This is a genomic window from Paenibacillus sp. IHB B 3415 (genome assembly GCF_000802655.2).
GTDB lineage: Bacteria > Bacillota > Bacilli > Paenibacillales > Paenibacillaceae > Paenibacillus_AQ > Paenibacillus_AQ phytohabitans.
The window spans coordinates 1-57,671 of sequence record NZ_JUEI01000059.1 but is presented as its reverse complement, the minus strand read 5'-3'; the positions used below and the strand labels follow the sequence as shown (position 1 = coordinate 57,671).

The following is a 57,671-nucleotide window of genomic DNA, read 5'->3' as shown; positions in this document are numbered from 1 at the left end:
CGTTGATGTAGGCGATGGCACGCTCCACCAGCACACGCGCTTCACTGAACTGGCGGATTTGTACATAGGAGCAGCCCTGGCGGCAGAATTCCCGGATCTGCCCCCGCAGCTCCTCGAATGAGGCGGAGGTATTCATATCGGCCAGCTTTTTCTCCAGCAGCTTGACCTCCGCGTCTGAAGCTTTGTCGGAGAAGACACGGTGGATGGAATGAGCCAGCTCCAGGCACATCGTCTTGACGATCGCCGGATCGGGCAGCACGGGGGCACTAAGCCACTCATTCCAAATATTGTCCAGCTGTTCCTCTGCCTTAGCCAGATTAGCCGAACGCAGGCAATAGAGCAGCTCCTTCTCCTTGTCAAAAGAGTATCTGGGCAGCGCGGCATCCCTCTCCGGCGATTCCACATAGCGGTATACACTGTTCCCGCCGGTCAGGAATGTATTGGTCAGCGCAGACAGCGCCTGGGCGTAGGAAACCGATAACTGACCAGCCTCCTCCACTTCCCCGCCGAGTCCGATAGACACGGTCTGGTACGTATGCCGGCAGACATTCTCCCGGCATTGCTCGGCCAGCTGCTCCGCATCAAGCTCCGCCGGGGGATTCATAACGATAATGAACTGATTAACATGCTCGCGGAACACGAGACCCTGCGTGTACCCGCCAATCGTCTCCTCCAGAATGTTCTGCACCGCGAATCGGATCAGCTCAACCTCAGAGACCGCCAGGGCAGCCGTACGCTCGGCAAAAAAGTCGATCTCCGCCACCATTACACAAAAGTCGCGGCTGTTCATTGTAATCGCATAGAAATCCCACTGCTGGCTGCGGTGCTGCTGCCTGCTGCCGTAACGGATCAGGAGACGCATATACTCCTGACGCAGATAGGGCATGCTCTCCCGCAGCTTCTGCTCCATTCCCCGCATCTGTTCAGCCTGCGAGCGTTCACGCTCCAGCACCTCTTTGGCCTTCAGGACAGATTCAAGCACCTGCGGCTTGGTAAAGGGCTTGACGATCAGGTCAAAGGCCCCGAGCTTCACCGCCTCCTGGGCATAAGAGAAATCCGAATAACCCGTCAGGAAGATCAGCTTGATCCCCGGCTGCTCCGCCAGAATCATCCTCATCATCTCCAGCCCGTCGGTGAATGGCATCCGGATATCGGTCAGAACAATATCCGGACGGTGTTTGCGGATCTGCAGCAGCCCTTCTTCTCCGTTGGCCGCCGTTGCAGCGACGGCGATCCCGTGCTCCTCCCAGGGAATCCGCTGGGACAAGCCCCGGACCACAGCCGGAATATCATCTACAATGCATATTTTTACAGGTTCAGCGTGGCTCAGGATAAACTCCACCTTCCATTGGAATTGAGAGAACCGCTTCAGTCTCTATGTGTGGACGGCTGCGGAAGGTTAAAGAGGCTTCCTTGCCGTAATATAACTGCAGGCGGCTGCAGATATTGGTCAGGGCATATCCCCCGCTGCCGGCCGGCTCTTTCAGCCGGGCATTCAGCTGCTCCGCATCCATGCCCGACCCGTTATCAGCCGCCCGGATCACGAGATGCTGCGCCTCTATTGCCACAGAGATCGTAATCATGCCTTCGCCCCGAAGCTCCTTCAGCCCGTGCAGAATGGAATTCTCCACAAGGGGCTGAATAATAATTTTAAGGACAGGCAGCTCCAGCAGCTCCGCTCCAGCAGTTATCGTATATTCGAATAGGCCCTCATAACATTGCTGCTGGAGATTCAGGTACTGGCGGACATGCTCCAGCTCCTTACCCAGTGTCGTAATCTCCTGCCCGTTGTTCAGGCCCAGCTGGAACAGCGCGGACAGGGAAATCACCATCCGCTTCACATCTTCATATTCGTCCATTTCGCATTTCCATAGGATTGTATTGAGCGTGTTATATAAAAAATGGGGTTCAATCTGCGCCTGCAGCGCTTTGATCTCCGCTTTGCGCTTTTCCTTCTCCGTATCCCTGACCTCAAGAATCAGCCCGCCGATCCGGTCGAGCATCTGGTTGAATTTGCGGCCCGCCTCCCCGATCTCATCCTGGAACGGACTCTCGAAGCGGGCATCCAGATCCTCATGCTCCACCCGCGACATCGTCTTCTGCAGCTTCAGCAGCGGCCCGAGCAGCAGTGCCGAGAGGTACCTCGCCAGCAGCAGCGCGATTACAATGCACACGGCCATAATCATCAGCACCAGCCACTGAATGCTGCGCACAGGCTGAAGAAGCTCCTCCTTCGACTGGTAGCTGACCAGCAGCCAGTCCCCCGCATACCGCGAATCTGCGTAGCTGACCAGCATCGTCCCGCCGCCCGCAGAATATTCGAAATTGCCGCTGTCCGCCTGAAGCAGCTTGTTCATAAATACCTCTGAGCGGGACCAGTCCGGCCGTTCCTTATCTCCGAAGACACTGGCTCCGCCCTTGTTGATCAGCAGAAACTTGGCACTGCCGAGACTCGCGCCTCCGCTGACGGTATCCTCCAGAATGTCCTCTTTCACATTAACGGTCAGGAAGACATCGGGCACATAGCTCTCCGTCAGCGGCTGCAGCAGCAGGGAGATCACATGATGACTGCCGGCGAACAGCTCGTCCTCATGGCTCTCAACCCAGTTCGATTCCGGATTATCCTTGATCCGCTGATACAGCAAAGACTCCATAAATGGAGTCGCTGTTCTGCGCAGATTGCCGGCGGAGTAGAAATCCCCGTCCGGTGTACTGACCAGGATCGATTCAATGGAGTTCTCTGTCAGCTCCGCCTGTGTGAAGGGGCCCTGCAATAAGGAGAAGTTGGCAAAGAAACGGTCGGTATTATCCGCTTGTATATCCCGCATCGTCTGCTTATACGCTTCACTCAGCATCATGGTGGAGGACGCCACAATGATCTGCTTCAGCTTCTGGTCCAGCACATTAACGGACTGGTTCAGCACATTGCGGTTCAGGTCGATGGAGTTGCGTTCCATGGCCCGCGAAGCAATCGAATAGGCCCACAGGCCAGTGACCGAGATACAAAAGACGGTCAGCCCGGTGAATGTCAGCCATATTCTTTTCTTCAGCGAGGTCCGGTACAGCCAGGCCTTCAGCATGATTACACATCCTTCGTTAAGACTGGCTGCCGTTGGACCGCCGCGTTAGCCTTAGCCCGCTTAGCCCTTCACGGAGCCCGCTGTCATCTGCATGAATGATTTGTTGGCAAAAATATAGACAATGATCATCGGCAGCATCGACAGGCATGCGCCGGCAAGCATTAATTGGGGCTGTGCCGCATCACCGACACCATATTTCAACCCGGCCAGGCCTACGGTGAGCGTCTGTAATCCAGGCTGCGTCATCGTAAATACCAGCGGCAGAATGTATTCATTCCAGGCGCCGCGGAAGGTCCAGAGCGCTGTGACCCCAAGGGCCGGTGTCAGGAGCGGCAAGATAACACGAAAGTATACGCTATAGAAGTTGCAGCCGTCAATAAACGCCGCCTCATCCAGTTCCTTCGGGATTGCCCGCACAAAACCGATCAGCATGAAGAATGCAGTGGCATGACCGCTGATCAGGATGATGATGACGCCCCAGAGCGATTTTTGCAGATTCAGTGAGACCATGAGATCAAACTGGGGACGCAGCACGACAGCACCGATGGAGATGAACAGGGTGCAGGACTGAATAACCACATACAGGCGCTTCCCGTAGAAATCCACCCTAGCTACCGCATAGGCAGCCATCGTTCCTATCAATAAAGTCCCTAACGTCGTAAAGGTGCTTATAAATACGCTGTTCCAGGTAAACCTTGCGAAATTAGCGGATGTCCAGGCCTGCGCATAGTTATCGAAGATCCATTCCTTCGGCAGCAGGGTAGTACCCGTCGTCAGCTCCAGATTAGATTTAAGCGATCCGAAGAACGCCAATATGATGGGGAATAACGCAAACGCTGCTACGATCAGCAGGAAAATCCACAACAGTACCCGGGACAGCAGCGCCTTGTTCTTTAAGGAACGGCTGGTCTGCGCCGAAGCCATTTTCGTTTCCGCATGCATTGTGCTCACTGTTCATTCTCCTCTCTTTTAGTAGATATCATTCAGTTTCTTGGATACATAGAAGTAAATCAGGGTAATGATGCCGACGATAACCGCCGTAGCAAATCCGACCGCGCTGCCGTAACCGAACTGCTGGATGCTTGATCCTCCGCTGGATACCGGGAAGAACAATTTATAGAGATAGAGATACATGACTTCCGTCTTGCCGTAAGGACCGCCCTCGGTAAGCACCATGATGCTCTCGTAGCCCTTCAGGGATACGGTAATCGCCAGCATGATGATCATCTGCAGCACAGGTCCCAGCATCGGAACGGTAATACTCCACATTTTGCGCAGCGGCCCCGCACCGTCTAGGGAAGCGGCTTCATACAGATCCTCCGGAATATTCTGCAGCCCCGCAATAAAGAGCAGCATATAGTTGCCGACCGCGCCCCAGATCGCGATAATAATTGCCGTGACCAGGGCATGCTTGGCGCCCAGCCAGTCTATGGGAGCGGATACAATTCCGGCCCCCATCAGCAGCTGATTCACCATTCCGTTGTAGGAGTTGAAAATAACGTAGAACACAATCGCCATTACCGAAGCACTGATTACGGTAGGCAGGAAATAAATGGCCCGCAGCAGCTGGCGTCCCTTCAGGGCGCGGTTGAGCACTACAGCCAGCACAAAGGACAGCGGGATCGTAACGATCAGCTTGCCGCCTGCGTAAACGAAGGTGTTCACCACTGACTGCCAGAAATCCTTATCCCGCAGCAGGCGCTCGAAGTTATCCAGGCCGATGAATAGCGGTGTGCCGAAACCCTGATAATCATAGAACATGTACTTCAATGCCCAAAAGACGGGATACACCCCAAAAATCAGCGTCAGAATCAAACTGGGTGCTACAAAGGTCCAGGCGTTTATTTGCCGTTTCGTTCCATTCATTGATTGTTCCTCCTGTCTATTCGGCTCGCGTTTCTTTCCTTAATCATAAATCCCGCTGTGCAGACACAGTTAGGGAGAAAGCGACTGCGCTAAGGGGGAGAAATTCACTTTTTCATGAAATCGGGCTTCAAAGCCGGGGGCCCTGCCTTGAAGGGTGATTTCAGTTGCTTTGTCCCCTCTCCTCCCTCCGTTTACCCATCCCGGGTCCCGTCCCCGGGCAGCTATACTTATGGTAGAAATTAAGTAAGTTTAATTAATGAACTCGCATTCACAGGGAGGCCGCAAATTTGCCAATACATTCATCTAATCATGGCACCGCCGGTGTTGGCCCCTTCGGCGGCTATGACCAGGAGCAGCAGAAGAGGCTCCGCGCCAGAATAGAGCAGTATCCGGCGATCTCGCAGGAATATGTAAGACAGCAGCAGCTGTCCGCACAATTCTCCGCACGCGAAGAAGCGGTCCCGCTTAGCCGGCTCGGTGTATTCCGGGTGGAGCCGTTCGTCTTCAAGGTTCCCGCCCAGGCCGCTTGCCTGCAGCTGTCCGTACAGGTCCGGGGGCAGGGCGTTGCCCGGATCGGCGGTGTACAGCTGACGCATTCCCAGCTCGGCCTGCCGGTGACGCTGATTAATGGCAGCTTCCGCCAGGCGCTGAAAGGCTGGACGCAGGAGCCGGGAAGCGGCAGCAGAGTGGCGCTTGAACGGCTGGCCGGGGGCGGAAGCGGACTGCAGCCTTCCGGCGTCACTCCGGCTGGAGGTGCGCAGGAGGAGGATGTGCTCTGTGTACGCATCAGCAATGAAGCGGAGGAAGGCATTACTGTGCTGCGGTACGAAGAACGCCTGCCGGTAACCGCAGGCGATTATTACGGCATCCAGACGGAGCTCAGCCTGGAAGCTCCGCTTGGCAGCGGCGGCGTATGCACTGGAGTTACGTTCCTGGACGAAGACGGACAGCCGCTCGGACCGGAGCAGTCCGGACCGCCCTTCAACCGGCCCACGCTGACCAACTGGGCTTATCTGCTGGAGGCTGCCGGTGCTGACGCCAATCTGTATAAGGTAAGCGGTGAAGATCATTATGCCGCCCGGGCGGGGCGCAAGCTGCAGTACATGCTGGCCGATATGCGGCAGGGCATGGATATCTTCCGCCGGGACGGCTGGCATGATGATGACATCTACGGCGCTGTGCATATCGGGCGCGGACTGGCTGCCGTCTCGGTCATCTATGACCAGATAGCCGGAAGCGGAGTTTTAACTGCCGGAGAAATAGAGGTGCTGCACTCCGATCTCCGCTATATTACGGCGATGATGATGGACACTGCCTACTACCGGTTCGATCTGGAGACCTTCCCTGATGAGAAGGGCGGCAAACGCAGCAACTGGAATGCAGACCGGGCGACCGGGCTTGGTGTCTATGCGCTGCTCTTCCCGCAGGAGCCTGAGAGTGCTGGCTATCTGAAGCATGCCTGCTCCGTAGTAGACTGGCAGCTGGCGGAAGTAGTGGATCAGGAGGGGGCCTGGCCGGAGAATGTGCGTTATCACGGCGCCGTGCTGCACCGGTATTTCCTGTTCTTCGTGCTGCTGAAGCAGCGGCAGGGAATGGATTACTTCAGGCACCCTAAGGTAAAAGCGATGTACCGCTTCCTGATCGGCATCGTCACCGCAGAGGACATCATCCAGGGCGGTCACGATGCCGGACCTGTTCTGCTGACTCCTGCCGTCGGCGATGCCAATGTACAGGAGAAGTGGTTCCGCCTGCTCGGCTACGCGGCCCCGTTCTATGCAGAGGAAGATCCGCAGCTGTCGGCAGAAATGGTCTGGACCTGGAAGCACGGCGGCGCACCGGTCCAGGATACCGGAGCTTTCCCGCTGCCGCTGGTCGCCCTGCTGTATCCACGGCCGGATCTGCCGGAGCAGCAGCCCGCCCTCCGCTCTGTGCATTATCCCGGCATCGGCTACGTCATCTTCCGCAGCGGGGAGCAGAACCTGCGGAACTATGCCATCTACGAGGCTTCGCCGCTGACCTATCACGCCCATCATGACGAAGGCCATTTCTCCATCTGGGCAGACGGGGTTCCGCTGACGCTTGATGCCGGAACCGGCGGTTATTACAACGGGGACCGGCACTGGTATGTATCAGGCGCGGCGCATAATATCGTCCAATTTGCTGATGGTTCAGGCGGCTATGCTGACGGTCCGCTGCAAAGCGTCTGCCGGGAGGTCATCTTCACAGAAGAGCTGGATTATGTCAGAAGCCTGATCCCGGATACACGTGCCGGTGAGTATGAGCGAAATTTCCTGTATATCAAGGCAGGCTTTGACGCTTATCTGGTCTGGGACCGGATTGAGGGCGGAACAGACAGCGTATGGAATCTGCATACACTTAGTACCGGGGCTGAGATCACAGGGCAGGATATTGAGGTAGCAGCTTTAGGCGGCATGCGGCTTCTCGCGCATATCGCCGAACCGGCCGCACCGGTAATCACTGCCGGAGAAGGTGCCGTAGGCGGGGCCTATCCGCTGGCGGCGCAGCAGCATTTCCGGGTGCATGGCAAGGCGGGCGAAGACTATGTGGTGCTGCTGCATCCACGCCCAGCAGCAGCTCCCCCGCTGCGGCTGGAGCCGCTGCTGTGCGAAGACGCCGGCGGAGGTGTGCGGGTATATAAGATTTCCCGCGCAGACGGTGCATGGTGCGTTGCCGCCATCAACGGCTCAGGGCAAAGCCGCCGCGTCCGTATTCCCGGCGGCGTCCCGCTCCGGGTACTCGGCACGGAAGGTGCGGAAGCAGAGAGCGGCGGACACGGGGCGGACGATACCCTGATTCTTAAGCCGGGAATGATTCAGATTGCCGTTCCGCAATAAGGAATTTCCCGATTCATCCGCTATTTGCGGCCGGGCTCCAGTACCTTCTATAAAATCCTGCACGGAATACAACATTTTCTTGAAAATATCTGCCCAAATCCAAAAGTGTTGTATAAAAGGCAGCATTTCGTCCCGTTCACGCGGCTTGGCAGAATTATTCTTGCAGTTTCTACAACAATTCTCCCGAACACCCGGCTATCAAGGAAGCATTATTGCACAACGTACAACATTTATGCCTACAGCACTTATAAGGAGGAAATAAAGTATGAGTAATCTAGGAGTATGGGAACCGGCCGAGCCGGGCGTCAAACGCTGCATTCTGAATGCGGCAGCCAGTCTGATGATGATGGAGGTTCATTTCGAGGAAGGCGCCGAGGGCTACGAGCACAGCCATGTGCATGAGCAGATGAGCTACTGTCTGCGCGGCAGCTTCGTCTTCCGCATCGACGGCAAGGAATACGCCTTGTCCGCAGGCCAGAGCATAGCTATTCCGCCTAACGCCAAGCATGGAGTGACTGCGCTTGAAGCCAATTCGGCGCTGCTCGATGTGTTCACACCGATCCGTGAGGATCTGCTTAAGCGTTAAGCTGAATGCAGGTGCCGGGCAGGCACATCCCGCCTTTCACCTGCCATAATAGACAGTGCTGCTGCCAATTCCGGCAGCAGCATCAACATTAGCTTCAGCAGCGCCACCACCGCCTGACATCTTTAAAATGCAGACAGCCTGCCCGGAAGTTCCGGACAGGCTGTCTTTACGTTACGTTATTCCAGATTCGCATGTTTGCCGAACATCTTGCCGGTGGTCTGCCCCGTCTGCTCCATCATCCGCAGGATGACGGCATCGTAGAATACCAGCAGCGTCTGCTCAAACAAGGAAGCCATCGGCTGGATCGTAGCATAGCTCCCGCCTGTCTGATCCTTGGGCGAGCCCGGCAGCTTGACGATATAATCAGCTAGACGCCCCAGTGACGAATCCGGGGTGACGGTCACGAGCACTACAGCTGCGCCGATCGCCTTGGCTTTCTCCGCCATGGATACCAGCCCCTTGGTCTCGCCGGAGCCGGAGCCCAGCACAAGCACATCGCCGGGGCCGATCCCCGGGGTGACCGTCTCCCCGACGACAAACGCAGCCTGCCCGGCTTGCATCAGCCGCATCGCGAACGCCCGGCCCATCAGGCCGGAGCGGCCGGCGCCGGCTACAAAGATCTGCCCGGAGCACAGCAGCAGCTCCGCCATGGCTTCGCCTTCTCCGGCGTTCAGTCCGGAGACCGAGCCCTGCAGCTCCTTCACAATTTCCTGTGCGTAATCCAGCGTATCCATAGCTGCTTAGGCCTGGCTTACAAGGCGCTTCATTTCCGCCGCAGCCGCTCTCTGATCCGCTTCGCCGGTAATTCCGCCGCCCACGATCACCAGATCAGGATTCGCAGCAATCACTTCAGGCAGCGTGCCCAGTTTAATTCCTCCGGCAATCGCTGTTTTTGCTTTTGTAACCACACTCTTAATCGCTCTCAGATCCTCGAAGGAATTCTTGCCTTCTGCCTGATGATCATATCCGGAGTGCACACAGACATAGTCAACGCCAAGTGCATCCACTTCCGCGGCTCTGGCCTTCAGATCCTTCACGTTGATCAGATCAACCAGGATTTCTGCGCCGGTCTTCCTGGCTTCTTCCACCGCTCCACGGATCGTTGAATCATCGGACACGCCAAGCACGGTAACGATTCCCGCTCCCGCTTCTACAGCTTTCATCACTTCATAGCCGCCGGCATCCATGATTTTGAGATCGGCCAGGACCGTGAGTGCCGGAAAAGCGTCCTTGATCGCTTTTACCGCATGCAAACCTTCATTAATAACAACCGGTGTTCCAATTTCCACGATATCTATAAATTCGGCTACTTCCGCAACAATGGCCTTGGCTCCCGCAATATCCACCAGATCGAGTGCTAGCTGTAATTTCATAGGTTTAGAATCTCCTCGTCGTTAATATATTTTAGTAAGTGATGTACTAAGTTTAGGGATATACTGCCGATAAGGGAAGTAGGCACTTTATTGTGATGTAGTTACCTGAAGGATACTATTGGGCGGGGGCCGGGCTGTCTGTTGCGTCTTTTTGAAAATGAAGGTTGATTTTATTTAGGATTTTCTTAAATTTACTGCATTTTCACAAAAGCTGTGCTACCATACATTAGATTTACAAATTCTCCGGCGGCAATCCTATTTTAACAACAAGAAGGTGTACGGTTTATTATGGAAGAAAGCAAACCTAAAGAGTTCAATTTAATTAAGCTGACCTGGCCGATTTTCCTCGAGCTGTTCCTGTTTATGCTCATGGGGAGTGTAGATACATTCATGATCAGCTCCGTATCGGATGATGCAGTCTCCGGTGTCGGGGCGGCCAATCAGATTATTGCCATAGCCATTCTCGTGCTCAGTGTTATCGGGAACGGTGCGGCCATTGTCGTGTCGCAGTATCTCGGTTCCAGGCAGCCCAAAGAAGCAGCCAAGGTAACGGGCAATGCCATAACGCTCAATCTTGCGGTCGGAATTATTCTGAGTACAATTCTGCTGCTGTTCGGAGGAACGCTGCTGACGGCACTGAATGTGAAGGGCGATATTCTCGTCTATGCCAAATCGTATATGCATATTGTCGGGGGCGGAATCTTCCTTCAGGCACTGCTGAACGCCCTGGCCACCACCATCCGGACGCACGGGTTCACGAAACAGACCATGGTAGTCTCTCTGCTGATGAACGTGATCCACGTCGGGGGCAATTATCTGCTGATCTTCGGACATTTCGGACTGCCGGCACTCGGTGTCGAAGGCGCAGCCATCTCAACGGTTGCCAGCCGCCTGATCTGTCTGGTCCTGTTCTTCCTGCTGCTCTACCGGATTATGGAGGTGCGGGTCAAATGGACCTATTACATCCATCTCTCCAAAAAATATGTGCTGCAGATTCTCAAAATCGGCATCCCGTCCGCTTTTGAATCGGTGATCTATCAGTGCTGCCAGCTGGTCTTCACTTTATACATCACTTATCTGGGTGCTGAAGCCATGGCTACCCGCCAATACGCGCTGAATATCTCCAGCTACATCTTCCTCTTCAGCGTAGCCGTATCCATGGGCACCTCGATTATTGTCGGCCATCTCGTGGGCGCAAGGCGGCCTAAGGAAGCTTACTCGCGGGTGTTCTCCAGTGTGAAATGGGCGCTGCTGGTCACCGTAATTATGGACGCGATAGTTATTCTGTTCCGCATACCGCTGATGGGCCTGTTCACGGATAATCAGACGATTATAACTATGGGCGCCCAGGTCATCCTGCTCAGCTTCTTCCTTGAGACCGGACGCACCTGCAACCTGGTCATTATCAACTCGCTGCGCGCTTCCGGCGATGCCAAGTTTCCGGTCTACATGGGCCTGATCTCCATGGTCTGCATGAGCCTGCCGCTGGGCTATTTCCTGGTATTCACGCTTGATCTCGGTCTGGCCGGAGTCTGGCTGGCCACTGCATTCGATGAATGGGTGCGGGCGGTCATTATGTACTTCCGCTGGAAGAGCAGAGCCTGGGAGAAGCACGGCCTGATCCAGCATGAACCTGCAGAACCGCTGAGCGCTGCGCCGGCGCATTAATCTGCGGCAACAAACAGGCGGTTCACCCTGGTCTCTGCGATTGGGGCGGGCCGCCTTTTGAATACATAATCCTATTCACTTGGCAGGAAGGATGAGGAAGACTATGACAACACGTCTGACTGCCTTAATCATCCGACTCCGCAAATAAGGGATGCCCCGGCCGTGTAATCCGGCTAATTGGCATCCCTTTGTGATAAGGTCGTACGCTTATCAGGTTCCTTTGGCTACAGCTTCTTTATGCTTGGCCGCGAACTGCTCAGGTGTAATCGCTTTGCCGAACAGCGCCTGAATCATATCCAGATGGACCTGGGCAGCGTTCGGCTTCATCTGTATATCAGCAAACAGGGTGATGCTGCTCGCATGGTTTAATTCATTCAGCAGTTCGACATACAGCTGCGGCAGCTCTTCATTCGTGGTATCCACTTTGGTCGCCGGAATTACACCTGCACTGGTTACAGAGGCCTCTCCCCATTTGTATACGAAATATTCGACAAATGCTTTCGCTTCTTCCTTAACCTCGGAAGCTTCGGCTACGAACAGTCCGACACCCGGACCGCCAACCCAGCTGTTGATATTGCCCTTTCCGCCTTCCACAGTCGGGAATTTGAAGAACCCTACCTTATCTTTGAAGTCTTGCGGAATCTCCGGATTCGTTGTGAAGTTGGGAAGCTCCCAGGTACCCGTCAGATACATTGCCGCCTTCTCATTCAAGAATTCCGATTTGCCCTCATCATTGGATAGCCCGTTGAAACCGCTGTTGAAGGTGTTCATATCCACCAGCGTCTGCACTTCAGCCGCAGCCCGGACCAGGCCGGGATCATCGAAGTAGCTTGTCCCCTTCGTTGCGCGCTTCAGTGTATCACTGCCGGCGATACGGTCAGCAAGGTACATGTACCATAGCGAGCCGGTCCAGCGGTCCTTGTTGCCAAGGGCAACCGGAGCCACGCCATGATGGGATAACGTTCTTACCACTTGCTTGAACTCTTCGTACGTAGCAGGCACCTGGAGATTATATTTTGCAAAAATATCCTTATTATAGTATATCGGTGAAATGTTCAGCTCAATCGGCAGTGCGTAGGTCTTATTATCGACCACATAGGCTTCAGTAGTGCCTGTTACGAATTTACCCTTTAACCGCGTACCATTCAGGATGTCATCCAGCGGAGCGAATAATCCGCCCTTTACATAAGGCTCCATGAAGCCCGCTGCCCAGGTGATTCCTACATCCGGCAGGTCATTCGAAGCAGAGAGCACCTTCAGCTTATTCTTGTACTGTTCATTCTCCAGCACGCCCTGCTGGATTATAATATTAGGATTCTCTTTCTCGTATTCCCCGATGATCTGGCTAACCAGCTTATTCTGCTGGGCGGAGAGGCCAGCCGGCCATAAGTGCATCATATGAATCGTTATTTTTGGGGCCGAAGCATTGGTGGCTGCCGCCGCACTATTATTATCCTGTGTAAAGCTGCAGCCGGTCAGAACAAGGGCCAATGTAAGTGTCAGGAACAGTCCCTTGGTTATGTTATTCCTCAACATTGCTATAGCCTCCCATTTCACATTACGCGGCCTGATGTAATCGCTACCAATCAAATTCTAGCATCGTACCCGGAGGGATATAAGACTACACTTATTGGCTAAAATTCCACATTTAATGGATTTCCTGCGATCCGCCCTTCATTTTATGCCTATACCGGCTTGGGCTTAACTGTTCCAGCGACTTAAACACCTTAATGAAGTACTTATCCGTCCGATAGCCTACCCGCTCCCCGATCTCCCCTATAGACAGTGAGGTCTGCAGCAGTAATTCCTTAGCCCGCTGAATTCGCAGACGTGCCAAATATTCGCTGAAGGATACTCCGGCCTGCTCCTTGAACAATACGCTGAAGTAGCTGGCATTCAGATGGATGAGTCCGGCTACCTCTGCCATTGTCAGCTGTTCATGCAGGTGCTGCTCCACATAGGCGATCGCTTCTTTGACCGGCTGTCCCATTCGTGCCTGATCCGGGTCAATCTCCATCAGCTTATGATCCACCAGCTTCTCCAGCTTCACGTGGCGCTGCTGCTCTTCCTCCCGCTTCAGCGCATCCTCAACCACCGACAGCAGCTCGGACTTGTCCAGCGGCTTAAGCAGGTAGTTGACCGCCCCCAGCCGCATAGCCTGCTGCACATAATCAAATTCGGCATAGCCGGATATGACAATAATAACGGGCTTCCAGGCTGACTCCTGCAGGGAACGGATCAGATCCAGTCCGCTTACTTCGGGCATGCGCACATCTGTAATCAGCAGATGGACCCGCTCCTGCCGCAGCCGCTCGCGCGCCTCAACCCCGTTGTCGCAGGTCTCCACGGCATACCGGCCTGCCGCCCATACTTCCAGCGTCTGCTTGATGCCCTGCCGTGTTCTCGGTTCATCATCCACGATCAGAATCGTCCTATTGCTCAGGCTCATAGGTATATCCTCCATTGCTTGGAATTTCAAAAGTAATAACGGTCCCTTCGGATAACCTGCTCTCAATTATCAGACCCTCCGACTTGATGCCCTCTTCCCCGTAATACAGCTTGAGCCGCCGCTGCACATTCACCAGGCCGACCCCGTTGCCTTTGGCGGAGATCGGCGGGCCGCCCTCCAGTGTATTGCGCAGCGCCCGCAGAGTATCCTCATCCATGCCGGGCCCATTGTCGGATACCTTCACCGAGGTCCAGCCGTCGCGTGGCGATGGGGTAATCGTAACCTCCACACTGCCGCTGCCGACACGGCTCTCCACTCCATGAAGAATGGCATTCTCCACAATCGGCTGAATCAGCAGCTTGGGTACCGGAACAGCAGCCTCGCTCGGGTCCAGCACAATATCCCAGGACAGGCGCTCGCCCATCCGCATCTCCATGATCTTCAGATAACGCCTGATCTGTTCAACCTCTTCACTAAGTGCAACCCACTCGTCTTTATTATTGGGACGGCCAATAATATAGCGGAACAGCCTGGACATTACTACGACCAATCCGGCCAATTCCTCCTCCCCCTTTTCCTCAAGCGACCAGTTAAAGGCTTCCAGGGTGTTGAACAGAAAATGAGGGTTGATCTGCGCCTGCAACGCTTTGAGCTCGGTCCGGCTCTGTAATACTTCCTTCTCGTAGACAACCCGGATCAAATCATTCATATTGGCCACCATGCCGTTATAGGTATAATTCAGCTCCCGCAGCTCCATCGTAGATACCTTCTGCGAGTTGGGCGTCAGCACGCCTAAGCGCGATTTGCGCATGGCCCGGATCAGATGGATAATCGGCCTCGTGATCATCGTTGACAATAGAAACGACATGATCAGGAAAAGCAGGGCTCCCAGCCCCCCTGACAGCAGCAGAACCGTCCGCAGCACAGATAATCCCTTGGTGACATAGCTGACAGGGGTCAGCACAAGCAGTGTCCAATTGGTCTTGTCCGAGCGCAGCTTAACCTGTACATACTCCTTGCCGTGAAAGCTGACCGTCTGGTCCACACTTTCCAGCAGCGGCAGCAGGTCCGCCTCCGGTGTTTCACTGCTGCCCAGGAGCCGGCCTTCATCATTCACCAGCAGCACAGACTCGCCTCCGTCACTGCCGGAGATCGGATCATCCAGTTGGAAGTAGCTGCGCTGGATGCGTGCCATCAGATACCCTCCCCGCGAGAACCAGCGGTCCATGAGGCTAACCTGGCGGATGGCCAGCAGGCTCTGGCTGTCATGCGGATCGACGCCGATCCAGACCAGCCGCCCTTTCTGGATATTAGCCTCGCTGATGTAAGGCTCGTTGATTCTCGTCCCCAGACTGCCGTCCTTAATCGGGAAGAGCAGCCGGTAATCGGCGGTATACAGCTCAAGAGACCCTACGCTCGGCATATACGCCTGATAGCTGGAGATAATCTGCAGCAGCGACTGCCGCTGATTGAATGACACTTCATTGCCGTTCAGCTCCTCCAGCAGCAGCTGCTGCACCGTAGGATGATTAGCCACCTGCTCCATCAGGCTGTCAATCTGGCCAATCAGCGCATTCAGCCGTCCGTTCGCCTGAACCGCCGTCTGCTGGATATGCCGCTCGGCATTATTTTTGAGCAGAATAGATACCCGGTCATACACAAACGCCCCTGAAACCAGAAGAATGATTAGCATAACCAGCACGAAGCCGATGAATATTTGATTGCGCAGCGTGTTGAGTTCTTTGAATCTCTGAAACATCGGAATTCCTTCTTTCCTTGGCAGCGTTTCCAACTCTATTCTCCAAAAGTCCCGGGGTTTGTCAAGAGAAATCGTTGCCCGGCACAGGGCAGCAAAGAGCCCTTAAGCAGAGCTCCTTGTTCCAGGAGCTGTTTAAGGGCTGCAGCAGAAGGGACTAGATGAACATTATCGGAGTGATCCACTCCCGGTCCAGGGCTATCCACAGTAAAGCCAGCAGGACGGCGCAGATGCTGTACATCAGTACCTTCCGGCGGGTGGGCTCCAGGTAAATGTCCAGAATAAAGATTATAATTGCTATAGCAGGTACGGCAACAAGCAGAACTGGATTGCGATATTTAATATTTATTGTATTCAAGATAATCATAACCAGAAGAAGAAGCCTAAGATATTTGTTCATAGCCACACCACGACCCCCTTGCTGTTGAGACGATTTTCCAATTATGTATTCTTCATCCTCATCTCTAATATCCCTTGATTCCCCGCTATTGTCAACCCCGGACACCCATCCGCTGCCAGGACAAAAAAAATAGCCCGTTCCCCACAGGGAACTGACTGCTATGGTGTTGCTGCTATAATCTGATTCTGTACAGAGCGTTCAGGAATTGGCAGATTACCGGATGGTAATGCCCTTCTTGATCGCCTTCATGTCAAAATTCGTATTCACAAGCATAGGCAGTATCTTCATGCTTCTGGTCATCGGCGAGTTGCATTGCCAGCAGGTAGGGACATATTGGAAGGCGAAGTTGTCGCGCATCCACCCGGAGCAATCTTCCTTAGTGCAGGACCAAATGGCTGTGTCTTCTTGCGGAAGATCCTCCAGCGCTTTTTTACGAAAATACATAAGTACCCCTCCTAATAGCTTTGTTAGCATATACTTCCTGAATCGGTTCTTACAAAGCTCGCTTCGGAAGCATACCCTTCGAATAAAGACATATTTCCAGCCCAACCGGACTGTTATGGCAGGATGGTAGCTTGTTCTGGCCTGTTCAAAAAAAAAGCTGCCCTCAACTTGTGTTAAGGGCAGTCTATTTTTAATACTACAGTTTTACAACGTTTTCGGCTTGTGGTCCACGAGCGCCTTGAGTTACGTTGAACTCAACGCGTTGGCCTTCGTCCAAAGATTTGAAGCCGTCGCCAGTGATTGCGGAGAAGTGTACGAATACGTCGCTTCCGCCTTCAACCTCGATAAAACCGAAACCTTTGTCTGCGTTGAACCATTTTACTGTACCTGTTTGCATGATATTACCTCCAAGTTTTATTTAACACATGTCCTTTTATTCCTACGTATTGTACGAACAAATAAAAATTCACACATTGGAAAAGGATTCATACGCACAAATGATAACCTTTTACAATATGTGAATTAAGGGTTAAATTTATGATTAACTTCATTGTAGCACATTAATTCTCTAAAAGCAAAGGATTACTTAAAATTACTTAAAAATAAGTGAAATTATATCGTAGCCGGCGCACGGTGCTCCATGAACAACCGCACCGCGCACCCGGCAGCTGCAGGGTTTAGTCGATATATCCGGCCAGTCCCTTGTCCATCAGATAGTCCATCTCCGCATCGAGAATATTCTCTACGGTCAGCTCGTCCAGCTTAACATCGCGCTGCGCAGTAACATAATCGACCAGATCATCATTATCAATATCAATCTCGCCCTTGGCATTGGCCTTGGCTTTGTTGATAAAGGCCTGCTCGTGCTTCAGCACCAGCCGGATCACGGCCGGATCAACCTTCGTCTGTGCAGACAATACTTCCACCAGTTCCTGCTCATTCACTTCATTACTCATATTCGTTAGTCAGCTCCTTGGCATTTATGCACAATGATTGTACCACAAGTCCCCTCAGGCCGCGCAGCCTCATCTCCACCAGGGAAGAGCAGGATACTCCGCAGCTCCGGCCACTACAGTCTCCCCTATTCTTGGTGTAGCCAGCCGTACCCCTTTAGCTGCAGCCGCAGCTGCGACGCGCTCCACCGGATCGGTCCAGTCATGCATCGACAGGGTGAAGGCTCCCCAATGAACCGGAATAAGCAGACCTCCCCGCACATCTATATGTGCTTCAACCGTCTGCTCCGGCAGCATATGGATGTCGGCCCAGCGCGGATCGTATTGGCCGCATTCCATCAGCGTGAGATCGAATGGGCCATACTTGCGTCCAATCTCGGCAAAATGCGGCCCGTAGCCGCTGTCCCCGCTGAAGAAGAGCTTCGTATCCGCTCCTTGGATTATCCATGAACACCACAGTGTGGTGTTGCGGTCCAGCAGACTCCGGCCGGAGAAATGCCGGGCCGGCGCGCTGGTAAAGGTCAGGCCTGCATATGCAAGCTCATCTCCCCAGTCATGCTCGCGGATCTTCTCTCCGCTTACCCCCCAGCGGCGCAGATGGGCGCCGACACCGAGCGGCACAATGAACAGGCCTACCTTATCCTTAAGCTTGCGGATGGTGCCGTAGTCCAGATGATCATAATGATCATGGGATAGCACAACCGCATCAATCTGCGGAAGCTGGGAAATCTCCAGCGGCAGCTGCTTGCTGTAACGGCGGCGGCGGCCGCCGATGAACGGAAACGGGGACGGCGCATTCCCCAGCATAGGGTCCAGGAACAGTGTAACCCCGTCCATCTCCAGCAATACCGCTGAGTGGCCGAACCAGGTAACACGGGTGCCCGGGCCTTGCCCGATGGATGCAGGCGGCAGGGGCAGCGGCTGCAGGGGCTCGGCCGGTCTGGACCGGGGATTGCCTTTAATGAAATCCTTCAGAATGGACAGGCCGCCACCACCAGCTCTCTCGCCGATGAGTTCAGCCGTCTGCGGATAGGCAAATTTGCCCTTGCTATAATTAAGCGAGCGGCTGTTCAGCGCCTTTTCCTGCTTCCCTGCCCTCCGTCCAAACGCCGGATAGAGGGTCATAAGCAGATACGCCGCTGCAACAAGTACCACCAGTGAAGCTGCAATATCAATAACAATCAGAGTCATGCGGTAAGCCTTCTTTCTGCCAGTTCATTTCTACAGGCTCCAGCCCGGAATTTTGCGCAGATCCCCATCCCAGATCTGCACCGTGCTCTTCACCGGAACGTTATCCGGAGAGGAAGCTGTATGAATATAACACGAATCAATGCCGATCGTGTCCGCTCCGGCAATATCCGTACGCGGATCGTTGCCGATCATAATTGCCGAACTTAGCTCGGCACCATAGTTATCTGCTAAATACCGGTAAAATAGCGGGTCCGGCTTGCTTATGCCGGCTTCGGAGGAAATGGCTATCCCATGGAATAAATGCAGAATGTTCAGCATGGTTAATTCTGCCTCAATGAAGGTCTTCTGGCCATTCGAGAGCAGATAGACCTTCTTGCCGCGCGACCGCAAGGTCCGGAGAATCTCCGGGACTCCGTCATAGAGCGCGATATGGTTCATGGATAAGGTCCGCAGCCAGCGGACAGTCTCATGCAGCCAGGCCTGCCCGGGATTCCCCCCTAAGTCGCGGGCCACGGCACGGAAGACCTCTTCCATGACGAAATCGGGAAACTGGCATTTCTGTGCAGCGGCTTGAAGCTGACGGTCACGCTCCGCAAGGAAACGGGACTGCAGATCCGCCCCTGCCGTGCGCAGCCCGTGATAGCTGAAATGAAGCGCCAGCCTCTCCCATACCTCCGGATGCTCTTCATCTGTCTCAATATCAATTAAGGTTCCGTATAGGTCAAAAATATAAGTCTGGTACATAGATCCGGCATCCCTTCCTATTTAGTCCGGCCCAGCTTACGGGCCACGATGAGAATAAGCAGCAGGGAGACCGCGATAATAATAAGGTTGAATCCCCATTCACTCTGGAACCATCCGCCTTGTGCCGGAGAATCTGACGGTGCCTCAGGAATCATATTCTCTGCACCAAGCGTAGCTGTAACCCGCTTGTCCCCGGCAATCTGGTCTTTGAAATTAATAATATCATACTGCGGAGCAAGTGCCAGGGCATTGCCGTAGATCAGCGAATATGGTCCCTGCTCCTGCTCTCCTCCCGCAAAGACAAGGCGGTCCACCAGATATTCTATTTTCAGGCCGGTAATTGAAATCGGGGCATCATCCAGATTATAGATTATAATCCGCAGGGCTGCGGAGGAGGATGCGTGAAGCGGCTGGATGTCCGTCCGTGAAATCCGGGTATCCTTGAAATCGAGCCGGTACAGCTCCCCGCTGCCCGCCACCGGCAGCCTTATACCGTCACTGTCATACAGCTCATACCGCCGCGAGAAATTCCCGGTGCTGCCGAGTGTCAGCCTGGCAATCTTCAGCCGGTCCTTGTTGCTGATGACGATCTCAGTGCGGTTCTCCACCTGGCCGATCTCATACTGCGGCGCCTTCTGCCGCATGAATCCGGCCATCTTCACCTCCCGGCTGCTGTCCACCAGGGTCAGGCCGGGGAAATCCAGCCCCTCCGGATTACTCTTTACCACGAGCCGGTAAAAGCTGAACTTGTAGCTGCCTTCCAGCTCAATGCTGTCCGCACTTAACCCGTTCGTAGCGTACAAATCCCCTTTGGCCAGCGGTTCCCAGGCATTCCCGTCATAACCTCCCCACACCTCTACATGCTTCAGGAAAGACTCATCAGGAAGCTCAAACACCAGCTTGTTTCCCTGAATATCCACATGCTCGGCAAGCGGTGTAATCCGGTAATCCAGCAGGGTGTCCGTCCCTTGATCCGCCCGGCGGATCAGAATCGATGAATAGGCGGTGCTGCGCTCCTCCACCGTTCCCTCTCCGCTCTCCAGATAATAAGGAACCGTCTCGCCGGTGCTGCCGGTAATACGCAGATCGCGCAAATCCTCCGCTGCCGAGCCATACACGCCTTCGTCCAGATATACCTCATAATAAGGGGCCGGCCCAGGAATTCCGATGGCCCGCGAGAACTTCCACTGCCCGCTGTCAGCCTTCTCCGCCAAGCCAGCCGCTGCCGCTGCCGTACCCTGCGCCGGATAGGCGGAGGTGAACAGCAGCAATCCTCCCAGCCCCGCGAGCAGCACTGCCGCCCTAGCTCTCCAACTGGTCTTTCTCTGCGAGCGCATAGGCTTCCTCCATTCTGGCCGATATCCGCTGATAGAGATACGAAATCCCCAGCAGGCAGAGTCCGAAGCTGAAATATGCGATGATCTTGCTGCCGGTGTTCAGCAGGGTCAGATCATAGAGCAGCAGCTTGCCGGTTGCCAGCAGTGACAGGCCCAGTCCGAAACGGCGGATGTACAGATACCGCTTGCGGAAGCCGTACATAATGAACAGCACCGAGAGCAGCAGGTAGACCAGACTGAAAGCCAGTCCGCCATCATGCAGCCGGATCTGCACACCAAGGAATGCAGTAATCATCACCAGCAGATAGATACCCATAGCCACCGGAACGAGCTCTATATTCTTGTAATCGCGCAGGAGCGTTGTCCGCAGCAGTCTTCCGCCGCTGAACCACACGAACAGATTGAAGAGAATAAGCAGACCCAGCACCAGAAGATCTGCCCCGGAGCTTCCGGACAATCCGCCTTGCAGGCTGGGCAGACCCAGCGTGATACCGATGCAGATAGCATAAGTGATCCCGTACATCAGCATAACCATGTAGCCGACCACCGCATCATAGAGCACCTTAACCTTCGGCAGCACATAGGCAAGGCCGGCCGTGAGCATGGCTGCCAGCAGCAGCTTGTAGAATGTACTGTGTGCCATATCTTCCGGAACTGCCCGGTCGTACAGACGTAAGGCTTCATACACCAGATATACATAGAAATTCAGGATCGCCGCATATTTGAACCAGACTACACCCTGCACCTCGGCAGGTGAGCTGCGGAGCAGAATCTCCTCCCGGGAATGGCGGACCGCATAGAACAAGGCTACCGTAACCATCCCCGCAGTAATAAAGGTGTATTTCAGCTCAAAATACGGATTGCTGTAGATGACCACAGGGCTCAGCTCGGATATCCGCAGCAGTCCGTCGATGCCGAAGAACGTCCCCAGGCAGAGCAGGAGAATCCCCCAGCCCGAGCGTTCCACTGCCTTGAAGCGGTACAGCTGGCCGTAGACCGTCAGAACCACTCCCTCAATCAGCCAGCCGATGGACCACCAGGCCGTTCCTAACTGGAACGGGATCATCAGTACGGCAAAGGTCAGAGAGGTGGCGTAGAAGAGCAGCCTGCTCTCCCGTTCCTGCGGCATCCGCTTCTCCAGCAGAACACCAAGCCCCAGGTACATCAGACAGAAGAACAAGGCAAGCGCGCCTTTGAACTCGCCCAGACCTGCATCCAGGAAAAGAATATACAAGGTTGCGCAGCTGATGGCCGTATTGCAGCCCAGCAGGCAGAAATCCAGCCAGCCAAGCTTCGACTTGTATTTGAACGGGTACCAGAGTGTGATGCCCAGATACATGACAAAGGTCAATATAGCGCAGAGCATGCCCGCTGCACTGCTGTCCGACAGATTAATCAGCAGCAGCATGGATGGTATATTAAACAGGAAGCTGATGTAATTGACAATAACCCAGCGCTTGCGCAGGGAGACCAGCAGAATGAGCAGGTTCAGCACGAACAGATACCCCATAGCCGCGTACACTGCACTGCCTTCCAGCCCGAACGCCCCTATATAAGAGAACAGCGGCAGATAACCCCCGACAAGCCCCATGGAACAGATCGTCCTCGACTCATAGCGAAGCGATAACAGCACAGCGGATAGAGTGACCAGTACGGATAGACCGATCCCGGCCCATAAACCGATAATCTCCAATAAAAAATAGCTGTAAAAGATCGAGCCGTAGAGTACGGATACCCCGCCTCCGATCAGACCCAGGGCAAAGGCTCCTCTGCCTTTGCGGAACAGCCACTCGCCGCCGCCCAGCATGATAGCGCCGAACAGAAAGAAGGCGCTGCCCTTCATATAATCATTGAACCAGGTGGAATAACTGTATCTGAATCCGGCCCCCACTGCCAGAATCAGCAACAGAATCCCCAGGCGGTTGATCCAGTTCAGCCCGATCTTCATTTCAATCCGGTTCTGCTTGCGGCGGCGCAGCAGAGTCTCCTCACTGACCCCCTCAGCGGCAAAGACATCCATACGGCTGTCAAGCGTCCCTGTCAGTGACTGCTCCACCTCACGCTGCCGCTTTCTGCGCAGGAGAATACTCTCATTCAGCCTCCCTTGCACTTCTCCCAGCATGGCGGCTATCTGCGCCTGGTCTTGCCCCAGCTCAGCTTTGGCACGTCTGAACGTGACATCAATACGCTGCCTGGTCTCCAGCTCGAAGGAAGTCAGCCTGTCGAGGTAGGTATTATTCTGCGAGCCAAAGTAGGTCTGCAGCTTCTGCCGCGATACCCGCAGAATGCCCAGCTTCTCATCCAGAATCTGCTCCGTCAGTGCCGTCCGCAGCTCGGAGTTATCCTGCCGCAATATTGAAGCCTGAATTTTCAGTTCCCTGAGGATCAGCTTGTTCTCTTCATTCTCCTTCTTCAGCGCTTCATTCTCATGAACCAGATCGCTGCTCTCATATTCCTCAATCAAAGCCTGGTATTCTTTCAAAAGCCCGTCCTGCTGCTGCTGTACAGCCCTCAGCCGATCTCTGAAATCCTCCATAGCGCCCCCCAGTGCCTGCTATCAGCAATTGTTAATATTTTCATTTTACTATATCTGCCCAGGTAATCCAGTGCAACATAATGAGTCCAACCGGCGTTAGAGAAATAACACATACTTACCTACTAACATAACCAAAGGAGCTGTCCCATGAAAACTTCTCTCAGAACAAGCGCAGCGCTCCTGACGCTGTCGCTGGCCCTCACTACCGGAGTGGTCTCCGCTGCCCCTGCAGCAACCAGCCCAAACCAGACCAAGGCTGCCCAGAACAAAGCCGGCGCCTCACTAAGCGCGTATGCCATTGCCATTAACGGTACAGCCATCACCGAGACCGGCTTTCAGCCTTCCGGCACCAAGGAGCCGCTGATTCCGCTGCGTACCGTCGCTGAGTCACTGGGCTTCAAGATTACCTGGAACACGGCAACCAAAGCTGTCGACTTGAATAAAGGAAATATATACACAACTGTGAAGAGCGGCGAAGACCGCTATGTGATCAATAAAATGTACACCTCACTCGGAACCGCTCCGCTGACTAAGGGAGACAAAATGTATGTCCCCGCATCCTTCGTAAGTGAGGTACTGCATCAGAACGTTAGTGTGGAGGGGAAGAATATCGTGATCACTTCAGCCGCAGAGCATGTCCTTGAGACCGGCGTCATCACCGCCATCCGGAATTCCGGCGACACTTCCTCCATTCAGATTAAGGGTACCGGAACCGCAGGGCTCGTACTGAATGTCAGCGGAGATACGGTATATGAGAAGACCGACGGCACCAAGCTGGCCTTAGCCGATCTTCAGATCGGTATGACGGTAGAGGCCGAGCACGCAGTGTTCTCCACCCGCAGCCTGCCGCCGCAGACGCCCGCTTACCGGATAACTGTTCAGGATACCAAGGCTCAGGCTGATATGCTGGGTACGGAAGGCACTCTTGAAGAGATCATCAAGGCCGAAGACGGCTCACTCAGCCTCCGCATCAAGGGCAGCGCCCTCAGCGATCTGTCGCAAAGCGAGATCGTGCTTCGCCTGACGGAGGATACTCTGCTGGTGAACGCGAGCGGAGAAGCTGTAGAACAGTCTGCTCTGGTGCAAGGCACTACGGTTATGGGCTTCTACTCCCCTGTAATGACCCGGAGTCTGCCGCCAATCGGAACCGCGCTCAAAGTCGTTGTGCAGGCCGTTCAGCCTTAAAGAATATTAGTGACTACAGTTCAATAAAAAGCCCCCGGCTTCTGCATCGGCAGAAACCGGGGGCTTTGCTGTATGATGTCCGGGTAACCGGCTAACCCTTGGCCGCCTGCCGCACAGCGGGCTGGCGGCCAAGGGTGACTCTGTTCTTGCCCCTAGCCTTGGACTGATACAGGGCTTCGTCCGCCTCGCGGTATAAGGGCTTCTGCATCGGCAGAAACCGGGGGCTTTGCTGTATGATGTCCGGGTAACCGGCTAACCCTTGGCCGCCTGCCGCACAGCGGGCTGGCGGCCAAGGGTGACTCTGTTCTTGCCCCTAGCCTTGGACTGATACAGGGCTTCGTCCGCCTCGCGGTATAAGTCCTCGAAGGTCACATCGCTGCGCTCAGTGAAGGCGATGCCAATGCTGACAGTCAGCTGGATGCTGTGCCCCCCTTCCAGCAGGACAATGTGCTCGCCCAGGTCAGCGCGGAAACTCTCCGCTTCTCTCAAGGCCTCAGCCTCGCTGCCGGCAAAGAAGCAGACCGCGAACTCCTCGCCCCCCACCCGGCCGGAAATCCCGTTATGTTGATACACCTTCATAATCTTCCGGGACAAATCTACCAGCGCCTGATCACCGGCCAGATGTCCATATGTATCATTTATTAACTTGAAATCATCGATATCGAACAGCAGCAGAGCCATTCCCGCCCCGTGCTGCGCAGAATAATTCTGCACCAGCCGCATGAAATGCCTGCGGTTGTACAGACCGGTCAGATCATCAACGGTAGCCTGATGCAGCAGCTCGCGTTCATACCTCTTCTTCTCACTGAGATCACTGAAGACCATCAGCATGCCGGTGTTCTCTGCGCGGGTCCGCTCCGTGGCAATAAGTGCGACGCCGAAACAGGCACCGTCCTTACCGGAAGGCTCGATCTCAAACTGGCCTTCCAACCGCTTGGCATAATGTTCCGAAATCTGCCCGTACTGCTTCAGCAGCAGATGTATGCTTCGGCCCCTCCAGGTGTCCGCCTTCTCTTCCAGCAGCACGGAGAGCATCGCATCCGCAGCTTCATTGACATCAATAATATGATCGTAGCGGTCCGTCAGTACAATGCCGTCTTTCATATTCTCGAAGATTTTATTCTTGGCAAGCGGATATAAGGAGAGCCGCGGATCACGGAACAAGGAGAGGTACGCCACGATGATGGGCGGAAGATAGGTAAATGCAGTGAACCCGGTTATCGTAATTTTGAGCAGCGGAAGCAGAAAGACCGTCAGTACCGGAATTACCAGCCCGAGCAGCAGCATCAGATTACGGCGGAAATAATATGCCGGAGCATTCAGGAGGGAGATCGCCAGTAAATAGACTGCATACAACCCGAACAGCTGGTCATATGCAATAAGGATCATGCTTAACACTGTAGGCTTCACTGCAATTCCGGTAACACCTGCCACTGTTGCGAGCCCAACCTCACTGCGCATCAGATGATGATAGGAATCGGTAAAGATCAGCACAACATCCAGCACGACCGGAATACAAAAGAAAATAAGCCTCTTGGCCAAACCCTCAGAGGAACGGGAAACATACTCTTTAATAACGGTATAGGTAAAGATAGCACTCAAAAAAAGCGGGCCCTGCTGCAAGTTCTTCCACCATAGCTTGGCTTGAAAGGAATCCGACAGAATCTCTCCGGCCGTAGCCGCGAATATCAGGCTGACCAGCAGCATCAATATCCATAAATAGCATCTTCCCGGTGTGTGGCGGTGCTTGAAAGAACCGATGCCCATGTAGAGACTTAGAACGCTGCCCATTACTAAATAATAAGGATAACCCTGCATCCACGGCATGTCATATTTCTCCTATTTTTGAGATAACTTTGCCTTATTATATCCTACTCTTTCGTACAAATGAATCATTCTTCCAAAAATACTATCTGTACCCAAAGTATAGCCGTCCGTCCGCCGTTCCATGGAGATGCCTGAACATACACGAAGACCCTACGGGCAGCCCGTAGAGTCTTCAAAAGGTGAGAAGCGAATTTATAGTTATGCAGGATTCCAGTTGCTAGGGTGCTAAACCGGAGTAGAATCGGCGTAATCTTGATCTTCTCCGTCTTTTCAAGTAGTACATGGGTTAATCAACTACCTTTCGGAAAACACGCAGGCATGCCCTTCCAAACGTCTAATTGATACCTTCCACTTCCCACCTAAACATTAATACCCGCTACGCAGGCCGCTCAAACAAGCGTACATAAACAAAACAAAGAGGATACTCCTTCACCATCTGCATGGATGCGGGAATATCCTCTATAGTAGGAATACCATTATTTCTTCTGTGCCAACCGTTGTTTGAACTTGTCAACACGGCCGCCAGTTTCGGTATCTCTTTGTTTACCTGTGTAGAACGGGTGGGATGCGGAGCTGGAGTCTACACGGATCACTGGATAAGTGTTGCCGTCTTCCCATTCCATCGTTTCACCGGAAGACTTGGTGGACGAGCTCAGGAATTTGTAGCCTACGCTTGCATCGAAGAAGATAACCTGGTTGAACTTAGGGTGTATGCCTTCTTTCATTGTAATAACCTCCTTTCCGTACTAATACAACTTCTATGGTATTATGAAGCCATCTCTTGGTCTATTTAATAATTCCGGTTAGACGAAGGGAGATGCGTAAATCTTCCGATTTTTACACGCCATACTATCATACGTGAAAGCGGGCCTGGAGTCAACCTTTTGAGCCGGAAAAAAGGGGGTTTGTCACCCTGCAATCAGGCACCGCGAACCGGGCCGCCCTGCAACCGGCTCAGGGATGAACGTTAGAGCGATTTCACCATTCCGCCGTCGATAAGCAGGGATTGGCCGGTAATATAAGTATTGGCAAAAGAACCGAGAAATACTGCCGCTTTACCGAACTCCTCCGGCGTTCCCGTTCTGCCGAGCGGAATCCCCTTCAGCGCCTCCGCCTGGACCTGCTCAAGCGAAGTCCCCACCGCTTCCGCCCGTTTGCCGTCAAGCTGGAGAATCCGGTCTGTACCGATGCGTCCGGGCGCCAGACTGTTGATCAGAATGCCTTCCGGGGCCAGCTCTGCAGCCAGGCTCTTGTTCAGCGCGTTCACCCCTGCGCGGAACACATTCGAGAGAATCAGCCCCTGGATCGGCTGCTTGATCGAGACCGAGCTGATGCTGACAATCCGCCCTCCGCCAGCGCTGCGCATATGCGGCAACGCTTCGCGGATCAGGCGGACCGTGCTCATCAGCGTAAGCTCGAAGCCGCCGCTCCAGTCCGCGTCGGCCATATCCCCGAAGCTGCCGCCCGGAGGCCCGCCGGCGTTCGTGACAAGCACATCGAGGCCGCCTCCATATTCGGCGGCCGTCCGGACCGCCCGTTCAATATCCTCCGGGCGGGTCACGTCCATATCCGCCACGGCAACCTCTTGCCCCGTGGCCTCCAGAATCGCCTGCCGCGCCGCTTCCAGCTGCGGCAGGCTCCGGCTCGCGATCGTCACGCGCGCGCCTTCACGCGCATATTCCAGTGCGGTTGCCAGCCCCAGCCCTTTGCTGGCGGCGGCTACGAGCACTGACTTTCCTCCAAGACCCAAATCCATAATGATGTCCTCCTGTCAGATTGGATTGAAGCAAGAACCCTAATCTGCATTATACATCGTATTCGAGCTGATTTTTGGCTTGAACAATGAAATCCAGCGGATTCTCAATCTTGTCCGCCTCATACTCCACTGCCCCAATCTTCAGCCCCAGGTTCACTTTATACTTGCCGGAGAACTCGGTATCATTCAATTCCTGCAGCCGGAGCTTGATCCGCTCAATGACAATCTTGGCCCCTTCACGGTCTGTGAAGAGCAGGAGCCCCCAGGTGGCGTCCTCCTTGTCCAGCAGATACAGCGCGTCATTGGTGCGGATACTGGACTGGCTGAGCTGGGAGACATCATAGATCGCTTCAGACAGCTGCTCTTCCGGAATCAGACGGCGGATCTCATTCCAGTATTTCACCTTGACGACAAGCAGCGTCAGCGGAATGTGATACCGTGTCGATATCCCGGTGAACAGGCTGGCATCCTTCTGAAAAGAAATACTGTTGCGCAGATCCGTATTCTCATCCACCGTGGCGAGATTGGCCGTCCGCTTCTGCAGGCGCTCATTCTCGGCCTGCAGCTCACGGCTGCTGGACGTGAACACCCAGATGACGACTGTAATCAGCGGGGTCATAATCAGCCAGAAGTACGTATTTACGCCAATCGATGCCCCTTCGGACACCGTTTGATAGACCACGAAGAAGCCGTAGCCGAAGATAAACGCCAGATTCAGCATCAGTCCCGCAGTTACCGTGGTGAAATACGTGACCAGCGCCAGCAGGAAGGCCACATTCAGAATAATGATATTCTGTATATAGTGGTCCGGAGAGCCGGCAATGAATACGGTGCAGGCAAACATCAGGACCAGGAATGCCAGAAACCCGAGATCGGAGATTAGGCTGCTGCGGTTACGTCTCACGCTTATCACCACGTTTCTTCATATGTTTGCGGAGCAGGAGCAGCAGCGATACAATGACCAGCGTGATCATAAGGACAGCCGCAACCACAAAGCCCAGCACATCTGAACGCTCAATAATCTGCGCCACTGTTGATTCTTTGGCCGCGCCTGAGAGGGTTTTGAAGCGGTACGCATGAACCTGGCCGTCTTTGTCTGCAACCACACCGTCCCCGTAGACCTTCCAGCGGTCTTTCTCGCTGGCAATCAGCTTCGAGACCAGGTAGTAGCTCTCGGAGCTGACCGCTGTAACCGCAAGCAGGCCCCGTCCGCTCTCATAGGGTGAGTCCAGCAGCTGCAGCGTTCCGATGCCGGCTCCGTACTGCTCTTCGATCGCTATTTTCTCATTGGACAGCAGGGTCGAGCCGTCTTTGTTGTATTTGAAGAAGAGCTTGTCGTTGTTGTCCCGGATTACCTTGTTGTTCTTATAAGTGCCGATGGCAATGATATTGTTGTCCTTCAGATTATCCGCAGCTACATCATCGCTGTAATAATGGACATCCCCGGTGTTGCCTCCGGCATATTGGCCAAGCATGTTGAAGATATTGCCGAGACTCTGATAGGCATAGTCATCCATCTCCTGCGGCAGAACGACCGCTACACGGTTGAAGATGCCGTCGCGCAGGAACGGGTACGGATAGTTGCTCAGCAGCAGCTCTGTGCGGTCCTTCGTGTTCAGGCGCATCATCGATTCCTTGCTGATATAAGCCCAGGGCATCTGCTCCGTATTAGGTGTACAGATGGCATTCGCCATCTCCAGATCAAACGCCACCGTGACCGAGAAATTGCCGGAGATGTTCAGGCTCTGCGGCACATCCAGAGTTAGTACATCACCGTTAGCCAGTTCCTTCGTCAGCTTCTTGCTGCCGACCGGCGTATTATTGATGCTCACCGTCACCAGTGAGCGCTCAAAATCCAGATTCCCCGCATAGCGGAAATCGAGGCTGATTTTACCGTCATCCGCAATCGAGCGGTTGGACGGCAGCGAAACGAAATAAGTCTGCTCTTGATGATTCGGTCCGGTCAGCTTATCCCCAGTCTCCGTGAATGTAACATTCGAGCTGATGGGCGGCGCCGGGTCTGCTACACCGGTAGCATCATCCACAAGCTTCAGGTCTTCGCTGATCTGGCTCAGCAGCTCCCCGCTGGCCATGAAGCGTCCGGCTTTGATCAGCAGGCTCTCATCCCTGGAGGTAACGACCAGCACCGGTGAGGAATCCTTGTTCACCAGCTGGATCACGGCATGGGTGCTGAGATCAGCTGTAGTGCTCACCAGATTCTTCAAGGTGGCCGGAAGATGGTCATACATCGCTACCAGCACCACTGCACGCTTGTCCTTCAGGGTATCCTCACGGTAGGGCAGCAGTGGAATCGTCTTATCGTTCAGCGTATTGCCTTTGGCGAAGCCCGACAGGGCGTAAGTCGCGCTCTCCAGTTCAGAGCCGGTGGCATTCTCTGGCACGGCCAGCAGGCTTTGTCCTCTTTTCACCGTATCCATTCCCGAGAATCTGGCACTGAAATCTGCAATCCCGCCCGTAATCGCCTTAGGCGCGTACTTCACGGATATGTTGGAGGTATTGAACAGATGCAGCCAGCTGTCCTGCGTATTGACTATACTGCAGAGCTGATAATCCTCTGTATCGGTCTTCAGATTCCCCTGGATACTCAGCGTGTTGCTGCCTTCCTTAAGGAAGCCCTTGGGCGCCGGAACGCTCAGGCTCTGCTCCCCGTTATTCTCAGCGGACGGTCTGAAGGAGTAGAACGGAATGCCGTTAAGCAACAGTGTCACACTTGACTGCTGGTCCGCATTAATCTGTGATACCTGAAAATGCAGCCTGATGTTCACCGCCTCGACGTTCCAGTAATCCATGACTGTGAAATACTGCTGCTGGGAGCTTGTACCCGCCAGAGAGATCTCGCTGCCCGTAAATGTAGTCTCGTAAGTCATCGTGGCGTCACCGGGAAGCACTGCTGCTGCCAGTGCCGCAGGAATTTGAACCAGGAAAAGGGAGAGGCAAATCAGCCCTATCATTATCTGTTTTTTCATCATGTTCCGTATCTCCTGTATCGCTTATTTCTTCTCCTCCGGCGCTTCAGTAGCGCTCGGTTTTGTACCATTTGGCTTCCCGTTTGAAAATGACGTCTTTGAGATAGTTATACAGTCCGTAAGCGGCGACCACCATCCACAGCTGGCAGTACGAAACATACATCAGCAGAATGATCCACAGGTTCGACAGGCTCATCTCGCCTTTCTCCGTAGTCAGCGTAACGAAGATTCCGACCACGAACAGAACAATGGCGAGCAGCCACAGGAAGCTGCTGAGTCCGGCAATGGTCGTATGGACATACCCCATCGCATGGAGGACAAGCAGAACATCAGAGGTGACCAGCGAGATCAGGAGCAGGAAATAGATCGAGACATAATACAGGATATCGAAGCGGATCTTCGCCGCCTTCCGGTCGAAGAGGAGCGGAAGGTTCTTCACAATGACATAGATATTCCCCTTCGCCCAGCGTGTCCGCTGCTTGAACCAGACCTTCACCGTCTGCGGCTCCTGCTCCCAGGTGACCGATTTCGGCTGGAACTTGATCCGGTACCCCATCATATAAATGCGGAAGCTAATCTCCGTATCCTCGGCAATTGCCTTGACATCCCAGCCGCCGATACTCTCTACAATAGACCTGCGCATAATGAAATTCGTTCCCGGAATCGTACAGAGCTTAAACAGCTTCCAGCGGCCGGCCTGCGCCATCCATTGAAACGACAGGGTCTCAATATTAATAAACCGGGTCAGCAGGCTTGCATCGCGGTTGCGGGTTCTGAACTTGCCGATCACTGCACCCAGGGTGGAGTCATTCATGATCTCAGCCACAAGATAGCGCAAAGCGGTACGTTCCGGTGTATTGTCGGCATCATAGATGGCAATGAGCTCCCCCTTGCTGCGGGTGAAGCCGATGTTCAGCGCATTGGATTTTCCTTTGCCGCCTGTAATAGCATCTGTATTAATGATGATCAGATTGCGCTGCGGATTCCTCCGCTGGATATCGCCCAGCAGCTCCGCGCTGTTATCCGAGGAATTATCGTTGATGACGATGATCTCATACCGGTCATGCGGGTAATCCAGCGCCAGCAGGGATTCCACGGTTTTGCTGATGACCACGCCCTCGTTATGCGCAGGGACCATAATCGTCACCATCGGATACTCACCCCTGATTTCCGGCACTGCCTTATTTTCAGTTTCAATATAGTACAGGTAGCCCGCTATAATCAGCGCTACATTCACCAGCAGCAGTGACCAGATGCAGATCACCGCAATGACCATCAGCACGTCTGAGACCGTCATATTATTCTCCTAATGTTGTTTGATTTTTCCGGATTCCCTTATTTCAAATATTTCCTCCGGTACAGCCGGTAACCGGTCGTAAGCAGCCCCCCGAACAGAAGCAGGGCAATCAGGATGACGATAATAAAAAACTGATTCTGCACGCTGAACAGCCTGTTAAAGCTTGTGGCCTGCTTCTCCTGGTACTGGTAATCGGCTGTGACTGTCTGCGGGGTATAGTCGACATTCAGATTGTTGCCGTTAATGTAAATTACCCCATCCGCTGATTCGATGGTGTTGATATCTGTAACAACGTTATGGGCCTCCCGTTTATAGTCGGCGAACGTATACCACTCTTCCCCCAGATTCTGCATCAGACTGTCCAGTGCAGCCTCATCCTCAGGCAAGTCGATAGTAACTGCCGCATTCAGCGGAAGCTCCGGCATCGCCTTGCCGGTCCTGCTGATCCCTTGCAGGGATTCCAGCGGCAGACTGTACAGGGTGGACGGGAAGATCACCGAGGTGTCCGTCTGTTCCATATATCTGGCTTCTTCATCCGCGTAGAGTACCGCCGAGTCGAAGAAGCCCATACCCGCCGTAGAATATTCCTTGTCATACGTCCAGTAGCCTTCTGCAGCCATACCCAGCGGAGCTACACCGCCCTCTGCCAGCACATTGATGAAGCTGTTCATCTTGTCATGCAGCGACCGGTCACTAAGGCTGATCGGCGGTCTGACCGCCGGAGCATTGACAACAATGCTCCCATTGCGGGACTGCACCGTTCTCAGGGCTTCCAGATACCGCTTCATCGCCGGAAAATCGGTATTGCCGAACACCGGCCGGACACTGGCGATGAATGGAATTCCGCTCTGATACAGCCTGTCTGCCGTTTGCTCAAGCAGCTCGAGATCGGAGAAAGGATAGATCTCCTTGAGCACCAGATACGTACGGGGCCGGGCGGAGGATTTCAGCCAATCCTTCAATACATAAGCCGCGGCCATGCTGCTTAAATCGCCCTGCTTCAGATAGGGCATATAAGTAAATTCGCCGCGGCTTACCGCGTAGGGCATTTGCACCCCGCCATCTTCAAAAGACCACCCGCCGTACGTACGGCCGCCCTGTGAAGCAGTGATATAAGGCATTTCTTCCACTTCCAGCGGAATGCCGGTGAACCCGCCGACGGAGAGGCTTGCGCTGGCTCCATGCCAGATGTCTGTCTTCAGCTGCAAGGCCTGCTGCACGCGGTCCGGCGGCTGGTATCCGACATACATCACCGACCCTTTATAGCCCGCTGCGTCCTGCAAGTAAGCCCTATTCGTAATCTTCAGCTCCGCACTGTTAATGACGGTGATCATACCGGAGTAGGCAGACAGGCTGCCTTGCTCATAATCGGATACATTCTTAAGCGTAACCTGTGTACTGTAGGCGGCAAGCAGCCGCTGCAACTCTGCCACATTCCCTTCCTTACCCGTGCCTTTCGCCAGGCTGTCATAGAGCAGCAGAATATGCTGCGCAGCGGCAGGTGACGCGGCGGCGGAAGCGGCCGGGGCGGGCAGCAGGAGATTCCCTGCCAGGAGCAGCAGCAGAATGATGATCCCTCCGCGTTTCAAATGCTCACCCCATTATTCAGGGCAGCATATTCCTGGGCCGGCACGGAAGGCGGTGCAGCCGGCATGGATTTCCGGGATGAGATTCCGCGGCCAATGACACTCGCTATGACCTGGAAAGTGATCAGGTCAAAGGCTAAGGTAAACAGGAATTCATGCTTCGCAATATCGGCATCGCCTGCTCCGATAATTGAGACTACAATGCCGGACAATCCGACAAGCATTGTGGCCAGAATCACGAACAGCCGCTGCATTCCCCGGTAGTCCCGCGCCCGGACCGCGCTCACGAAGGAAGGCATATAGACACCTGTAATCACCGCCATCCAGAGGAGGATGAAGGCAAAGGTGCGGGGAGCCATTTTCTCCTTCAGCGTACTGTATACGTTGAAGAAATGACTCTGCGCCCGGAACTCCTTACCCGCTGATTTTTCATAATTCCCCATCGCCGCCGGCTTGATCGTATAGGCGCTTTCGGCAGCCGTGTCGAGAATCGAGCCCAACTGGTCCGGATGCGTAACATAATATTTCAGAATCGAGACAAAACCGTATTGGCTGTAGAAATCCTTTTCCAGCAGATCCGATTTCACATCCACGGTCCCGTATTGGTCATAATAGGTATTCTCTTTGAGGATTGCGTACTGTTCATTAATCCCGAAGGATTGAAGCGCGGTCTCCGGATTCTCTGATTCCATCAGCACTCCGCGTGTCATGGCATGATACTGGTTAATATTCACGAACTCTTTGGAGATATTAAGATAGGTGGCAATACCGGCGAACATCATCAGGGCGGCGGACAGGAGCGTGACCCAGCGGAACAATTTATCCCGGCGGATCCAGACAAGTGAGATAGAGAGCAGGGAAATCACCATGCCCACAGGAGCATTTTGCTGCTTGGAGGTCGTTAGGATCAGCGTGCTGACCAGAAGCACCGCCAGCATGGCGTAATCGTTGTATCGTTTGCGGTACAGCAGCAGCCATGAGGCGAACACGAGAATCATCGTGACCATTACCAGGCTTTCGCCGAAGAACGAATTGAAGTAGGCGGTATACCCCGTGTCCCCGAAGATAAAAACTGCCAGAACCGCAACAATCATCCCCCGCTTCCGGGACATCTTGAACGTAACGGCTTCAATGAGCAGGTAGACAGCAGCCACATACAGGAGCGTGTAGATCGCGGCCTGAAACCGGATATCGAACACTTCCTTGCTGAATACCAGCTTATTGACGAACAGCGCCAGCTTGATAAACAGGGACTGGGAGGAGACCAGCAGCGAGCTGTTCTCGTTATAGTATTGGTAGATTCCAAACTGCTTGACGAAATACCCGAAATACTGGCTGTCATAATCCGGGAGGTTGAAGTACAGTCCATTGCTATATATAATCCGGAAAAAGTCACCGTTATCTGCCATTCCCACATAGGGAGCGGTAAAGAGCGCGATGACTGTTACGAGCAATACGCCAAAAGCCGCGGCAAACGCCGGGGTAATCCGAAGGCTGGCAAGGGTTATGCCGGGCCGGATTGATGTTTTCACTGGGTTGTCTATCATACCGATTCACCTTCGTTACTATTGTTGTTGGTTGGAATAGGAATAAGCGAGGAGCGCCATCAGATTGTCAAAAGAATATGCCTGGCCGGCAGCCTCATCACCGAATCCGCCATACAGCGGACTTGCAGCATTCACGGCTCTGAATTCATTCATCCGTTCAATACTGGCCGCATAGAGAGACTGATCGCCCAGCACAGCGCCGATCATGGCCGTGAGCGCATAAATCGCCGTAGAACGGATATCATTCGTCCGCTGGCCCTCACGCGTATACTGCCCGTACAGTGTGCCCGCCGTAACCTGCTCTTTGATATAACGGATGCTCGCCGGCTTCTGCCGGTTGCTCTCGGCCAAATGAAGAATGGTCAGCAGCGACTCTACGGTGTTGATGTGTTCGGAGCTGTACTGGCCAGTCTTGTAATCAAACCTTGTCTCATAGAACGGGAAGGAGTCAGACAAATATCCGTCTTCCAGAATCCCGCCCATATTATTCAACAATATCCCGCTTAATTCGCTAGATATCGACAATTTTCGCAACACACTCAGATCAATATAACACAAAGTTACGAACCCGTTGGTAGTATTGAAAATATTGTCATAAAAATCATACATGTATCCATCTTTTACATTATTATCATAGAATCTTTTGCTATATTTATCTGCTTCTGCTGTGTACTCCGGACGGCGAAACGCCTCTCCTGCTTCATAAAGCGCACCAATCAGCCGCAGGTCGTCTACCGCTGCGTTCACAGTATATTGCTTCTGCTGCTTGGGACTGAACCGGTAGCTAAAGCCGCTCTCCATATCGAAGGTATCGCGGGCCAGCGTCCACTGCTGGTCAAATCTCTCCTGATCGCCGTTAAGCACGGCCGCCCTCATCAGAAGAGAGGCCGATTCGCTCAGAACCTCATGGCCTGTAGCCATCTCCGCCGCTTCACCGGTTTCCTGCAGATTCGTATATACCCCGTAGGGTCCAGTGAGCTGCGTATCTATGAATTTCAGTAATTGCTGTTCTTCATCCGCTGTGTCAAGCAGCGGCTCCTCCGGCACGTTCGTTCCCGCAGGAGTAACTGCCGCAGAAGGTACAGGCCGGGCCTGATTACCGCTGCATGAGGTGATCAGAAGCAGCGATATACCCAGTGCAGCAGCCTTGCTGAGTGTACTCCCCAATTCATCACATCCTTAAAAGACAAGTCTTGATATTGGCCATAATAATATAACGGTAATTTATGTCACATTGTTTACTGTTTCGGCGAACATTATGTGTCTAATTTATAGATTATGCCATTTCTTCAAAAAAAGCAGAGCTGCCCGGATCGGAATGACCCGGGCAGCTCTGCTTATGATATATAGTTCAGCCTCTTGTGATCCTGCGGTAAGTCTCCTCATCGGCGACGATATAAAGTCTGGCATCGTCCGGGATCGGCTGCCCCAGCTTACGGTTAATGCCAAGGTCACTGCGGTCGGACAGCAGGGTAGCCCCCTGACGCAGCAGATCCTGAAAGGCATCTCCATAGGTATTCCACGCACTGCTGCGCGGAATCTCATAGATATCATCGCCGTGCTGGCGGCTGAGCAGCTGGGTAATCACTTCAGAATTGCCTTCCTGCAGGGCAGATCTTACCGCGAGTCTGGAGATGGCATCATGGGAGAGCACGAACTCGTTCACCTGAACATGCTTGAAGTTCTGAATGTTCTTCTCCTGCATAATTTCTACAGTTGTATGTACATGCGGAGCGATCCGTTCAATGCTGGAGGCGATCAGCAGCGTCTTGCCATCGCTCAGCGAGGCCTCGTCTATACGGGTATCGCCGAACACGATCGCCGCTCTGGCGCTCCCGATGTTCGCTTTCAGCAGAATATCGTCACTGGAGGCATCCCCGTTAATGAAGTGGACCTGCTCCAGCTGTTCCAGCGGATGGCGGCCGTTCTCATCGATTATTACGATCTTGCAGCTCGCGTCATAACACAGAATTTCATCCACAGCGGCCTGCGTTTTGCGGTTCCAGTTAATCAGTACGACATGATTATGTCCGTGAAAGCTCAAGGTTCCGGCTCCTCTCCTGCGCTGCATCTCTCCCATGGCATCGATAATCTTACCGATGACCAAACTTAGCAGACCGATGCCAAAGATATATAAGAATATCGTAAACACCTTGCCGGTGACTGTAGTGGCGAAATAGTCACCGTAGCCTACGGTAGCCATGGTGGTCATCACCCAATAAAAGGCGTTGAACCAGCTATGAAAAGTGTCCGGCTCCAGCAGGAAGGCAGTGGATGCACTCAAAATAATAAATACCAGGATGATCAGACCTATAGACTTCTTCTTTAGATGCAGCAGCTTGCCGGAAATTCGGATTAGAAAATGCAATGCTCATCCCTGCTTTCGGGTAGTTAGCTTAAGCCGGCCGGGAAGCTGCCGCCCGAACATCCTAGGCACGGCAGCTTCCCTGCTGTAAGGCCGGTCCTTTTAAATAATCAGGCTGCTGACCGCAAACGCTGTTCCGATGAATACCATGCAGAGTGTTACGCCTACTGCAACATTCCCCTTCTGCAGCTGTTCCGAAATCCGGAAGCCCGGAGTGAACAGCTCAAAGATCCAGTAAGAGGCGACCAGACAGACATAGCCTACCGCAAACCAGAGCATCATGAACCAGATGGAGGTATTGGTATATGCCGCTACGCCGAGAATGATCGCCGTGGCCAGGAACTTGCCGCCAAAGGCCAGCGATACAGCGACATTCCCCTTCTTCAGCTCCTCCATATCCTTAAAAGGAGTCATCAGGGTGAATACAACCATACCCAGCACCTGAAGCAGAACAATGGTCAGAATACTAACCACCAGATTAATAACGATCGTCAATTAGCCCACCCCCGGAATTTCGCATAGGCCGAATCATAGTCGGCGAAATCATGTACTTCCTCCAGCACCACGGAGGCTGTTTTTTGTTTCTCCAGCGCGGTATAGCGCTTGTCATCAATCGGCTGCTTAATCCGGTTGCCGGAAGGCAGCTCGAGTACGGCAAAGTTTCTGGTTTTGTCCTGATACTGGGTTTTGTACACCCCGACAAGATCCACATCCGTCGTGATGGACACCTTCAGATTCGCCAGATCCTCCGTTGCCGTCTTCTGGTCACCGTATGATTTCAGCGTGGTCCAGGAGGACAGCCGGATCTCATTCTTCTGATCAGCATCTGTTACCAGCTCCGCATCCATGAACTGCAGTGTCCATACGGTGTCGCCTGTAGCATAATTGCCGTCGTTCGGCAGCAGCTCGTTATCCGGCAGTACCGTCATGTCGCTGCCGATCAGATCACCCACCTTGCCTTCGACCACCCGGTAATCCCATGGCACGCGCGACACGCTGTCCGTTGTTTCGGTATCGGTGTGGAACACACTGCTGCTGTTTCCCGAGCATGCGCTTAGCAGCATGACTGCCAGAAGCAGCATTGCGGCTAGCGCCCCGCCCCGGATTCTGCGTCCGGCGGCACGTCCCTCTCTACCCTTGTTCATCTTCAAGCCCCCTCACTCCTAGCGCGATAAAATGACTGGCATTGCCTGTAATCGGTCCGCCAGCCCGGCCGAGCAGCCCGCAGGGCTTCCCGTTAATCACGAACATGCCGGTCAGCAGGTGAAGCTCCCCTTCGCTGGTCTGAATCCGGGCCATTTCGGCTCTTTTTTGATAGACCACCGGGAACAGCTGGCTGCTGTCATACCCTTCTTCATCCTCTATTTCAAGCGTTCCGCTATCATCAAAAATCCGCACGGACCCGCCTTCCCGGCCGAAGACAGACTTGGACACAAAGCTTTCCGAGAATACCGCCTTATTGTACGTAGGCAGTATGTAACGGGAGATGACCTGGCGTTCCTCTTCGCTGAACAGCAGACCCAGCTCATACATCCCCCATACCGCAGCAATCAGCCCCTTGGATTGCAGGATAATACTATGCGGCCCGTTGAACAGCTGGAGCTTCCCGGTCTCGATGGCGTATGCCAGGGCGTCGCCGCCTTCATCCACTGCCATCCACTCTTTCGGATAGAGTGCGAACATCCGCTCAATGATCCGGTCCTCTCCGTCCTTCACTACACCTTCATCAATCCACAGGTCCAGACAATCGACGCAGCGGATATCCAGTCCGCTATGCGCTGCCAGTGCATCTATCGTTCCGGTATCCTCCTGATGGCTGCCATAGGCAACACAGGCTGCCGTATCCGGACGTTCAGCGCCCCAGGCTGCGGCAAGCTGCTGCTTCATTGCGGCATTCGGATTCCCGATACCCGCCTCTGCGCAGATCCACGGCGTGGCGATAGAGGCCTCCACATAGCCGGTCGGTGTATCTGCATTCAGCTCCAGCAGCTTAATGGTTCCGTCGCCGGCTACAGCAAAGTCAAATCTGGCATACCGGCTGATCAGCCCCGGCTCCGGCACAGGACAGTCGTCGAGCATCTGCCACAGCACCGGGGGAATTCCCAGCAGATCATACAGGTCATGCTTAAGATGGACGTAGCGGACCGCCTTATCCAGAATCATCCATAGTCCTGAAGAGGCTTCCTTCAGTTCCCGGTAGGTCTCGCCGCGCATCACAGCTATTGCATCCAACCAATATTCCTCTTCCTCCAGGTCAGCCCAGGTGAAGCCCAGCTCATGCAGCTGCTGTACCCTGGGTGCCCGCTCCAGAGCAGACTGGTCCAGAAATTCGAAGACGCTCTCTGCCGGGATCATCCGCCGAAGCCGCTCTTGCTTGAGCTTTTGCCAGAGCTGGATTTGGACGTGGATGAGCTTGATTTGCCCGAGCCCAGCCCGCTGGAGGTGCCGCCGATCCCCCCTGATTTCGAAGAGGTTTTCCTTCTGGTGATGGAGCCGGTAGATGAAGTCGAAGTCTTCGGTTTGACCACTGATCCGGCTACAGGCTTGTTCTGGAAGCTGCCGCTGCTGTAGGTTGGCGGCTTATAGGCAGTGCGTGTGCCTCCGTAATAAGTCGGCCGGTCATTGTACCAGCCTCTTGAAGAGTAGAACGAACCGCTGTTGAACAGCATGTGGTACAGAAGCACATCATCCCAGCCGAATCCCGAGTTATAACCGCCATAGTTGTTGATAACCGTTGTCCCGCCTGATGTTACCGCTCCCTGTCCTTCCTGGACAGTCTCTTCCTGATTCTCATCCGGATAGGGAATATTCCAGTCAACATTTTTGTCGAAATAATTCTTAACTTCCTCGGTAGACCAGGACACCAGCTTCGGTTCATCCCCTGTACCGCCGGTACTCCCGCTGGCACCAGCGCCTCCGGGAATAAATAACGCATTGGCCAGCAGGGCAATGCCGAGCGAGGTCGACAATACGCGGATCGGCTTGCCGTCAGGGGTGAACAGCCTGCTTACAGCAGGTTCTTTAACATTTTCGTCTTTTGCCAACTTGGGCCCTCCTTTCCTGATAATGTTCTTTAACCTTCGGTACGCATCGGAACCAGCAGAAGCTCAAGCTTCCCTTCGTCCACATTCAGTCGGCCCTCTACCGCCTCGAACTCACGGCCGCCTACGACTATATAATTCACATGCTCCAGGGCCGTAATCATGTTCATGCTCCAGACGCGCTCCTCAATAATCTGCAGGTCGCCTTCCGGCATCTTCTCAAACAGGATGACATTCATTCCATTATCCACTCCATACCAATCCCTTCTGAACGATCTTATGCTTCTGATACGCTGCCGCTATTATTTCGTTTCAACTCGCGCAGCCTGGAATATCTGTACCACAGCACCAGGCTTAATGAACATAAACTCACCACAAACAGCAGAATGTAAACATGCTTGTAGGCAGCGGCAGGCTCCAGGTTCCGCTTAGCATGCAGCAGCAAGCCGAGGGCGGCGACAGAAACGGAGCCGCCGAAGAACTGGATCAGCTGCAGCAGCCCCATGCCGGAGCCGATCCAGCTGCGGGGAAGAATGCCCGACGCCTCATTGTTCAGGGAAGCCATGGTCGCCGAGAATGACGGCGAGAAGCACAGATAACCCGCGAGCAGAATGAACGGGGATACGGACAGATTCATGGCAAAAACGGCCAGGACAGCGGCGAGCACCCCGTGGCCGATAATCAGGAACCTGAGGTTGCCGTAGCGGTCTATCCAGTGGCCGACGTAGCGGGTCAGAATCGCGGACAGAATCGCTCCCGGTGCGATGAACAAGCCGATGCTCAGCGCCGATTCATGGAACAGGCCCGCCAGGGCAAGGGGCATGAGGAACAGATTGCCGAGGTTCAGCACCAGAATGCAGAACCCGACGGCAGTCAGCTTCAGATACCCGGGCATGCGCAGCAGCTGAGGGTTAATGAAGGAGTTCTCCGCTTTGGCCAGATGGCGGGCATGAATAAGCAGCGACACTACACTGGCCGCAAGCCACAGGTAAGACTGGCTGGTGACCGCCAGCAGCAGGCTGCCTGCGTTAAGAACCGTCAGGGCCGCCCCCGTCACGTCAAAAGCGGCAGGCTGGGGCTGTTCCTTCGGCAGCAGATGAAGCAGCACAGGCAGAACAATCAGCACGAGGCAGGTAATGCCGAACAGGCCGTTCCAGCCGAAATACTGGCTGATCAGACCGCCGATAATCGGGCCGAGCCCGAACGCCATCGCGCTGCCTGCAGAGATCATGGCGATAGCTGCGCCGCGTCTCTCAACTGGAACATAGCGGCTGGCCAGCACAAGTCCGAGTCCCGCCATGACTCCGGCTCCTGCAGACTGCAGGATACGGGTTATCAGCAGGATGCTGAAGCTGTGTGCGAATAATCCGCAGACGGAGGCCACACCCAGCGTAGTCAGGCCGATGGTCAGCAGTCTGCGGATCGGCACCAGGTCAGACAGCCTGCTGTAGATCACAGTTGACAGGGCATAACCGATGGAATAGCTCGATATGATCCACGAGCCCAGGTCAGCCGATATCTGCAGATCCTGGATAATCGTTGGCAGCGATACATTAAACATAGTGGTGTTCATAACAACGATAAACAGGCAAAAGGTCCACAGGGGCATTACAACTTTGTCGTTCATTACTCCATCCCTATCTATATTATCTGTTCAGGCTCAACTAAATTCTATGCCTAACAAATAATAATGGCAATGTCCTTAGGATGAATGCCCCCGGCTGATTTATAGCACCTTCTGGACCCAGCTGTCTATGACATGATCCGGCCGGATACCTAAATCCCGCTGCAGCAGTTCCTTATATTTATCGTAGTGTTTCCTAAACCCGATGAAATCTCCCAGGTCGGCGTAACTTCTCAGCACCAGCCGGCAGATTTGATCGGAATACGGGTCCAGTGCCTGCAGAACAATCAGCCTGTCCAGTGCCTGCCGGGGACGTACGGAGGATAATTCATATTCGGCCGAATGCAGCGACATGCGGATAAAGCGGATCTGCAATTCCTTGCGCCGCGTTTCTGCCCAGTCATAATGATGTTCTTCCAGATAGTCTCCGCGGTACAGACTCAGCACCGCTTCTCTGCGCGCCCATTCCTCTTCCGATTCCACAGAGGTACTGCAGTATCCCTGCTCGAATTCTTCCAGATCGAGCAGCACATTCTCCTTGGTCAGCCTGTACCGCTCCTGCGAGAACTCAACCTGCACATCCATACCCCAGGCCTTAAGCAGTTTACGGATATGGTACACCGTTGTATGCAGGTTGGTTACTGCCTTCTCCGGTTTGAAGTCCGGCCAGACATAATCCACAATGGTATCCTTAAGAATCCATTGGCCGCGGTTATGGAGCAGCAGGGCGAACACTTCCTGCGCTTTGCTGGTTCTCCACTGCATCTTGCGCCCAGGCTCCGTGCTGTCCATGAACTCCAGACGTTTGAAGCAGAGAATCGAGAGCTGCTTGACGGCAGCTGCAGGCTCCGGGAGCGTCTCCACACGCGCTTCATTCTGCTCTATGCGAATCTCCAGGCGTTCGAGCGTTTTGCTCAGGCGCTGGGAGGTTACCGGCTTCAGCAGATAGTCGGCGGCGTTCAGTTCAAAAGCCTCAATAGCATACTCACTGTATGCTGTGATATAGACAATTCGCGTGCTCCGGTCCAGGCCGGCAATATACTCGCCAGCTTCCAGCCCGTTCATCTCCGGCATACCTATATCCAGGAAGACGATATCCGCCTTCTCCCGCTCCAGATGCTCCAGTCCCCGTCTTGCCGACGTATACTTGCCGGTAATCTCCAGACGTCCGTCTTTCAGGAGCAGGCGCTCCAGATGCTGCAATGCAGGCTTTTCATCATCGATTAGTATCGCTTTCATTGAAAGGACTCACCTCATGTCATCGTTCTCGAGTTGTCGCTTACCTGGGAATTGTATAAGATATCGCCGTCCCCTGTCCGGGCACACTGTGAATACTCAGGCCTGTTCCGTACATTTTGAGCAGCCGGCGCTGAATATTCCGCAGTCCGATGCCGCCCTCTGTCCGCTCTTCTGACAGAACCTCCGCAATCCGCTGCGGAGACATCCCGACACCATCATCTTTGACGGCAACCACAAGCTGGCCGGGCAGCAGCTGAATCGACAGCCGCACTGTCCCTCCAGCCTCCTTCTGCATCAGCCCGTGGTTGACGGCATTCTCTACAATCGGCTGAATGCTGAGCGGTGGAACCAGTCCCATAATATCGTCCGGGACATCGAACTCGATATTCAGCCGCTCGTCAAACCGCGCCTGCTCGAGGGCAAGATAAGACTGAACCAGCCCCAGCTCCTTTTCAATAGGAACGGTCTGTCCCCGGTTCTGGAAGTCAAAGCTGCTCCGCAGGTACTGGCTGAGATCCAGCAGCAGATCAGTGGCCTTATCCGGGTCTACCGGACATACGGAGATAATCGCGTTGAGCGCATTATACAAGAAATGCGGTTTGATCTGGGCCTGCAGGAAGGCAATCTCCGCTTGAACGGATATACGGACAGACTTGCGCATATCGAGCAACGTCTGCACACGCGCCTTGAACTCGCGCAGCTCCACCGGCTTGCTCAGATAATCATTGGCTCCAGCCTCGAACGCAGCCTGGATATCCTCGGGGCGGCTGCTCGCCATCAGCACCAGAATCGGCAGCTCCGACAGAACAAACCGTTCACGGATCGTTTTGCATAATAACAATCCGGGTATTTCCGGCATCACCCAGTCTGCAATGACAAGATCGAGTTCAGGGTACTGCTGTATTTTACTTATAGCTTCTGCCCCGCTGCTGGCCGTAATCACCGAATGGTTCTCCAGCTGCAGCACATTAACCAGCACCTGAAGATTGACAGGATCATCATCCACAACCAGAATGAAGCAGCATTCCGCAGGAGGCGGAAGGACTGGTTCTTCTCCCGGCAGCTGGACTGCCGCTGCCGACTCCCAGCCGGTAATTTCCAGATACTCCTGCTCCAGCAGAGCTTTGCTTCTCCGCAGGATGGGTTGCGTGAAGCGGAAGACAGAGCCTTGCCCCAGCTCCGAATGCACCTCTATCTCTCCTCCGGCCAGCTCAACCAGCCTCTGGGTAATGCTGAGACCGAGGCCGTTTTCCCGGTAGACCTTCTGGGCTGCGGGTCCGCTTGGATCATAGGCATCAAAGATGGAATGCAAACGCTCAGGAGCAATCCCCTGCCCCGTATCCGTGATAAGGATAGCAACATACTCTTCTTTAACCTCTGCAGACAGCGTTATCACGCCCTGAGGCGTATAATTGACGGCATTTGCCAATAAATTATGCAGAATTTGAGCAAGGCGCTGTTCATCCGTCTCCAGCAGGGGAAGCTCCCCGGGCAGGTCCAGGCGGAATTCAAGATTGGCCTTTCCGTATACCTGGCGCGTCACCTCCATAATGGAGACAGCCGCGGTGCGGAGATCCACCGCCTGCCGGCGCAGAAAGAGCGAGCCGTGATTCAGCTTCGCGAAGTCAGACATATCATTGATTAAGGCAGACAGCCGCTTGCCCGTCGAGACAATCATGAGCAACTGCTCACTCTGGGCACTGCTCACGGAACCTGCCGCACCCTGCGCCAGTGTCTGGGCCATGTTGACCATTCCCTGCAGCGGCTTGCGGAGCTCATGGGAAGTATCGGAGATGAAATCGTCCTTCAAGCCATCGAGTGTCTGCAGCCTGCGTGACAGCTGCCCCACCTCAAGGAAAGAGGACGCATATTGCCGGGTCATAATAATCGCCTGAACGAACCCGAACAGGACAATTTCATAAGAGATTATAAAATAGCTGAATGACAGGTTCATAAAACTGACCAGATAGCAGATAATAACGACGCTGAGACTCTCAATGCTGACCATCATCAGGAACATATTTTTCGGGTTCCGTCTTGTCCCCTGAACCATAGAGTAGAGCACAAAGCCGATACTTACCGAACCCCAGGTCAGCAGCAGGCCCTCCAGATAGCTGAACAGATAGGCCGGCATGAATATAGAGATCAGCAGCAGCACGCTCGTAATCATTTTAGAGGCCTTAATGACCGCAATAGACATCGGGTAATTCACCGAATTGGCGACATAGCGCAGCAGATAATAGTAGACCAGCGTGGAAGAAGCCAGCTGCAGCTTGAGCACAATTTCATACGGAAGCCCGGGAAGCCCTGCCGAGATCAGCTTCTCGCCGTGGGTCAGAATGTAGACAAAGGCCGCCATGCAGAATAGACCCAGATACAGGGTGACCCCCCGGCTCTCTCTTACTTTGGAGAACATCAGCAGGAATAAAGAAAGAATAATAAATCCGAACAGTGCCCCACCGTCTACAAACAGCGCAAATTCGCGGTGCTTCAGAATAGAGGCCTGATCACCGATGACAATCGGCAGAACGATACCGCCGGAGGAGTAGCTGTAATTCGCCACCTGTACAATAATCTCCATGGTATCTCCGGTCACCGAAGCAAACCCCGTAAAGGGTATATTATTCTGCCTCCCCTCAGAAGCGATGGGAGCAGGGCTGCCGCTGCTGCCAATCTCCTGCCCGTTCACGAAGACCCGGCTTGCCGTACGGATATTGCTGGTGCGCAGACCGTACACTACGGCTTCCCCATAGGCAATCCTGGCCTGCAGACGGTAAGTGCCGTACCCTTTGGCTGCGGGTTCACCGGTGACGGATATGTAAGGATTCCATTTCCCGGGAACCTGAACCATTCCGGATACGGCAGGCACGTCCGGGTCCTTCCGCTCCGTGGAGAACACCTCAGGCATCAGCAGCGCACCGCGGTACAGCTCCCATTCCCCGTTCAGCTTCACAACCCCGTCTTTGCGGAAGTCCCAGCTGCGCAGATCGATCATACCTTGCCGGGCTTGCGGCATTTCGCGGTTTATATGGAGAGTCTGGAGGATAGAGAGCAATGGAAGGATCAACACCAGCACCAGACTGCCTAGAATACTCAGCCAATATTTCTTCATGCTCCTTGCCATTCCCTTCTAGCTGTCATTGTATAAATTATACATTAAATTCTGTTTATTTAAGTGCAATAAAAAAGCCGATTCCCATTTATTTCGGAATCGGCTGCTTATCTTATTAGATTAAAATTTTAGGAATATTTTACTTTACTTCCGGAGCTGCGACTGCGGAAGCTGTGCTCTCCTGGGTTTTGGACAGAAAGATATTAAGAATAATTGCTGTCAGAGACCCGGATACGATTCCGTTCTGCAGCAGCATTCTGGCGAATTCCGGCAGCTGATCGAACATGGACGGCAGCACAGCAGAGCCGAGACCGACAGCAATACTGCAGGCGGCAATCAGCAGATTGCCGTCCTTACGCAGGTCAACATCCGACAGAATCGACATACCGGATGCGGCAACCGATCCGAACATGACAATCATCGCCCCGCCAAGCACCGCATTCGGCACGACGGTAGTCAGCGCTGCCAGCTTCGGCAGCAGCCCGAGCACGATCATAATTCCGCCGGCGGCAAAGATAACATTGCGCGTCTTCACCCGGGTCAGCGACAGCAAGCCGACATTCTGGGAGAACGCTGTATAAGGGAAAGCATTAAACAATCCGCCGAGCATGATGGCAAGCCCTTCAGAACGCAGGCCGTTCACGATCTGCTTCTGTTCCACCTGCTGGTCTGTAGCCTTGCCCACGGCAAAGTACACACCCGTCGATTCCACCATGGACACAATATTAACGATAATCATCGTGAAGATCGCTGTAATGCTGAACTGCGGCCAGCCGAAGTAGAATGGCTGGGCCACACTCACCCAAGAGGCCGTAGTCACTGTAGAGAAATGTACGATGCCCATGGCATAGCCGATTACGGTTCCGACAACCAGGCCTACCAATACAGATACGGAACGCAGGAAGCCTGTAGTCAGGCGGTTCACCGCCAGAATTACGAGCAGTGTAATCAGGGCCAGCAGCAGATTGCGGGGCTGGCCGAAATCAGCGCTGCCCTGTCCGCCGGCCACATTATTCATCGCTACCGGGATCAGCGAGAGCCCGATGATAGTTACTACGGAGCCGGTTACTACTGTAGGGAAGAATTTCAGCAGCTTCCCGTATATCGGGGCTGCAAGTACAACGAACAGACCGGAGATAATAATAGCCCCGTACGCTGTCGGGAGATTGGAGCCTGAAGCGATAGCGATAATCGGGCTGACTGCGGTAAAGGTACAGCCGAGTACAACGGGAAGTCCGCTTCCGAAATACTTGCTGCCCATAATCTGCAGCAGCGTTGCCAGTCCGCAGGTGAACAGATCCGCTGCGATCAGATACGCCATCTGCGTTCCGTTCAAATTCAGTGCCCCGCCGACCACCAGCGGCACAATCACAGCTCCGGCATACATGGCCAGCACATGCTGAAGCCCGAGGGCGAATATCTTCTGTTTGCTTAGCATCCTGCACTCTCCTTAATTAATTCTTCCGCACGGGCACTACCGGTGCGGGGATTATCTATAAAGTGAACTTCCCCCGGAGACATCGAAGCAATCCGCGCCAGGGCGTGTACCGGGATTCCGCGCTGCTCCAGCAGGCTGCGTCCCTCCTGGAAGCTCTTCTCAATGACACAGCCGACTCCCATCAGCTGCGCCCCGGACTCCTCCACGATATCGCATAGTCCTACAAGCGCTGCACCGGTAGCCAGAAAGTCATCGACAATCAGCACGTTGTCGCCAGGTCCGAGATACTTCTGCGAGATGCTGATCAGGTAGTCTTCCTGACGGGTGAAGGAATGCACCGGTGCGGAATAGACCGCCTCGGAGAGGGTAACAGCCTTCTTTTTCTTGGCATAAATAAACGGCACACCCAGCGCAATGCCTGCAGCCATGGCGAACTGGATGCCGCTGGCCTCTACAGTCAGCACCTTGGTGATGGGCTGGTCTCCGAAGATAGCTTTGAATTCCTGCCCGATTTGCAGCGCAAGCTCCGTGTCCACCTGATGGTTCAGAAACGAGTCTACCTTCAGCACAGTCTCCGATAGAATTAAGCCTTCTTGTCTAATGCGTTCCTCCAGTACTTTCATTACAGCGATTCTTCCTCCTTTAAAATAAAAAAGACAGATCCCCTTGAGTGTTTCTCTCAAGTGAATCTGTCCTTCTGGGTTTTTGTCCCTTAGTGGTGTAACACATAAGCGTGTCCGCATCGCTTGGACCAGTCCTTCCCCTGCCGCAGCACAAGAAACGGAACCCTAGATGCGCTATTTCACTCATAGTCGGATAATTACAGTGGTCATCCGGTAGAAACTTATGGGCCATATTCCCAAGATTATATGAGGTATTATGATAAGCCTATTTTTAAAAACCTTCGTATATCTTACACGCTCTGTATGATCCTTACAAGCAAAATTTTAAGTATGTTTGCTGTGGATTTCAAAGTGTTTCATGAAATACACCCGTATTTCATCAAACCTCCCTGCTCGCTAGGCAGCCGTTTGTTTATGGGGTGGCAGCGCCCGTATTCCTCACCCTTCCTTCCTCCGCGTATTCGCGCATTAATGATAAGGAAAACCAACAGCAGGCGGTCATGCTTCGAACCGGGCCGCCTGCCGGGAAATTCAATCCTGCTTAAACTGGAAAACAACACCGGAAGCCTTGTAAAGATCAGGTTTTTCGGTGTTTTCTCTGTGTCCTCTATATCGCCGGGCCTCTATTAAAAGTATACTTATATATATTTAGTAGTACTAACTGAACAAAGGCGGCGAACTATGAGGATTAAACAACAGGTTTGGTTAGCAACATCGGTTACTATACTGCTGCTGGGCAGTATGATTATTATATCTTCACTCTATTTGGAAGGTTTTCCGCGTATCTTCATTAATGGATTAGGCGGGGGCGGGATTCTGATTGGAATAGGCCTCATCTTCAGCATTCAGCGGAATATAGACCACGGGCTGGACCGGATCACGAGTATCTCCCGGGATATCGCCGACGGGACGCTTAACCCTGCAGCCGCGGCTACTGTGCGCAAGGATGAATTCGGACTGCTCGCGGCCTCTTACTACAAGCTGGCAGCCGATCTTCACCACAGGACCGCTGAAGAACGCGAACTGCGGATGAAAGCAGAGGAGCAGGCCTGGATTAATACGCAAGTGTCAGAGATGGCTATGCAGCTTCAAGGATCGGTGCATCTTCAGACGGCAGCGCGTGTATTTATCGGCAGGCTGGCTGCCGCTGTCAGCGGAAGCTATGGAGCCGTATATTTGAAGCAGGGAGGTCAGCTGAACTTCGCAGCCGGCTATGCCTTTGACGAATCGGCAGGCCGCCGCGAACCCATTCAGCTGGGCAGCGGGCTGGTCGGACAATGCGCGGTGGATCAGCAGACCATCGTGCTGGAGGATCTTCCGGAGCATTATATCAAAGTCCATTCCGCACTGGGTGAAGCTTCCCCTTCTTCGCTTATCGTAGTCCCGATCATGCATGAGCGGGAAGTGGTCGCCGTAATGGAGCTGGCAGCTTTGCACCCGTTTGGCTCCAAGGAGCACGAGCTGATCGAACGGACCGGACAGAACATGGGGGTGCTGATCAATACTTTGGCCGGCGTGGCCAGAATTGAAGAGCTGCTGAGCGAAACCCGGCTGCAGAAGGATGAGCTCGAAGCGCAGACCGAGGAACTGACGGCACAAACCCAAGAGCTGGAGGCACAGACCGAAGAGCTTATGGCCCAAACCGAGGAACTGCGCATGCAGACTGAGCAGCTGCAAGACCAGGGGGAAGAGCTGAAGATGCAGGCTGAGAGCCTGCTGTCCTCCAATGAAGAGCTTCAGGCGCAAATGGAGCTGACAGAGGAACAAAAAGCCGAGATTGAAGCCCAGGCCGATGAGCTGAGGCAGCAGACGGAAGAACTGTACGCCTCCAATCTGGAGCTCCAGCAGCAAATGGAGATTACCAGCCGGCAAACGACAGAGATCAAGGCACAAGCCGATGAGATATCTGCCGCGAACCGCGATATGCAGAAGCAGCTCCAGCTTACAGAACGCCAAAAATCCGAGATCGCCGATCAGGCCGAAGAGCTCCAGGCCCAAACGAACGAACTGCTGGAGCAGAAGGAAGAACTCCAGGCACAGACTGAGGAGCTTCAAGCTCAAACGGAAGAACTCCAGGCACAGACGGACGAGCTCCAGGCTCAGGCCGACGAGCTTCTGACCCAGAAAGAAGAGCTAGCGGCCTCCAATGATCAGCTGCTGCTCCAAGTCCGGCTTACCGAGCAGCAGAAGGAAGAAATTCAGGCGCAGGCCCAGGAAATCTTCATGGCTGCCCAGTATAAATCGGAATTCCTCGCCAACGTATCGCATGAACTGCGCACACCGCTGAACAGCCTGCTGATTCTCTCGCAGATTCTCGCCGAGAACAAGGAAGGAAATCTTGAGAAGAAACAGCTGGAATATGTGCATACCATCTTCTCAGCAGGCAAGGATCTGCTGCAGCTGATCGACGAGATTCTCGATCTGGCCAAGCTGGAGGTCGGCAAAATGACTCCAGTTCTTGAACCGGTCTCTTTACAAGACCTCAGCAACCACGTCTTCCGCCATTTTGAACAGCAGGCCAAGAAAAAGAATCTCCGGTTCGATGTCCATTCAGACAGCAGGCTGCCTGACCATCTGATGACCGACGGCCACAGACTGCAGCAGATCATGAATAATCTGTTGTCCAATGCTATTAAGTTCACCCCGGAGCAAGGCTCCGTTTCCCTGTCCATCCGCACCAGCGGCGAAGAAGTAGTCTTCTCTGTCAGCGATACCGGCATCGGCATTGCCGCCTCCAAGCTGGGGAGCATCTTCGAAGCGTTCCAGCAGGCGGACGGCACCACCAGCCGCAAATACGGCGGCACCGGTCTTGGGCTCACGATCTGCCGCGAGCTGGCTACCCTGCTGGGCGGAAGAATTGAAGTGGATTCCGTTGAAGGCAAAGGCAGCACCTTCTCGCTGATCATTCCTGCAGTTGAGCCGGGAGAGGACGCACAGGCGCTGGCTGCCGCTACCTTTGCAGCCGCAGCCACTGCGGATATGCCGGGTTCCGAGACCGGCAGCCGGGAGAATCCGGCTTTCCGGGAATCGTTCGTTCCCGATATTTCCATCACCAATCCGAAGCTGCTGCAATATGCCGAGATGGAGGATGACCGCGGCAATCTGCTCCCCGGTGACACCCTCCTGCTGATCATAGAGGAGGATGCGGAATTCGCCACTATGCTGCTTGAACTGGCGCGCAGCCGGGGCTTCAAGGCGATCGTCGCCTTCCAGGGCGATCAGGGTCTGGCGCTTGCACATGCCTACAAGCCCGACGCCATCCTGCTGGATCTGCATCTTCCCGTTCTGGACGGCTGGTCAATTATCAGCCGGCTGAAGAGCCGGCCGGAGCTGCGCCATATTCCGGTACATGTCATCTCGACAGCCGAGGAGAATCAGCAGAGCCTGGCGATGGGCGCCTTGTCCTTCTGGAAGAAGCCAAATGATTATGCCGAGCTGGAGGCAGCCTTCCTGCAGATTGAGACGTATATCCGCCGTCCGGTGAAGAGCCTGCTGATTGTCGAAGACAACAAGATTCTGCGCAGCAGCCTTGTCGAATTCATCGCCCATCCCGATGTGAACATTGTTGCAGTCGGCACCGGGAGGGAAGCGATGGAGCATCTGGCCAGTCACCATTTTGACTGCATGGTGCTGGACTTAGGCCTGTCGGATATTTCCGGCTTCGATCTGCTGGAGCAGGTCAAAACCAACCGCAAGCTGCAGACCCTGCCGGTCATTATCTATACAGGCAAGGATCTCAGCAAGACCGATGAGCAGCGCCTCAAGCACTACGCCGAGAGCATTGTCATCAAGAATGTACGGTCTATGGAACGGCTCTACGATGACACGGCCTTATACCTGCACCGCAAGCATGCCGATCTGCCGCCAGACAAACAGCGGCTGATCGAGAATCTGCACAATCCGGAGTCGGCCTTTGCCGGAAAAAGCATTCTGCTTGTGGATGATGATATGCGTAATATTTTTGCGTTATCCAGTGTGCTCGAAGGTTATAATATGGAGATCAGCTTTGCCCAGAACGGTAAAGAAGCCCTGGAGCATCTGGAGACACACCCGGGCGTTGAGCTCGTATTCATGGATATTATGATGCCGGAGATGGATGGTTATGAGACCATGAAGCATATCCGGCTCAGACCGGAGTATGACCAGCTGGTGATTATCGCGCTGACCGCCCGCGCCCTGGAGGAAGACCGGGTCAAATGCCTGCAGGCCGGAGCAAACGATTATATATCCAAGCCGATTAATACGACACAGCTGGTGAGTGTGCTGAAATTATGGTTGATTCAGTAGGAGGAATTATGGAGTACCCTATTAATATTTTACTTGTCGATGACCGGCCGGACGAGCTTATGTCCATGCAGGCTTTGATGGCCGACACCCCTTATCAGCTGATTGGTGCAACCTCCGGCATGGAGGCCCTGAAATGTCTGCTGGAGCAGGAGTTCGCCCTGATTATTATGGATGTGCTCATGCCGGACATGGATGGATTCGAAACGGCGAAGCGGATCAAAGCGCGTCAAAAGTCACGTGACATCCCGATTATATTCCTCACCGCGCTGACTTCAGAGCTGGAGAACTATATGATGGCCTATTCAGCCGGAGCTATAGATTTCCTGACCAAGCCGTTCCATCCGATCGTGCTCAAGAGCAAAATTGACGGCTTCGTCCGCCTCTATCAGACCCGCAAAGAGCTGCAGCTTAAATCCCAGGAGCTGGAGGCGGCGAATAGCGTTCTGACCGAGCTGAAGGACACTGCCGAAGTCGCTCTAAGGATCAAAAGCGGCTTCCTCGCCATGATGAGCCATGAAATCCGCACACCGCTGAACGGAATTATTGCCATGTCGGATGTACTGCGGACCTCTGAGCTGGCGGCGGATGACCTGGAAATGGCCGAAATCATTCATACAAGCGGCCACGCGCTGGTGTCTGTCATTAATCATATCCTGGACTTCACCAAGATCGAATCCGGCAAAATGGAGCTGGACTATGAGCTGTTCAACCTCCACTCCTGCATCAAGGAAACCGTTGATCTCTTCCGGGCACTCGCCAAGGAACGCAATCTGGTCCTGGAGACCTTCATTGATCCAGCCATTCCCGCGCTGCTCGTGGGCGATCCCAACCGTCTGCGCCAGGTACTGAACAACCTGATCGGCAATGCAATCAAGTTCACCTACTCGGGCGGCGTTAAGGTAGGGGTTCATCTCCGGCAAGCGATGGATAGGGTAATGGAGCTTGAGTTCATTATTGAAGATACCGGCATCGGCATTCCTGCGGACAAAATGAAATACCTGTTCCAGCCGTTCACCCAGATCGGCGCTACGATTAACCGTAAGTTCGGGGGTACCGGACTCGGGCTGTCCATCTGCAAAATGCTGGTCGACCTGATGGGCGGAACAATCTACGCTAAGCCGGATGTTGAGCAAGGGGCCGTCTTTATCTTCACGATTCAGGTCAGTGAAGGACAACCGGATTAGCGTCTCGTCCCGCTGTTTATTTCTGCAGCTGGACGAACACCAGGCACATCAAAGAACCGCAAGCCTTCGGGGCTTGAAGCCTTCGGGGCTTGCGGTTCTTTGTATACGCTCATAGGTCTGCTGCGCCTTATTCCACCCTGCCAGGCAGCAGCTCCACCTTCTTGTTATTCAGCACATTGTCCTCAAGCACGGCGAATTTATCGCCATACTCCTTAATAATATGCTGCTCTCCCCACGCGCACAGCGAGTCCAGAATGGACCCGAGCGTCTGTCCGTATTCGCTCAGCTCATATTCCACTTTGGGCGGAACCTGATTATAGCTGATCCGGTTGACGATGCCGTCCTGCTCCAGCTCCCGGAGCTGCTGGGTCAGCATTTTCTGCGTAATATTCGGCATATGCCGCTTCAGATCGCTCGTCCGCAGCTTGCCATGCGTCAGATGGCAGAGTATAACGCATTTCCACTTCCCCCCGATGACCTCAAGCGTAGCCTCGACCGAAATATTATATTTTTTAGCCATTATAGTTCCTCCTGTATGCTCACTGTACATCCCTTTATGTGTCGCCAGCGGGTAGTTTATGGGTACTTTTTGGTACCTATAGTACTTAAAAGTACGTACTATCCATTTGCGTATCTGTACTCCATAATAGCACTTACCGGCCGGTGATTACCATAGTAGGAGTGAAGAACATGTCTCTGGACAAAAAAAGAAGTACCCTCGCGCTGCTGGCTCTGGCGATCAGCGCCTTTGCGATAGGAACAACCGAGTTTATCAGTGTCGGGCTGCTGCCGCTCATTGCTGATGACCTGAATATATCCGTGACCACCGCCGGATTAACCGTAACTCTGTATGCGCTCGGCGTAACCTTCGGTGCGCCTGTGCTAACCTCGCTGACCACAAGAGTCTCCCGCAAAACACTGCTGCTCCTGCTGATGCTCGTATTCATCGCCGGTAACAGTCTTGCGGCCGCTGCTGGCGGAATCGGCACTCTGCTGGCCGCCCGGGTAATATCCGCCCTCTCGCATGGCCTGTTCATGTCGATCGCCTCCACCATCGCCGCCGACCTGGTGCCCGAGAACCGCAGGGCCAGCGCCATCTCCATTATGTTCACCGGCCTTACCGTTGCCACGGTCACCGGCGTGCCGCTCGGCACCTTCCTCGGACAGCAGCTGGGCTGGCGGGCTGCCTTCACCGCCATTGTGGTGATCGGCATCCTCGCGCTGATCGCCAATCTGATTCTGGTGCCCGCCGGACTCCGCAAGGGGACCCGCACGCCGCTGCGCGAGCAGGTCAAGCTGGTGACGACCGGCCGGCTGCTGCTGGCTTTTGCCATTACAGCCCTGGGCTACGGCGGAACGTTCGTCGTCTTCACCTATCTCTCCCCGCTGCTGCATGAGATCAGCGGCTTCCAGGAGAAGACGGTCGCTGTAATCCTGCTCGTCTATGGCATCGCCATTGCCATCGGCAATGTGATCGGCGGCAGAGCAGCGAACCGCAAGCCGATGAACGCCTTATTCTATATGTTCGCCCTGCAGGCCGCCGTGCTGCTGATCTTCACCTTCACGGCTCCATTCAAGACCGCCGCCCTGATCACCATCTTCTTCATGGGGCTGCTCGCCTTCATGAACGTCCCCGGGCTGCAGGTCTATGTAGTAATGCTGGCTGACCGGTTCGCGCCCGGTGCCAGAGATGTCGCCTCTGCCGTCAACATTGCCGCCTTCAATGCAGGCATCGCCATCGGCGCCTATCTCGGCGGACTGGTCACCGATCATATGGGACTGATCCACACCGCCTGGGTGGGCGCAGTCATGGTGTTCGGGGCCGTTCTGCTCACGGCCTGGAGCCGGGCGCTGGAGAACAGAGACGAGCGTATGCAGCGGACGGAAGCTGCTTAAGCTAAGTGCTGTGTGCGCCGCAAAAGGCAGTGTGCGCAGTCAAGCGGTATGTATGGTCTGATTATAGGCTATAGCTGCCGCAATCTTTTCTCGTATTAACTCGCGGGGTGGGGCGGGGAGAGCACCTTGCTTCTTAAAAATCCTGCCCATAATACAACATTCCCCTCTTTATTCCGGGCAAATTTTAAGATTGTTGTATGAAATGCAGCATTTCTCGTCTTCTAAGTGGCTTATCGAAGAAATTATTGTATTTAATACAACAATCCTTTAGAAAATCCAGTATCAAGGAATCAAAGCTGCACTACGTACAACATTTTGCCCGTACAGTGTGAAATTAAAGTCTTCATTCTGTCATCAGCGAATCAGATCTGCGGATTGAATGTTCCGCTTGTCTAATTATTATCTTAACTTTAACTACACTATTCCTTCAGGAGGTCATTCAATATGGCACAGCATTTACAAGATACAACTATACTTCAGGGCGGTGTGAGTATGCCGTGGGTTGGACTCGGAGTTTTTCAGGTAGAGGACGGTGACGGGCTGGTGAAGGCGGTGAAGTCCGCAATTGCCCACGGCTACCGCAGTATTGATACAGCCGCAGTCTATGCCAACGAGCGCGGGGTCGGGCAAGCGGTCAAGGAAGCTATGGCCGGGAACAAGCTGGCCCGCGAAGAGCTGTTCATAACCTCCAAGGTCTGGAATGCAGACCTTGGTTATGAAGAGACCCTTGCCGCTTACGAGGCCAGTCTTGAGAAGCTGGGTCTAGAATATTTGGATCTGTATCTCATTCACTGGCCGGTGAAGGGCAAATACAAGGAGTCCTGGAGAGCGCTCGAAGCCCTCTATACAGCAGGCCGCGTCAAAGCCATCGGCGTCAGCAATTTCCAGATTCATCATCTGGAGGATATCCTGCAGGATGCGGAGATCAAGCCGATGGTCAATCAGGTTGAGCTGCATCCTTATCTGTCCCAGCAGCCGCTGCGGAGCTTCGCTAAGACGCATGGCATCCAGATCGAAGCATGGGCTCCGTTGATGCAGGGCCAGCTGCTGGATCAGCCGGTGCTAACGGAAATCGCCGCCAGCCATGGCAAGTCCGTTGCCCAGATCATCCTGCGCTGGGATCTGCAGCATGGGATCGTCACCATTCCGAAATCAACCAGAGAGCAGCGGATCATCGAGAACGCCTCCCTGTTCGATTTCGAGCTGAGCAGCGCCGACATGGAGCGCATTGACAGCCTCAATCGGGATCAGCGGACCGGCCCCGATCCGGACAATTTCGATTTCTAAGCCGTTGCCGTTCCGCCTGGTGTCCAGCACGCATTATAACTGCCAATAGAAGAAGCTCCCGCCTTCGCACTCTGAAGGTGTGAGCTTCTTTTGCTCTTTGTACTTTACTCTTTACTCTTTACTCTTTACTCTTTACTCTTTACTCTTTACTC

The 57,671-nt window shown here is 53.9% G+C and carries 45 protein-coding genes and 1 riboswitch (1 of these 46 running past the window's edge); of the genes, 8 read left to right on the top strand and 37 right to left on the bottom strand.

Features of this window, described 5'->3' with window-relative positions; translation table 11 throughout:
• The 4 genes in view from QW71_RS23905 to QW71_RS23890 are tightly spaced (at most 60 nt apart) and all read right to left on the bottom strand, a layout consistent with a single transcriptional unit that may run on beyond the window.
• Positions 1–1,342, bottom strand: the 5' portion of a protein-coding gene (locus QW71_RS23905) for a response regulator (RefSeq protein WP_052770151.1). It extends 320 nt beyond the left edge of the window; only the first 1,342 of its 1,662 coding nucleotides appear in the window; it begins with the start codon at positions 1,340–1,342; the stop codon falls past the left edge of the window.
• Positions 1,317–3,080 carry a sensor histidine kinase gene (locus QW71_RS23900; protein WP_039304842.1) on the bottom strand — a complete coding sequence of 588 codons (1,764 nt, stop codon included), beginning with the start codon at positions 3,078–3,080 and terminating at the stop codon, positions 1,317–1,319. Before QW71_RS23900 ends, QW71_RS23905 begins: the two co-directional genes overlap by 26 nt.
• Positions 3,081–3,140: 60 nt before the next feature.
• Positions 3,141–4,004, bottom strand: a complete 864-nt coding sequence (locus QW71_RS23895; RefSeq protein ID WP_042141795.1) for a carbohydrate ABC transporter permease — start codon at positions 4,002–4,004, stop codon at positions 3,141–3,143.
• A 45-nt stretch (positions 4,005–4,049) separates the two neighbouring features.
• Positions 4,050–4,946, bottom strand: coding sequence for a carbohydrate ABC transporter permease (locus QW71_RS23890; RefSeq protein WP_039304839.1), 897 nt, complete (start codon positions 4,944–4,946; stop codon positions 4,050–4,052).
• A 287-nt stretch (positions 4,947–5,233) separates the two neighbouring features.
• Here QW71_RS23890 and QW71_RS23885 point away from each other — a divergent pair, with 287 nt between their 5' ends.
• Positions 5,234–7,801, top strand: coding sequence for a heparinase II/III family protein (locus QW71_RS23885; RefSeq protein ID WP_039304836.1), 2,568 nt, complete (start codon positions 5,234–5,236; stop codon positions 7,799–7,801).
• A gap of 265 nt (positions 7,802–8,066) precedes the next feature.
• Positions 8,067–8,387, top strand: a complete 321-nt coding sequence (locus QW71_RS23880; RefSeq protein ID WP_039304833.1) for a cupin domain-containing protein — start codon at positions 8,067–8,069, stop codon at positions 8,385–8,387.
• A gap of 176 nt (positions 8,388–8,563) precedes the next feature.
• Here the strand turns inward: QW71_RS23880 and hxlB are convergent, their stop codons facing one another.
• Positions 8,564–9,121, bottom strand: a complete 558-nt coding sequence (gene hxlB / locus QW71_RS23875; RefSeq protein ID WP_039304830.1) for a 6-phospho-3-hexuloisomerase — start codon at positions 9,119–9,121, stop codon at positions 8,564–8,566.
• Positions 9,122–9,127: 6 nt separating this feature from the next.
• On the bottom strand, positions 9,128–9,760 hold the full coding sequence (gene hxlA, locus QW71_RS23870; RefSeq protein ID WP_039304828.1) for a 3-hexulose-6-phosphate synthase: 633 nt from the start codon (positions 9,758–9,760) through the stop codon (positions 9,128–9,130).
• Between the two features lie 288 nt (positions 9,761–10,048).
• On the opposite strand from hxlA, the gene QW71_RS23865 reads away from it, so the two are divergent.
• Positions 10,049–11,428 carry an MATE family efflux transporter gene (locus QW71_RS23865; RefSeq protein ID WP_039304825.1) on the top strand — a complete coding sequence of 460 codons (1,380 nt, stop codon included), beginning with the start codon at positions 10,049–10,051 and terminating at the stop codon, positions 11,426–11,428.
• A 210-nt stretch (positions 11,429–11,638) separates the two neighbouring features.
• Here the strand turns inward: QW71_RS23865 and QW71_RS23860 are convergent, their stop codons facing one another.
• The 10 genes from QW71_RS23860 to QW71_RS23810 form a co-directional block, all read right to left on the bottom strand.
• A complete protein-coding gene (locus tag QW71_RS23860) occupies positions 11,639–12,964 on the bottom strand; it encodes an extracellular solute-binding protein (RefSeq protein ID WP_039304822.1) in 1,326 nt (441 codons plus the stop codon).
• A gap of 112 nt (positions 12,965–13,076) precedes the next feature.
• Positions 13,077–13,877, bottom strand: a complete 801-nt coding sequence (locus QW71_RS23855; RefSeq protein WP_039304820.1) for a response regulator — start codon at positions 13,875–13,877, stop codon at positions 13,077–13,079.
• Positions 13,861–15,636, bottom strand: a complete 1,776-nt coding sequence (locus QW71_RS23850; RefSeq protein ID WP_039304917.1) for a sensor histidine kinase — start codon at positions 15,634–15,636, stop codon at positions 13,861–13,863. Before QW71_RS23850 ends, QW71_RS23855 begins: the two co-directional genes overlap by 17 nt.
• Before the next feature lie 610 nt (positions 15,637–16,246).
• A complete protein-coding gene (locus tag QW71_RS23840; protein ID WP_039304815.1) occupies positions 16,247–16,477 on the bottom strand; it encodes a cold-shock protein in 231 nt (76 codons plus the stop codon).
• A gap of 196 nt (positions 16,478–16,673) precedes the next feature.
• Positions 16,674–16,874, bottom strand: coding sequence for a cold-shock protein (locus QW71_RS23835; RefSeq protein ID WP_019914790.1), 201 nt, complete (start codon positions 16,872–16,874; stop codon positions 16,674–16,676).
• A 280-nt stretch (positions 16,875–17,154) separates the two neighbouring features.
• On the bottom strand, positions 17,155–17,433 hold the full coding sequence (locus QW71_RS23830; RefSeq protein ID WP_039304808.1) for a hypothetical protein: 279 nt from the start codon (positions 17,431–17,433) through the stop codon (positions 17,155–17,157).
• Between the two features lie 69 nt (positions 17,434–17,502).
• On the bottom strand, positions 17,503–18,621 hold the full coding sequence (locus tag QW71_RS23825) for an MBL fold metallo-hydrolase (protein ID WP_039304805.1): 1,119 nt from the start codon (positions 18,619–18,621) through the stop codon (positions 17,503–17,505).
• 30 nt (positions 18,622–18,651) lie between these two features.
• Positions 18,652–19,365: an HAD family hydrolase gene (locus QW71_RS23820; protein ID WP_039304804.1), complete on the bottom strand. Its 714-nt coding sequence runs from the start codon at positions 19,363–19,365 to the stop codon at positions 18,652–18,654.
• Between the two features lie 17 nt (positions 19,366–19,382).
• Positions 19,383–20,702 (bottom strand): hypothetical protein, encoded by a 1,320-nt coding sequence (locus QW71_RS23815; protein WP_152679840.1) that lies wholly within the window; start codon positions 20,700–20,702, stop codon positions 19,383–19,385.
• Positions 20,668–23,238, bottom strand: coding sequence for a DUF2339 domain-containing protein (locus QW71_RS23810; protein ID WP_039304798.1), 2,571 nt, complete (start codon positions 23,236–23,238; stop codon positions 20,668–20,670). The genes QW71_RS23815 and QW71_RS23810 overlap by 35 nt, the downstream gene beginning before the upstream one ends.
• A 147-nt stretch (positions 23,239–23,385) precedes the next feature.
• On the opposite strand from QW71_RS23810, the gene QW71_RS23805 reads away from it, so the two are divergent.
• Positions 23,386–24,423 carry a copper amine oxidase N-terminal domain-containing protein gene (locus QW71_RS23805; RefSeq protein ID WP_039304795.1) on the top strand — a complete coding sequence of 346 codons (1,038 nt, stop codon included), beginning with the start codon at positions 23,386–23,388 and terminating at the stop codon, positions 24,421–24,423.
• Between the two features lie 252 nt (positions 24,424–24,675).
• Here the strand turns inward: QW71_RS23805 and QW71_RS23800 are convergent, their stop codons facing one another.
• The 20 genes from QW71_RS23800 to QW71_RS23705 form a co-directional block, all read right to left on the bottom strand.
• A complete protein-coding gene (locus QW71_RS23800; RefSeq protein WP_039304792.1) occupies positions 24,676–26,250 on the bottom strand; it encodes a diguanylate cyclase in 1,575 nt (524 codons plus the stop codon).
• 476 nt (positions 26,251–26,726) lie between these two features.
• Positions 26,727–26,975, bottom strand: coding sequence for a type B 50S ribosomal protein L31 (locus tag QW71_RS23795; protein ID WP_039304788.1), 249 nt, complete (start codon positions 26,973–26,975; stop codon positions 26,727–26,729).
• 242 nt (positions 26,976–27,217) lie between these two features.
• Entirely contained in the window at positions 27,218–28,006 is a 789-nt protein-coding gene (locus tag QW71_RS23790; protein WP_039304785.1) for an SDR family oxidoreductase, read from the bottom strand.
• Positions 28,007–28,055: 49 nt separating this feature from the next.
• A complete protein-coding gene (locus QW71_RS23785; RefSeq protein ID WP_039304914.1) occupies positions 28,056–28,910 on the bottom strand; it encodes a diguanylate cyclase domain-containing protein in 855 nt (284 codons plus the stop codon).
• Positions 28,900–30,996, bottom strand: coding sequence for a cellulose biosynthesis cyclic di-GMP-binding regulatory protein BcsB (locus tag QW71_RS23780; protein WP_052770150.1), 2,097 nt, complete (start codon positions 30,994–30,996; stop codon positions 28,900–28,902). Before QW71_RS23780 ends, QW71_RS23785 begins: the two co-directional genes overlap by 11 nt.
• A 43-nt stretch (positions 30,997–31,039) precedes the next feature.
• Positions 31,040–32,290: a glycosyltransferase gene (locus QW71_RS23775; RefSeq protein WP_039304777.1), complete on the bottom strand. Its 1,251-nt coding sequence runs from the start codon at positions 32,288–32,290 to the stop codon at positions 31,040–31,042.
• Positions 32,291–32,328: 38 nt separating this feature from the next.
• The gene (locus QW71_RS23770) at positions 32,329–33,879 is read right to left on the bottom strand and encodes a hypothetical protein (RefSeq protein ID WP_039304774.1); all 1,551 of its coding nucleotides are present in this window, start codon (positions 33,877–33,879) and stop codon (positions 32,329–32,331) included.
• Positions 33,876–35,423, bottom strand: coding sequence for a hypothetical protein (locus QW71_RS23765; protein ID WP_047013942.1), 1,548 nt, complete (start codon positions 35,421–35,423; stop codon positions 33,876–33,878). The genes QW71_RS23770 and QW71_RS23765 overlap by 4 nt, the downstream gene beginning before the upstream one ends.
• Positions 35,424–35,441: 18 nt before the next feature.
• Entirely contained in the window at positions 35,442–36,590 is a 1,149-nt protein-coding gene (locus QW71_RS23760) for a hypothetical protein (protein ID WP_039304771.1), read from the bottom strand.
• Between the two features lie 184 nt (positions 36,591–36,774).
• The gene (locus QW71_RS23755) at positions 36,775–37,791 is read right to left on the bottom strand and encodes a potassium channel family protein (protein ID WP_039304769.1); all 1,017 of its coding nucleotides are present in this window, start codon (positions 37,789–37,791) and stop codon (positions 36,775–36,777) included.
• A 99-nt stretch (positions 37,792–37,890) separates the two neighbouring features.
• On the bottom strand, positions 37,891–38,283 hold the full coding sequence (locus QW71_RS23750; RefSeq protein WP_039304766.1) for a DUF350 domain-containing protein: 393 nt from the start codon (positions 38,281–38,283) through the stop codon (positions 37,891–37,893).
• On the bottom strand, positions 38,280–38,933 hold the full coding sequence (locus QW71_RS23745) for a hypothetical protein (RefSeq protein WP_039304763.1): 654 nt from the start codon (positions 38,931–38,933) through the stop codon (positions 38,280–38,282). Before QW71_RS23745 ends, QW71_RS23750 begins: the two co-directional genes overlap by 4 nt.
• Positions 38,920–40,143, bottom strand: a complete 1,224-nt coding sequence (locus tag QW71_RS23740; RefSeq protein ID WP_039304760.1) for a glutathionylspermidine synthase family protein — start codon at positions 40,141–40,143, stop codon at positions 38,920–38,922. The genes QW71_RS23745 and QW71_RS23740 overlap by 14 nt, the downstream gene beginning before the upstream one ends.
• Complete coding sequence (locus QW71_RS23735) at positions 40,140–40,832, bottom strand: hypothetical protein (protein WP_039304758.1); 693 nt, start codon at positions 40,830–40,832, stop codon at positions 40,140–40,142. The genes QW71_RS23740 and QW71_RS23735 overlap by 4 nt, the downstream gene beginning before the upstream one ends.
• A gap of 29 nt (positions 40,833–40,861) precedes the next feature.
• Entirely contained in the window at positions 40,862–41,080 is a 219-nt protein-coding gene (locus QW71_RS23730; RefSeq protein WP_200905968.1) for a hypothetical protein, read from the bottom strand.
• A 26-nt stretch (positions 41,081–41,106) separates the two neighbouring features.
• Positions 41,107–42,456: an MFS transporter gene (locus QW71_RS23725; protein WP_039304752.1), complete on the bottom strand. Its 1,350-nt coding sequence runs from the start codon at positions 42,454–42,456 to the stop codon at positions 41,107–41,109.
• Between the two features lie 99 nt (positions 42,457–42,555).
• Positions 42,556–43,692, bottom strand: coding sequence for a response regulator (locus tag QW71_RS23720; RefSeq protein ID WP_039304749.1), 1,137 nt, complete (start codon positions 43,690–43,692; stop codon positions 42,556–42,558).
• Positions 43,693–43,732: 40 nt separating this feature from the next.
• Positions 43,733–46,804 carry an ATP-binding protein gene (locus tag QW71_RS23715; protein WP_039304746.1) on the bottom strand — a complete coding sequence of 1,024 codons (3,072 nt, stop codon included), beginning with the start codon at positions 46,802–46,804 and terminating at the stop codon, positions 43,733–43,735.
• 139 nt (positions 46,805–46,943) lie between these two features.
• The gene (locus QW71_RS23710; RefSeq protein WP_039304744.1) at positions 46,944–48,242 is read right to left on the bottom strand and encodes a nucleobase:cation symporter-2 family protein; all 1,299 of its coding nucleotides are present in this window, start codon (positions 48,240–48,242) and stop codon (positions 46,944–46,946) included.
• Positions 48,236–48,865 carry a xanthine phosphoribosyltransferase gene (locus tag QW71_RS23705; RefSeq protein WP_039304740.1) on the bottom strand — a complete coding sequence of 210 codons (630 nt, stop codon included), beginning with the start codon at positions 48,863–48,865 and terminating at the stop codon, positions 48,236–48,238. The genes QW71_RS23710 and QW71_RS23705 overlap by 7 nt, the downstream gene beginning before the upstream one ends.
• A gap of 166 nt (positions 48,866–49,031) precedes the next feature.
• A riboswitch (purine riboswitch) is annotated at positions 49,032–49,135 on the bottom strand.
• A 411-nt stretch (positions 49,136–49,546) separates the two neighbouring features.
• Between QW71_RS23705 and QW71_RS23700 the strand changes: the two genes are divergently transcribed.
• Both QW71_RS23700 and QW71_RS23695 read left to right on the top strand, forming a co-directional pair.
• Entirely contained in the window at positions 49,547–53,152 is a 3,606-nt protein-coding gene (locus QW71_RS23700; protein ID WP_039304738.1) for a response regulator, read from the top strand.
• An 8-nt stretch (positions 53,153–53,160) separates the two neighbouring features.
• Complete coding sequence (locus QW71_RS23695) at positions 53,161–54,336, top strand: ATP-binding protein (RefSeq protein WP_039304736.1); 1,176 nt, start codon at positions 53,161–53,163, stop codon at positions 54,334–54,336.
• A gap of 127 nt (positions 54,337–54,463) precedes the next feature.
• On the opposite strand, the gene QW71_RS23690 is transcribed toward QW71_RS23695, so the two are convergent.
• Positions 54,464–54,856, bottom strand: coding sequence for a helix-turn-helix domain-containing protein (locus tag QW71_RS23690; protein WP_039304734.1), 393 nt, complete (start codon positions 54,854–54,856; stop codon positions 54,464–54,466).
• A gap of 170 nt (positions 54,857–55,026) precedes the next feature.
• Between QW71_RS23690 and QW71_RS23685 the strand changes: the two genes are divergently transcribed.
• Positions 55,027–56,232, top strand: coding sequence for an MFS transporter (locus QW71_RS23685; protein ID WP_039304732.1), 1,206 nt, complete (start codon positions 55,027–55,029; stop codon positions 56,230–56,232).
• A 444-nt stretch (positions 56,233–56,676) separates the two neighbouring features.
• Positions 56,677–57,519: an aldo/keto reductase gene (locus QW71_RS23680; RefSeq protein ID WP_039304729.1), complete on the top strand. Its 843-nt coding sequence runs from the start codon at positions 56,677–56,679 to the stop codon at positions 57,517–57,519.
• Positions 57,520–57,671: the final 152 nt, after the last annotated feature.

What these genes read in the sequence shown, in the direction of transcription:
- QW71_RS23900 (WP_039304842.1), bottom strand. Translation starts at nt 3,080, where the DNA reads ATGCTGAAGGCCTGGCTGTACCGGACCTCGCTGAAGAAAAGAATATGG.
- QW71_RS23895 (WP_042141795.1), bottom strand. Translation starts at nt 4,004, where the DNA reads ATGGCTTCGGCGCAGACCAGCCGTTCCTTAAAGAACAAGGCGCTGCTG.
- QW71_RS23890 (WP_039304839.1), bottom strand. Translation starts at nt 4,946, where the DNA reads ATGAATGGAACGAAACGGCAAATAAACGCCTGGACCTTTGTAGCACCC.
- QW71_RS23880 (WP_039304833.1), top strand. Translation starts at nt 8,067, where the DNA reads ATGAGTAATCTAGGAGTATGGGAACCGGCCGAGCCGGGCGTCAAACGC.
- hxlB (WP_039304830.1), bottom strand. Translation starts at nt 9,121, where the DNA reads ATGGATACGCTGGATTACGCACAGGAAATTGTGAAGGAGCTGCAGGGC.
- hxlA (WP_039304828.1), bottom strand. Translation starts at nt 9,760, where the DNA reads ATGAAATTACAGCTAGCACTCGATCTGGTGGATATTGCGGGAGCCAAG.
- QW71_RS23865 (WP_039304825.1), top strand. Translation starts at nt 10,049, where the DNA reads ATGGAAGAAAGCAAACCTAAAGAGTTCAATTTAATTAAGCTGACCTGG.
- QW71_RS23860 (WP_039304822.1), bottom strand. Translation starts at nt 12,964, where the DNA reads ATGTTGAGGAATAACATAACCAAGGGACTGTTCCTGACACTTACATTG.
- QW71_RS23855 (WP_039304820.1), bottom strand. Translation starts at nt 13,877, where the DNA reads ATGAGCCTGAGCAATAGGACGATTCTGATCGTGGATGATGAACCGAGA.
- QW71_RS23850 (WP_039304917.1), bottom strand. Translation starts at nt 15,636, where the DNA reads ATGTTTCAGAGATTCAAAGAACTCAACACGCTGCGCAATCAAATATTC.
- QW71_RS23840 (WP_039304815.1), bottom strand. Translation starts at nt 16,477, where the DNA reads ATGTATTTTCGTAAAAAAGCGCTGGAGGATCTTCCGCAAGAAGACACA.
- QW71_RS23835 (WP_019914790.1), bottom strand. Translation starts at nt 16,874, where the DNA reads ATGCAAACAGGTACAGTAAAATGGTTCAACGCAGACAAAGGTTTCGGT.
- QW71_RS23830 (WP_039304808.1), bottom strand. Translation starts at nt 17,433, where the DNA reads ATGAGTAATGAAGTGAATGAGCAGGAACTGGTGGAAGTATTGTCTGCA.
- QW71_RS23825 (WP_039304805.1), bottom strand. Translation starts at nt 18,621, where the DNA reads ATGACTCTGATTGTTATTGATATTGCAGCTTCACTGGTGGTACTTGTT.
- QW71_RS23820 (WP_039304804.1), bottom strand. Translation starts at nt 19,365, where the DNA reads ATGTACCAGACTTATATTTTTGACCTATACGGAACCTTAATTGATATT.
- QW71_RS23815 (WP_152679840.1), bottom strand. Translation starts at nt 20,702, where the DNA reads ATGCGCTCGCAGAGAAAGACCAGTTGGAGAGCTAGGGCGGCAGTGCTG.
- QW71_RS23810 (WP_039304798.1), bottom strand. Translation starts at nt 23,238, where the DNA reads ATGGAGGATTTCAGAGATCGGCTGAGGGCTGTACAGCAGCAGCAGGAC.
- QW71_RS23805 (WP_039304795.1), top strand. Translation starts at nt 23,386, where the DNA reads ATGAAAACTTCTCTCAGAACAAGCGCAGCGCTCCTGACGCTGTCGCTG.
- QW71_RS23800 (WP_039304792.1), bottom strand. Translation starts at nt 26,250, where the DNA reads ATGCCGTGGATGCAGGGTTATCCTTATTATTTAGTAATGGGCAGCGTT.
- QW71_RS23795 (WP_039304788.1), bottom strand. Translation starts at nt 26,975, where the DNA reads ATGAAAGAAGGCATACACCCTAAGTTCAACCAGGTTATCTTCTTCGAT.
- QW71_RS23790 (WP_039304785.1), bottom strand. Translation starts at nt 28,006, where the DNA reads ATGGATTTGGGTCTTGGAGGAAAGTCAGTGCTCGTAGCCGCCGCCAGC.
- QW71_RS23780 (WP_052770150.1), bottom strand. Translation starts at nt 30,996, where the DNA reads ATGATGAAAAAACAGATAATGATAGGGCTGATTTGCCTCTCCCTTTTC.
- QW71_RS23775 (WP_039304777.1), bottom strand. Translation starts at nt 32,290, where the DNA reads ATGACGGTCTCAGACGTGCTGATGGTCATTGCGGTGATCTGCATCTGG.
- QW71_RS23765 (WP_047013942.1), bottom strand. Translation starts at nt 35,423, where the DNA reads ATGATAGACAACCCAGTGAAAACATCAATCCGGCCCGGCATAACCCTT.
- QW71_RS23745 (WP_039304763.1), bottom strand. Translation starts at nt 38,933, where the DNA reads ATGAACAAGGGTAGAGAGGGACGTGCCGCCGGACGCAGAATCCGGGGC.
- QW71_RS23740 (WP_039304760.1), bottom strand. Translation starts at nt 40,143, where the DNA reads ATGATCCCGGCAGAGAGCGTCTTCGAATTTCTGGACCAGTCTGCTCTG.
- QW71_RS23725 (WP_039304752.1), bottom strand. Translation starts at nt 42,456, where the DNA reads ATGAACGACAAAGTTGTAATGCCCCTGTGGACCTTTTGCCTGTTTATC.
- QW71_RS23720 (WP_039304749.1), bottom strand. Translation starts at nt 43,692, where the DNA reads ATGAAAGCGATACTAATCGATGATGAAAAGCCTGCATTGCAGCATCTG.
- QW71_RS23715 (WP_039304746.1), bottom strand. Translation starts at nt 46,804, where the DNA reads ATGAAGAAATATTGGCTGAGTATTCTAGGCAGTCTGGTGCTGGTGTTG.
- QW71_RS23710 (WP_039304744.1), bottom strand. Translation starts at nt 48,242, where the DNA reads ATGCTAAGCAAACAGAAGATATTCGCCCTCGGGCTTCAGCATGTGCTG.
- QW71_RS23705 (WP_039304740.1), bottom strand. Translation starts at nt 48,865, where the DNA reads ATGAAAGTACTGGAGGAACGCATTAGACAAGAAGGCTTAATTCTATCG.
- QW71_RS23700 (WP_039304738.1), top strand. Translation starts at nt 49,547, where the DNA reads ATGAGGATTAAACAACAGGTTTGGTTAGCAACATCGGTTACTATACTG.
- QW71_RS23695 (WP_039304736.1), top strand. Translation starts at nt 53,161, where the DNA reads ATGGAGTACCCTATTAATATTTTACTTGTCGATGACCGGCCGGACGAG.
- QW71_RS23690 (WP_039304734.1), bottom strand. Translation starts at nt 54,856, where the DNA reads ATGGCTAAAAAATATAATATTTCGGTCGAGGCTACGCTTGAGGTCATC.
- QW71_RS23685 (WP_039304732.1), top strand. Translation starts at nt 55,027, where the DNA reads ATGTCTCTGGACAAAAAAAGAAGTACCCTCGCGCTGCTGGCTCTGGCG.
- QW71_RS23680 (WP_039304729.1), top strand. Translation starts at nt 56,677, where the DNA reads ATGGCACAGCATTTACAAGATACAACTATACTTCAGGGCGGTGTGAGT.